General features: G+C 66.6%; 42 protein-coding genes. 16 read left to right on the top strand and 26 right to left on the bottom strand.

What is annotated here, in order from left to right:
* Window positions 1–170 precede the first annotated feature (170 nt).
* Window positions 171–443 (bottom strand): YrhB domain-containing protein, encoded by a 273-nt coding sequence (locus V6M63_RS24355; RefSeq protein WP_332746152.1) that lies wholly within the window; start codon window positions 441–443, stop codon window positions 171–173.
* Window positions 444–493: 50 nt separating this feature from the next.
* The gene (locus tag V6M63_RS24350) at window positions 494–904 is read right to left on the bottom strand and encodes a hypothetical protein (RefSeq protein ID WP_332746150.1); all 411 of its coding nucleotides are present in this window, start codon (window positions 902–904) and stop codon (window positions 494–496) included.
* A gap of 618 nt (window positions 905–1,522) precedes the next feature.
* Here V6M63_RS24350 and V6M63_RS24345 point away from each other — a divergent pair.
* Entirely contained in the window at window positions 1,523–2,476 is a 954-nt protein-coding gene (locus V6M63_RS24345; protein ID WP_332746148.1) for an SAM-dependent methyltransferase, read from the top strand.
* A 195-nt stretch (window positions 2,477–2,671) separates the two neighbouring features.
* Here V6M63_RS24345 and V6M63_RS24340 read toward each other — a convergent pair whose 3' ends face one another.
* From V6M63_RS24340 to V6M63_RS24330, 3 genes are all read right to left on the bottom strand, one after another.
* Complete coding sequence (locus V6M63_RS24340; RefSeq protein WP_332746146.1) at window positions 2,672–3,106, bottom strand: hypothetical protein; 435 nt, start codon at window positions 3,104–3,106, stop codon at window positions 2,672–2,674.
* Between the two features lie 217 nt (window positions 3,107–3,323).
* Complete coding sequence (locus V6M63_RS24335; RefSeq protein ID WP_332746145.1) at window positions 3,324–3,656, bottom strand: YrhB domain-containing protein; 333 nt, start codon at window positions 3,654–3,656, stop codon at window positions 3,324–3,326.
* A gap of 131 nt (window positions 3,657–3,787) precedes the next feature.
* Complete coding sequence (locus V6M63_RS24330) at window positions 3,788–4,105, bottom strand: hypothetical protein (RefSeq protein ID WP_332746143.1); 318 nt, start codon at window positions 4,103–4,105, stop codon at window positions 3,788–3,790.
* 529 nt (window positions 4,106–4,634) lie between these two features.
* Between V6M63_RS24330 and V6M63_RS24325 the strand changes: the two genes are divergently transcribed.
* The 4 genes from V6M63_RS24325 (at window position 4,635) to V6M63_RS24310 (ending at window position 7,194) form a co-directional block, all read left to right on the top strand.
* Window positions 4,635–5,015, top strand: a complete 381-nt coding sequence (locus V6M63_RS24325) for a nuclear transport factor 2 family protein (RefSeq protein ID WP_332746141.1) — start codon at window positions 4,635–4,637, stop codon at window positions 5,013–5,015.
* Window positions 5,016–5,450 (top strand): MerR family transcriptional regulator, encoded by a 435-nt coding sequence (locus V6M63_RS24320; protein WP_332746140.1) that lies wholly within the window; start codon window positions 5,016–5,018, stop codon window positions 5,448–5,450. It begins immediately after the preceding gene.
* A gap of 393 nt (window positions 5,451–5,843) precedes the next feature.
* Complete coding sequence (locus V6M63_RS24315) at window positions 5,844–6,668, top strand: AraC family transcriptional regulator (protein ID WP_332746138.1); 825 nt, start codon at window positions 5,844–5,846, stop codon at window positions 6,666–6,668.
* Window positions 6,669–6,750: 82 nt separating this feature from the next.
* The gene (locus V6M63_RS24310; protein WP_332746137.1) at window positions 6,751–7,194 is read left to right on the top strand and encodes a VOC family protein; all 444 of its coding nucleotides are present in this window, start codon (window positions 6,751–6,753) and stop codon (window positions 7,192–7,194) included.
* 64 nt (window positions 7,195–7,258) lie between these two features.
* Here the strand turns inward: V6M63_RS24310 and V6M63_RS24305 are convergent, their stop codons facing one another.
* From V6M63_RS24305 to V6M63_RS24285, 5 genes are read right to left on the bottom strand one after another with little or no spacing between them, the layout of a single operon-like run.
* Window positions 7,259–8,275, bottom strand: coding sequence for a 2Fe-2S iron-sulfur cluster-binding protein (locus tag V6M63_RS24305; RefSeq protein ID WP_332746135.1), 1,017 nt, complete (start codon window positions 8,273–8,275; stop codon window positions 7,259–7,261).
* Window positions 8,272–9,243, bottom strand: a complete 972-nt coding sequence (locus V6M63_RS24300; RefSeq protein ID WP_332746133.1) for a PdxA family dehydrogenase — start codon at window positions 9,241–9,243, stop codon at window positions 8,272–8,274. The genes V6M63_RS24305 and V6M63_RS24300 overlap by 4 nt, the downstream gene beginning before the upstream one ends.
* A complete protein-coding gene (locus tag V6M63_RS24295; RefSeq protein WP_332746131.1) occupies window positions 9,240–9,704 on the bottom strand; it encodes an aromatic-ring-hydroxylating dioxygenase subunit beta in 465 nt (154 codons plus the stop codon). Before V6M63_RS24295 ends, V6M63_RS24300 begins: the two co-directional genes overlap by 4 nt.
* Before the next feature lie 2 nt (window positions 9,705–9,706).
* A complete protein-coding gene (locus tag V6M63_RS24290; protein WP_332746130.1) occupies window positions 9,707–10,939 on the bottom strand; it encodes an aromatic ring-hydroxylating dioxygenase subunit alpha in 1,233 nt (410 codons plus the stop codon).
* A gap of 11 nt (window positions 10,940–10,950) precedes the next feature.
* Complete coding sequence (locus V6M63_RS24285; RefSeq protein ID WP_332746129.1) at window positions 10,951–11,922, bottom strand: Bug family tripartite tricarboxylate transporter substrate binding protein; 972 nt, start codon at window positions 11,920–11,922, stop codon at window positions 10,951–10,953.
* A gap of 77 nt (window positions 11,923–11,999) precedes the next feature.
* Here V6M63_RS24285 and V6M63_RS24280 point away from each other — a divergent pair, with 77 nt between their 5' ends.
* From V6M63_RS24280 to V6M63_RS24260, 5 genes are all read left to right on the top strand, one after another.
* Complete coding sequence (locus V6M63_RS24280; RefSeq protein WP_332746127.1) at window positions 12,000–12,800, top strand: IclR family transcriptional regulator domain-containing protein; 801 nt, start codon at window positions 12,000–12,002, stop codon at window positions 12,798–12,800.
* A gap of 427 nt (window positions 12,801–13,227) precedes the next feature.
* Window positions 13,228–14,808, top strand: a complete 1,581-nt coding sequence (locus V6M63_RS24275) for a ShlB/FhaC/HecB family hemolysin secretion/activation protein (RefSeq protein ID WP_332746125.1) — start codon at window positions 13,228–13,230, stop codon at window positions 14,806–14,808.
* 14 nt (window positions 14,809–14,822) lie between these two features.
* A complete protein-coding gene (locus tag V6M63_RS24270; RefSeq protein WP_332746123.1) occupies window positions 14,823–17,273 on the top strand; it encodes a two-partner secretion domain-containing protein in 2,451 nt (816 codons plus the stop codon).
* 8 nt (window positions 17,274–17,281) lie between these two features.
* The gene (locus tag V6M63_RS24265; protein ID WP_332746121.1) at window positions 17,282–17,734 is read left to right on the top strand and encodes a FecR domain-containing protein; all 453 of its coding nucleotides are present in this window, start codon (window positions 17,282–17,284) and stop codon (window positions 17,732–17,734) included.
* Complete coding sequence (locus tag V6M63_RS24260) at window positions 17,731–18,105, top strand: hypothetical protein (RefSeq protein WP_332746119.1); 375 nt, start codon at window positions 17,731–17,733, stop codon at window positions 18,103–18,105. The genes V6M63_RS24265 and V6M63_RS24260 overlap by 4 nt, the downstream gene beginning before the upstream one ends.
* A gap of 21 nt (window positions 18,106–18,126) precedes the next feature.
* Here V6M63_RS24260 and V6M63_RS24255 read toward each other — a convergent pair whose 3' ends face one another.
* From V6M63_RS24255 to V6M63_RS24200, 12 genes are all read right to left on the bottom strand, one after another.
* Complete coding sequence (locus V6M63_RS24255; protein ID WP_332746117.1) at window positions 18,127–18,888, bottom strand: SDR family oxidoreductase; 762 nt, start codon at window positions 18,886–18,888, stop codon at window positions 18,127–18,129.
* 151 nt (window positions 18,889–19,039) lie between these two features.
* Window positions 19,040–20,473, bottom strand: a complete 1,434-nt coding sequence (locus V6M63_RS24250; protein WP_332746115.1) for an aldehyde dehydrogenase family protein — start codon at window positions 20,471–20,473, stop codon at window positions 19,040–19,042.
* A gap of 16 nt (window positions 20,474–20,489) precedes the next feature.
* Window positions 20,490–21,815, bottom strand: coding sequence for a TRAP transporter large permease (locus tag V6M63_RS24245; RefSeq protein ID WP_332746114.1), 1,326 nt, complete (start codon window positions 21,813–21,815; stop codon window positions 20,490–20,492).
* 57 nt (window positions 21,816–21,872) lie between these two features.
* Window positions 21,873–22,364, bottom strand: a complete 492-nt coding sequence (locus tag V6M63_RS24240) for a TRAP transporter small permease (protein WP_332746113.1) — start codon at window positions 22,362–22,364, stop codon at window positions 21,873–21,875.
* A gap of 174 nt (window positions 22,365–22,538) precedes the next feature.
* Window positions 22,539–23,510 carry a TRAP transporter substrate-binding protein gene (locus V6M63_RS24235; RefSeq protein WP_332746112.1) on the bottom strand — a complete coding sequence of 324 codons (972 nt, stop codon included), beginning with the start codon at window positions 23,508–23,510 and terminating at the stop codon, window positions 22,539–22,541.
* Between the two features lie 63 nt (window positions 23,511–23,573).
* Window positions 23,574–24,608 (bottom strand): D-erythronate dehydrogenase, encoded by a 1,035-nt coding sequence (gene denD, locus V6M63_RS24230; RefSeq protein ID WP_332746111.1) that lies wholly within the window; start codon window positions 24,606–24,608, stop codon window positions 23,574–23,576.
* On the bottom strand, window positions 24,605–25,402 hold the full coding sequence (otnI, locus tag V6M63_RS24225; RefSeq protein WP_332746109.1) for a 2-oxo-tetronate isomerase: 798 nt from the start codon (window positions 25,400–25,402) through the stop codon (window positions 24,605–24,607). The genes denD and otnI overlap by 4 nt, the downstream gene beginning before the upstream one ends.
* A 14-nt stretch (window positions 25,403–25,416) precedes the next feature.
* Window positions 25,417–26,097: a class II aldolase/adducin family protein gene (locus V6M63_RS24220; RefSeq protein ID WP_332746107.1), complete on the bottom strand. Its 681-nt coding sequence runs from the start codon at window positions 26,095–26,097 to the stop codon at window positions 25,417–25,419.
* Entirely contained in the window at window positions 26,094–27,371 is a 1,278-nt protein-coding gene (gene otnK / locus V6M63_RS24215) for a 3-oxo-tetronate kinase (RefSeq protein ID WP_332746106.1), read from the bottom strand. The genes V6M63_RS24220 and otnK overlap by 4 nt, the downstream gene beginning before the upstream one ends.
* On the bottom strand, window positions 27,368–28,291 hold the full coding sequence (gene ltnD / locus V6M63_RS24210; RefSeq protein ID WP_332746104.1) for an L-threonate dehydrogenase: 924 nt from the start codon (window positions 28,289–28,291) through the stop codon (window positions 27,368–27,370). Before ltnD ends, otnK begins: the two co-directional genes overlap by 4 nt.
* Window positions 28,288–29,049 (bottom strand): FadR/GntR family transcriptional regulator, encoded by a 762-nt coding sequence (locus tag V6M63_RS24205; RefSeq protein WP_332746102.1) that lies wholly within the window; start codon window positions 29,047–29,049, stop codon window positions 28,288–28,290. Before V6M63_RS24205 ends, ltnD begins: the two co-directional genes overlap by 4 nt.
* Window positions 29,050–29,169: 120 nt before the next feature.
* Window positions 29,170–30,366, bottom strand: coding sequence for an aromatic ring-hydroxylating oxygenase subunit alpha (locus V6M63_RS24200; RefSeq protein ID WP_332746100.1), 1,197 nt, complete (start codon window positions 30,364–30,366; stop codon window positions 29,170–29,172).
* Window positions 30,367–30,612: 246 nt separating this feature from the next.
* Between V6M63_RS24200 and V6M63_RS24195 the strand changes: the two genes are divergently transcribed.
* Entirely contained in the window at window positions 30,613–31,260 is a 648-nt protein-coding gene (locus V6M63_RS24195; RefSeq protein ID WP_332746099.1) for a TetR/AcrR family transcriptional regulator, read from the top strand.
* A 39-nt stretch (window positions 31,261–31,299) separates the two neighbouring features.
* Here the strand turns inward: V6M63_RS24195 and ilvB are convergent, their stop codons facing one another.
* Window positions 31,300–33,081, bottom strand: coding sequence for a biosynthetic-type acetolactate synthase large subunit (ilvB, locus tag V6M63_RS24190; RefSeq protein WP_332746098.1), 1,782 nt, complete (start codon window positions 33,079–33,081; stop codon window positions 31,300–31,302).
* 126 nt (window positions 33,082–33,207) lie between these two features.
* Between ilvB and V6M63_RS24185 the strand changes: the two genes are divergently transcribed.
* Window positions 33,208–33,663, top strand: coding sequence for an Lrp/AsnC family transcriptional regulator (locus V6M63_RS24185; RefSeq protein ID WP_332746096.1), 456 nt, complete (start codon window positions 33,208–33,210; stop codon window positions 33,661–33,663).
* Between the two features lie 46 nt (window positions 33,664–33,709).
* Here V6M63_RS24185 and V6M63_RS24180 read toward each other — a convergent pair whose 3' ends face one another.
* The gene (locus V6M63_RS24180) at window positions 33,710–34,615 is read right to left on the bottom strand and encodes a LysR family transcriptional regulator (protein ID WP_332746094.1); all 906 of its coding nucleotides are present in this window, start codon (window positions 34,613–34,615) and stop codon (window positions 33,710–33,712) included.
* Between the two features lie 108 nt (window positions 34,616–34,723).
* Here V6M63_RS24180 and V6M63_RS24175 point away from each other — a divergent pair, with 108 nt between their 5' ends.
* The 4 genes from V6M63_RS24175 to V6M63_RS24160 are packed head-to-tail and all read left to right on the top strand — an operon-like array spanning window position 34,724 to window position 38,415.
* Window positions 34,724–35,668 (top strand): hydroxymethylglutaryl-CoA lyase, encoded by a 945-nt coding sequence (locus tag V6M63_RS24175; protein ID WP_332746092.1) that lies wholly within the window; start codon window positions 34,724–34,726, stop codon window positions 35,666–35,668.
* Window positions 35,665–36,864 carry a CaiB/BaiF CoA transferase family protein gene (locus V6M63_RS24170; RefSeq protein WP_332746090.1) on the top strand — a complete coding sequence of 400 codons (1,200 nt, stop codon included), beginning with the start codon at window positions 35,665–35,667 and terminating at the stop codon, window positions 36,862–36,864. The genes V6M63_RS24175 and V6M63_RS24170 overlap by 4 nt, the downstream gene beginning before the upstream one ends.
* 29 nt (window positions 36,865–36,893) lie before the next feature.
* Window positions 36,894–37,877: a Bug family tripartite tricarboxylate transporter substrate binding protein gene (locus tag V6M63_RS24165; RefSeq protein WP_332746088.1), complete on the top strand. Its 984-nt coding sequence runs from the start codon at window positions 36,894–36,896 to the stop codon at window positions 37,875–37,877.
* Between the two features lie 16 nt (window positions 37,878–37,893).
* Window positions 37,894–38,415, top strand: a complete 522-nt coding sequence (locus V6M63_RS24160; RefSeq protein WP_332746087.1) for a gamma carbonic anhydrase family protein — start codon at window positions 37,894–37,896, stop codon at window positions 38,413–38,415.
* Window positions 38,416–38,461: 46 nt separating this feature from the next.
* On the opposite strand, the gene V6M63_RS24155 is transcribed toward V6M63_RS24160, so the two are convergent.
* Both V6M63_RS24155 and V6M63_RS24150 read right to left on the bottom strand, forming a co-directional pair.
* Window positions 38,462–39,865 carry an efflux transporter outer membrane subunit gene (locus V6M63_RS24155; RefSeq protein ID WP_332746086.1) on the bottom strand — a complete coding sequence of 468 codons (1,404 nt, stop codon included), beginning with the start codon at window positions 39,863–39,865 and terminating at the stop codon, window positions 38,462–38,464.
* A 20-nt stretch (window positions 39,866–39,885) separates the two neighbouring features.
* Window positions 39,886–40,456: efflux RND transporter permease subunit (locus V6M63_RS24150; protein WP_332746085.1), on the bottom strand; the 571-nt coding region annotated here is incomplete at its 5' end.

The following is a 40,456-nucleotide window of genomic DNA, read 5'->3' as shown; positions in this document are numbered from 1 at the left end:
GAGCGGGCACCGTCGCGTTCGCCGCGGTTTCCTCCCTCGAGGCTTGTTCAACACCCGCCCTTCATCCTGGCGCATCGTGGTGTGTGAGGCTCGCGGGCAGGTGTCGAACAAACCTAAACGATGACCGCCATGCTAGCTCAGGCCGGACCGGGCCCATAGCGGATATGCCACTACAGTGATGCCAACTGCTTTTCCCAGCTTGTATGCGTAGCCAAGGCATGCACTTTGCCTTCAAGCGTCACAAAGATTGGACCGTTGCCTGCGAGTGCAGCAGAAGGTTCGCCGGTTCGGACGAACTCTTCTGAGTTGTAGAAGAAGACCCACCCGTTTGCTACTTCCACAGTGAATTCAGGCTGAATAAGAAAAACGTCGCCCGCCGCAGATGCCAGCTGATTTACTGTGCTTTGCACTAAAGCTGTCGCTTCATTGCGGGTAATGGTCACGTTGAATGTCCGCTTTTCGTGGCGAAGACTGTCATGCTAGCTGAGCACACTCATACAGGCATTCCTTGCGGAGGGGTGTCGGCATCGACTTGAGAGATGAACTCAGCTAGCAGTTGGGGCGTGCAGGTGAATGGACAGAGGATGTCTTTGGCCTTTCGACTTTTCTCCTGATAGTTCATCTCTGCCCAGTTTTTGACCTGTCTTGCTCGAAGCGCTGACGCACCCCATTCATCTCTTGACTTATCAATTGCGAGCCAATTCGCCCATCGCTGCCGAGCGGCCTCGCCATCCTCCTTCACACTCTGTTCGATGATGGCGTCCATCACGCGCAAGAACATTGCATTGACTTGGGGACTATCTGCAATCTCGTCATCGTCAGGTTCCGCTGAGAACTTGGCTTCTCGAAACACCCTGTGCAGCGCATTGAGCTCGGGACTACTGTCTACAATAAAGAATGTCATTCGATTTGCCCAATTCAAGGTCCGCTTCTGGCCGAAAGCACCATGCTAGCTCAGGCTGGACAGGGCCCATCGCGGAGATTGCGTAGCGAAAGTCTTGCGAAACTTAGCATCATGTTCGCATCGTGTGCCCCTGCTCACGAGCTCGTCTAATCTTCGACGTTCGCATCTTTGAGTGCATCTGTAGATGAAAAACTGACGCCCAACAACCCAGCACCAATCAGCAGCGCAGGCCCCGCATACAGCACCGCCCACATTAACGGTAGGCCAGAGCACGGCCCACCGGCCTTTGATACGAAACAGACGTAGTAGTGATAAGCGGCAGCGCCGCCTACCACTAGTCCACTGACAGCCGTAAGTCCGCCTACAACTGCGAGAAACGCCATCTATCTCTCCCGTTTCATCAATGTCCGAACCTGGCCGATGGACGCCATCGTATCCGAGGCTCAGAACGGGCCCTGAGGCGACGCTGGGAAACCCATCGGTCTATCCGACCCGCTCCGGCAAGGTGCCCTAGGCGCCGACAGCCCAAGTACCATGTTGCTTTCATCGGCCAGGGCACCTTGCCTGCACGGTCCGCTCAGCTCAACCATTAGGCGTCACAGGCCCAAGCCGATCAATATGCCAATCGATTCCAACTACACCAGTCTTGAAACGCCCCATGAGACTCAGCGCGTCGAAGCGGCGAGCGATGCCGCGCACGTTCGCGATCAAGTCCTCGCTTACTACACGGCAGCAGCTCTTGACTATCGGGCTTGGAGCGGGGGCTTCAACATGCACTTCGGCTATTGGAGATCTGGACTCAATCCATTGCGTCGGGAGTCGATGCTCGAAGAACTGAATACGCAGGCCCTATCTCGCTTGCGCCTCGCACCGGGCCATTCGCGACTCATTGATCTTGGAGGGGGAACGGGGGCCACTGCCCGTGCAGCGGTACTGAGCTATCCCGAAGTTCGCGCAGATGTAGTAACCATCGTCCCGAAGCAGATTGAAATCGGAACACTTCTGAATCAACAGGCTCCCCGAGGCGACGCAATCACTATGCATTGCGCCGACTACACTGCCACTGGCCTCCCAGAAGAAAGTTACGACGCCGTATGCATGATCGAAAGCGCATGTCACGCTCAGGGGCCAACTAAAAGAGCGCTTCTACAAGAAGCCTACCGGCTTCTGAAGCCGGGTGGCCGCTTGGTGATGGTGGACGCCATGTTGTTGCGTGAGGTGTCATCCACAGGCCCACTTGCATCACTTATGAGTCATATCTATCGCCGGTGGTGTATTGCCTGGGCGGTGCCTGAACTCTGTCGGCTAGACCTACTTCCCGGCGCCATGAGTTCGATTGGCTACGAGGACGTTCAGTTCGACAACTGGTCCTGGAACGTTGCCCCGTCTGTTGCTCATGTACCGCTCTTCGCTTCCGCCTTTGCCGTTGTCGAAATCGTGAAGGCTAAAGGCAGGCTTCCACTTTGGCGATGGCGTCACATAGTGGCTTCTCTGCTAACCCCTTTGCTTGGTCTGCGTCGCTGCACCTTCGCCTATGGCGCTGTAACGGCCACCAAGCCAGCCGCGCGGTGACGCTTAACCCATCGTTCAATCGGAGCGCCAACGGCTGGCCATCAGATCCGCCGCGCGGACTTAGCTTCCACCCGTCGTTGCCCGATTAAATCTGCGTTGAACGATCGCTCCAACGCTGTCACAACGACCGCTCATGGCCGATGACCGCCATGCTAGCTCAGACGGTACGGGGCCTGAAGCGGACCCCGTGTCGCGCTACATCCGCTCTGGCAATTCAAGCGAGAAGGCTTCGGCCTCGCACTCGAAAGTGCTATCTCTCAAGTAAAACAGGTAGTGATTTCGGGGTGAAGATATCTGTGAAGTAAGACTCACCCAATCCGTAGGGGCTGAGAGCAGGGCTTCCTCGCCCGATACAAGATAAAACTCACCCCATTTAGGGGCCAAACTGCTGAATCTGCACTGCCCTCTGTACCAACCTTCATCGTTGGTGGAACCCAGGCGGAAACGGAGGCAGCTCTGAAACCGCAACTGGGCGCGAGAGCCCTCGACGAATTCAGGGTACAAAAAAGCGTTGACTGCAAAATCCAGCACGACCGCGTCTCCATCAACGCTCACCGTCTCATCAGGAGCGTTTGGCTCTGCATTCCAGCCGTCGCTGAGTTGGATGAATTGAACTTCGTGTCGTTTCATTGCTGCCTGCCCAAGGGCCACTCTTGGCCGTGACCGCCATGCTAGCTCAGGCTGGACTGGGCCTAAAGCAGAGTTCGCACGGTTCATACCTGCCGTCTGACGTTTTAGCTGAGCGGATGCTGCCGACTAGGGGGCTCCCGCCATAGGGCCGATAAAAGGCCGGCCGAACAATAAGCTGATCCCGACTACGGCCACATGGCGTGCAGAATTTGGACAGCTAGACCGGACGTCGTATCCCCCTGCGAAATTCCTCCACATAGTGCTCAACAGGATGCGCGGTTCCGCTCGAATAGAGCTTACAGGTCGTTCTATCCACGATCACAGGCGCATTGCCTGCAACTGCGTGAAGGGAATCAGCAGTTTTCTCGTATTCCGCTGAATTGTAAAAGTAGACCCATCCGAAGTCGTACTCATCGACCCGCGTGATAACTAGATGATGGGGTGGGCGATTTGCGTTTTCTGGCAATGCAGATTCAAAGTTGTCCATCTCACGCTCCATGCCCCGCAGGTATGCATGCATGGCTTCATCAGCATTGTGTTTGGTGGTCATAGAAACGTTTGCATCATGAGTCGGCCGCCGTGTATTTGTACCGAGCGAGGTGATGATGCATCTGGCTGGATATCCGCGTCTGGCCGAAGACCACCGTGGTAGCCGTGGCTGAGTCGGTCCATATCGGCCCTTCAATCCGATGCGAATCGAGTGATGAGGACAGCGCAAGCCTCGCGAACCCCAGGGCTGTACATGGCTTCAAGTTCACCAGCCTCCTTGTCGCACTGCTGTAGCCATGCCTGCGAGCAATGGTCGCGTGCCTCGTTTCCTGGCAAGTGGTCAGATTCACTGTCGATAGCGACGAACAATAAGAAATCTGGGTCGTGGTCATACGATGAAACGGCTGAGCGCATCGCTGCTACACGACGAACCCCATCGACGAAGCAAATCTGCCCATCTGCAAGTGCTTGGGCGGCTGCAACGACCTCGCGTCGAGCTTCAATGTTCATGAACGTGTGTCTGCTTCTGGCCGGTTGGCGAAGTCTAGCCATCGTCATCGCAGGTCGCTACCCATCAAGGGGGTAGATCCACGGTGACAGCTTGTTGGTGGCCAGGTCTTGGTGGTGGTGCTGTCGTACGGACGTACGCGATCGAAAGGCTGGTGAGGGACGCGGCGGCCTTTCGAGGCGACGCGCCCGAACGACTACGTTCAGTCTGAAGCGGACGGCGATCCCGTCGCACTTGTAGCTCCGTGCTCGTCGACATCTGAGGTCTTCCGTTGACCTGGTACGGCCAGCGGCCGCGGGTTCAAACCTGTCGCCGATCCGCTGGCTCGCGCGTCTTTGGCTGACTAGAACTTCTACGGCCGGTACCGATGAAGCTCCTCTCGCGGTTGCGCTTATGTGGCGAGTCTTCCAGATGGCGGCGCCGGCGGTCAGCCACGAAGGGCTTGACTTCGAGTGCACTCGAGGAAGTGCAATCGGGTTTTTCCAACATTTGGGCATCGATATGAATACTGCACAGCACAACAAACATCTCGTGGAATCCGTCTTCGCCGCGCTCGCTGGAGGTGATCGGCAGCCATTTGCCGACGCCATGGCCGACGAATTCAGCTGGACCATCAGCGGCCACGGCCCGTGGGCACGCACCTGGCGTGGCAAGGAAGCGGTTAGCCGCGGCTTGATGGCGCCGCTGTTCGGCCAGTTCGCCGACACGTATCGAAACCGCGCGCTTCGGATCGTCGCAGAGGGCGACCTGGTCGTCGTCGAGTGCCGCGGCAGCGTCGCCACCAAGTCGGGCGCGCGGTACGACAATCACTACACCTACTGGATCGAGTTGCGCGAGTGCCGCCTGGTGTCATTGACCGAATACATGGATACCGCATTGGCCGAGCGTGTGCTGGTCCCACCGGGAGGTTGATTGAGAACCACATTGCTTATCGGTGAATTGGCCGCACGCTCCGGCCGCAGCGTGCATGCTATCCGTTGGTACGACGCGCAGGGGTTGATCCCCGGCGTCGTGCGCGACGGCGGCGGCCGTCGTGTTTTCACCGAGCGGCATGTCGACTGGCTGGCGTTGTTGGACCGGCTGCGAAGCACGGGTATGAGCGTGGCGGACATTCGCCGATATGCGGCACTCGTAGGGCAGGGCCGTGCAGGCGTGCCCGGTCAGCACGAACTGCTCGCCGCGCATCGAACACGCGTGGCAATCGCGCTTGCCGAATGGCAGGCCGCGCTCGAACTGCTGGATGGCAAACTCGCGTTCTACAAGGAGTGGCTGGCCACCGGCGAGAGGCCTGCAATCGAAGTGAGGAAGTCGGCGACGATGCGCAGCGCGCCCAAGCGCCGCCGGTGAGAGGCATCAGAGAGCCGGTCGGGCTGTGCTCAGCTCCGTTGCTTCGGGTTGAAACGCGGCGTTGAAAGTGGCCGGGGCCCGGCCAGTGGCTGCCGACGAATGAAATGTGCCGGCCCTCCGATTCAGACTGATCGCAGTCAAACACCTTAGGAGGAGCCGTCTTAACGGAAGTGGAGGGCCGCTCCGCAGCGGGTGCTGTCCCTTGGGTCCGTATGTCGAGAGCCTTCTGTCGACAGAAGCAGACCTCATGCGTGGCTCGGTTTCGCTTCCTGCCTTCGACGCAGCGCTGGGGTCGACTTCCGCGTGCCCCCTCGATGAAGCAGGCTTCGTCGCGACATCGCCGGCGGCGGTATAGACTGAAGTTCCGATGTTGTCGCTTTGACAAGGCGAACCATGATCCTGCAACGTGCACCCAGCGTCCCGCTGCGCCCATTTATCGCGGGCTTGTGGGCCTCGGACGGCCCGCTTGACGGGCCCATCGCGGGCCCGCTGCGGCGAGAGCATGTCCTGCCAACCGGGCTGATGCACGTGGTGATCAGGCTCGACGACCGACCGCTGACCTTCCTGCAGCCGCAGACCTCTCTGCGATCGATCGCTCCGCTGTGTCTGGTCGGCGGCGCCCGATCACACTTTCATGCGCGCGAGACGGTGGGGTCGTCCTGCTCGGTTGGTGCGCTGCTCTGGCCGGGAACCGCGGCGCATCTGTTTGGCACAGGCGCGAACGAACTGGCGCATCGCCACACGGCGCTGGATGATCTGTGGGGCAGCCCTCGGGCCGACGATCTTCGCGCCGAACTGTGCGAGCTGCGCTGTGCCGAGGATCGAATGTCGCTGCTTGAGAGCCGGCTGGGCGAGCGCCTGCCGGTACTGCGCGGCTTGCATCCCCAAGTGGCGGAGCTGATGAGGTGCGTACTCGAAGAGCCGTCTGTGGGTGCCGCTGTGCGTCGACGCGGAGTCAGCCATCGTCGCTTTGTTGCCGACTTCCGACACGCGGTTGGCCTGGCACCCAAGGAGTACCTGCAGGTCCAGCGCCTGCAAAGCGCCCTGAAGGCGATCCGCACCGATCAGGCCGCGCCGCTTGCCGACGTGGCCGCGCTTGCCGGCTTCGCCGACCAGTCGCATTTCGGTCGTGAGTTCCTCGCATTCGCTGGCGTTACGCCGGCGAGATACCGATCAAGTTCGCCTGCCGAAACGAACCATCTGCCCATCGTCGATTGAGAGCCAAAGGGCAATTTCGTTCTATCTCCCGCGGTCCAGGCGGGACACACTGTCCGGCACCACAACTCAATGGAGCGTTGCCATGAAGATTGCCGAGCTTTTCCCCTACCTGTGCGTGTCGGATACCGCAGCTGCGATCGACTTCTACGGCCGTGCCTTCGGTGCGACGGAGAAGTTTCGCCTCACCGAGCCCAGTGGCCGCATCGGCCACGCCGAGATGGACTTCGGCCCCATGACGCTGATGCTGTGCGACGAGTTCCCGGAGTACGACTTGCGCAGCGCGTCGACGATTGGCGCCACGCCGGTCACGCTGCATCTGCATGTGGATGACGCGGACAAGATGGTCGAAAGTGCGGTTCGCGCAGGCGCGACGCTGGAGCAGGCGCCAACCGATGCGTTTTACGGTGAGCGATCGGGCGTCGTGCGCTGCCCCTTCGGACATCGCTGGCTGATCGGTCATTCGATCGAGGATGTCAGTGTCGGCGAGATGCAACGGCGATACACGGCGCTTTTCAAGAACAACTGATTCGGGCAGCTCTGCGCCTCCCTTGAGGTGGTGCAAAGCCTCGATTTGCGATGCCATTGACGCGCTATGCCGGGGTTGACGAAGGTCCTGGCACGAATACGTCGGCGTGGAAGTCTTCGCTGGACAGGCCCTTTTCGATGGCCGCCGCGCGCACCGAGGCCACCATGGGCGGTGAGCCGCAGCAGTACACGACGTGACCGGCCAGCTCTTCACAGGTGGTGCGCAGGGCCTGGTCCACCCGGCCTGCGAAGGTGCCGCCTGCGGCATCTGCCGGCGCGTCGCTCAAGGCGGCGACGAAGCGAAACCCTGACCACTGCTTCTGCCAGCGTTCGACAGCGGCACGCAAGTACAAGCCACCCGGTTCGCGTGCGCCCCAGATCAAGGTGATGTCGCGCTGCACGCGCTTTTTCAGCATGTCGTCCAGGATGGACCTGACCGGCGCGAAACCGGTGCCACCGGCCACGAACACGATGGGGCGGGTGTCGTCCGCGGCGAGCGCCACGTTGCCGAACGGCAGCTCGATCTTCAGCAGGTCACCCGGCACGAGCTGCGCCACGCGCGCGCTGAACTGCCCACCCGGCACATGGCGGATGTGCAGCGTGGCGCCATCGCTTTCGTGGGGTGGGTTCGCCATGGAATAACACCGCGCACTGCCATCCTCCAGCAGGATCTGCAGGTACTGGCCGGCCTGGAACTTCGCGCGCTGCCCGGCGGGCAGGCGCAGCTTGAGCACGGACACGTCGGGTGCGGCCAGCTGGTTGCTGTGCACCTTGGCGGTGAAGGTCTTGCGCGCAGTCGGATCCAGACGCTTCCACGACACGGGTCGCAGCACCATGTCGCTCCTGGGTTCACACATGCAATACAGCACCTGCTCCGGACCGCAGGTGTCGTTGCGGATGGCCGCGCCGTTGATGCCCTGGACCTCGCCCGACACGATGCCGCCCACACAACTGCCGCACACGCCCTTGCGGCACGAGTAGGGCAGGTCGATGCCGGCGTGCAAGGCAGCGTCCAGCAGGGTCTGGCCGGGCGCAGCTTCGAAAGCGACCTCGGTCGCTTCAATGGCAATGGAGTGGCTCATGCGACTGCTCGGGGTTGTGTGTCGCCCGACAACAGGGCGATCGTGCGCAGCAGCGCGGTCGGGTCGGCAATGCCTTGGCCCGCGATGTCCATGGCGCAGCCGTGGCCCACGCTGGACAACAGTGCGTCCCCGCCGATGCTCAAGGCGCTCGCCGCATTCGGCGCCAGCAACTTGATCGGAATGTGGCCTTGATCGTGCAACATGGCCACGTACAGGTCGTGCCCACGCTGAGACAGCACCATGTCGGCGCCATGCGGCCCATCGACCCGGTAGCCCTCGGCGCGCAGGGCCGCCATGGCGGGCACCACGATCTGCTGGTCTTCGGGGCCGAACAGCGTGCCTTCAGAGGCGTGCGGGTTGATGCCGAACACGCCGATGCTCGGGTGGTCCACGCCCAGCAGGGCGCAGGCGCGCACACCGGCCCGCACGGCCTGCTGCACGAGTGTGGGGGTGAGCCGGTCCAACGCGGTGCGCACGCTCTCGTGCAAGGTGACGTGCACGATGCGCAGACCACCGCCCACCAGCAGCAGGAACACCTCGTCCTCGGGCACGCCGCAGACGCGCGCCACCAGCGAGGGGTAACCGCTGAAGGCTATGCCGGCCTGGTGGACGGCGGTCTCGTGGTGTGGGCAGGCGATCACCACGTCGAAGTCGTTCGCGCGAACGGCCTGCAGCGCGGCGGTGGCGCAGGCAACGGTGGACGCGCCGGCGGCGGCGTCGATGCGGCCCGGCACGGCGGCGCTGTCGGGCAGCGTGCCCGCCTCCACGTGCCGGATCTGCGGCCACAGCGCGGACAGATCGCAGACGGCGGCCGCGCGCTGCAGCACCGCGCCGGGGCCGAACACGGTGATGCGGTCGCGCTGGGCCGCGTCGAGCGCGGCCAGGGCTTTGAGCGCGATCTCGGGCCCGATGCCGTTGGGATCGCCCGCCGCCAGAGCGATGCGGCGCAAAGGTGGCGTGGCGCTCACAGCGGCAAGGCCATCAGCGTGTCGGTCACCGTGCTGTCGCAGATGGCGACGCGCTCGGCCAGCAGCAGCCCACCGGTTTGGCGCTCGAAACGGTCGCGGTATTCGCCGGTGGCAAACACCTCGCTTTGCCCGGTGGCCATGATGCGCACCACGATGAAGGGCGTGCGCGCCTGCGCGGTGGTGTCGTCGGCCGATTCCACCAAGGGCATGCCCAGCAGATGGCGATAGCGCTGGCGCTCGTAGATGTTCGCTTCGCGCAGCGCGGCGATGCGGTCTTCCAGCATGGCACGCGAGTCGGCGTACACGATGCCGGCGGCCAGGCCTTCCTGTTCGTTCTCGACGTGGGTAATGCGGTAGTGACAGTCTTCGGTGAAGAAGGAGGGCCAGGTCTCCAGCGCATCGCTGTCGATGGTGTGGGCGTAGCGGGCGTTGAAAGCGGCGATGGTCAGCAGATCGATCATGCTCAGGCCCCCATGTGGTGGCGGTAGGCTTTCCAGAAGCCACGCACCGAGGTTTCGGTGGCGCGGCCTTCGCTGGAGCCGGACTCGTCCCCGCCCATTTCCACCACGGCTTCCTTGTCGCTCGCGCCGGCAATGCCGCGCTGCACGAAGCCGCCCACCGCGCCGTCCTCCATCGAGATGAAGCCGGCCGGCCCCACCAGATTGGACTGCTTCAGGCGCACCTTGCGCTGCTCGGGCGTGTCGTCGGCATAGCCGAAGTAGGTCCAGTTCAACTCGGTGCGGCCCACGCCTTTGGGCAGCACCTGGCGCACCGCCAGGCAGTTCTGGATCTGCTGCAACACGAAGCCCGGGAACACGGAAAGGATCTGCAGCGTGACGCCGTCGTCGTATTCCTTGAAGCCGGCCAGCAGCGTCGGGTCCTTCAGGCGGTAGCGGTCGTTGTCCGAACGCAGGGCCTGGTCCTTGTAGGAAGAGTCCTTCTCCGCCGTGGTGTCGATCATCGAAAAGCTCACGTGATGGCCGCCCGATTCGTCGACGATGACACCGCCTTTCTGCGACAGCCGGTTCAACTCGAAGGTGGTGAAGAACATGTGCAGCAGGCTGGCGTGGTAGCTGTCCTTGACGTTCTCCATGTAGAGCTTCCAGTTGTTGGGCAGGGCCTGCGTGAAGCGGCCGATGACCTGCACCGGCTTGTGCATCACGCGTTCGATGCGCTGGCAGATCTCGTCGCCCAGGTACTCCTCGATGTCGGGCACGTCTTCGGAGAAGCTGCCGAACACCAGGCCGCTGTACACGGCGATGCGCAACTTGCGCGGGCCGTGTTCTTCCTTGCAGAAGTCGGGCGGCATGCCGCCCTGGCCCTTGACTCCCTTCTCGAACGCCACGCCGGTCAGGTCGCCCTGGCGGTTGTAGCTCCACGCGTGGTAGACGCACTGGAAGTTCTCGGTCTTGCCGGATTTCTCCAGCGCGATCAGCGCGCCGCGGTGCGCGCAGCGGTTCTCGAAGGCGTAGATCTCGCCGTCGCCATCGCGCACCACCACCACCGGGGTGGTGCCGGCAAATGTGGTGCGGTAGCTGCCCACCTCAAGCAGCTCGGCGTCCAGGCAGAGGAAGTTCCAGGTGTTGCCACGGAAGATCCTTTCCTGTTCCTGCTCGGGCACCTGTTGGTCGGTGTAGAGCGAATAGGGAATGCGTGTGAGCGCTTCGCTGCGCCAATGTATGGTCTGTTCCAGCATGTCGGTTTCTCTTACTCCAGCGTCACGTTGGCGCTCTTGATGACCTTGTTCCATTTGTCGGACTCGGCCTGGATGAAGCGAGCGGTCTGTTCGGTCGACCAGCCGCGTGGTTCAGCACCCTGTTCGGCGAACCTGGCCTTGACGTCGGGCATGGCCATCGCTTCAGCAAGAAGCTTTTGCATGGCGGCAGCGGTGGCCGGGGGCGTGCCGGGAGGGGCCACCACAGAGAAGAAGGTCACGGCGTTCATGCCGGGCACCTTGGACTCTTCGAAGGTGGGCACCTGCGGCAAGACTGTCGAACGCACCGCGTCTGCCACCGCCAGGATGCGCAGCTTGCCCGCGTTGTGGTACTGAGCGGAAGAACTCAGGTTGTCGAAGAACACATCGACCTGGCCGCCGAGCAGATCGGTCAGGGCCGGCGCAGTGCCCCGGTAGGGGATGTGCGTCATCTCGGTGCCGGTCAGCTGCATGAACAGGGCGGCCGTCAGGTGCGACGTGGAGCCGTTCCCTTGCGAGGCATAGGTCACCTTGCCTGGGTTGGCCTTGAGGTAGGCAATGAACTCCGCCACGTTCTGCGCGGGCACCTTGGTGCTGACCGCCAGCACGTTGGGCACGGTGGCCATCACCGTGACGGGCACCCACTTGGTGGGGTCGAACGCAAGCTTCTTGTAGAGGTGGTGGTTGATGGCGATGGGACCGGGTGGCGAGGCAAGAAACATGGTGCCATCAGGGGCAGAACGAAACACGGCTTCGGCGCCGATGTTGCCACCCGCGCCAGTGCGGTTCTCGACAACGACGCCTGCAGGAAAGCTCGCGCGAAGTTTCTCGGCCAGGATGCGTGGCAACACGTCGGCCGTGCCACCGGCCGGGAAGGGAACGACAAGTCTCAGGGGCTGGTTGCTCGGTTGTGCGAGGGCGGTACCGACCAGGCACAACACCAGGGCAAGGGCTGCGCCGAGGCGGCGCGGGAAAGAATCGATCATTGGGCATCTCCGCAGTTGTTTTGTGGGGAGCGCCAGTGTTACCGCTGAGGCACCCTCGAACAAGGTAGATTTGCGCTATGCGCAAAAATGAAGCCAAGGAATTGACGGACGTCAATGCAGTCGACCGTCATTTCGTCACCTCACTGCAGAAAGGCCTGGACGTGCTCACGTGCTTTGGCCGGCAACACAACCGTCTGACGCTGTCGGAGGTTGCACGCCTGACCGGCATGTCTCCCGCGTCCGCGCGCCGCTCCTTGCTCACGCTGTATCAGCTGGGTTACCTGGACAGCGATGGCAAGCGATTCTGGGTGCAGCCGCGTGCCTTGCTGGTGGCGCATGCGTATCTTTCCTCGCGGCCCATGCCGTCTCTGGCACAGCCGCTCCTGGACGCCTTGTCCGAGCGCACGCGCGAGTCGGCGTCGCTGGGGCAGCTGCTGGACGACGACGCGATCATCGTGGCGCGGTCCACGGCGCGGCGCAGCCTGAGCACAGGCCTGGGAATTGGCTCACGCTTGCCGGCCTACTGCTCGGCGCTTGGACGTGTTCTATTGGCAGGGATGCCGGCGCAGGACGCGCTGGCTCGTATCCGCGGCATGCGGCGCGTGGCATTGACGCCGCAGACGATCCACAGCGTGGCCCAAGTCGTCGAGCTGGTGGATCGCTGCCGGGAAGACGGCTTCTCCACCAACGATGGCGAGTTGGAGATCGGCGTGCGATCGATGGCGGTGCCGGTGCGCGACCGTCGGGGTCTGGTGGTCGCCGCCATCAGCATTGCGGTGCGGGTGGAGCGCATGGGCATGGGCGAATTCCGCGATGCTTTCCTGCCCATGCTGAACCGCGCACGCGACACGCTGGAGGTGCGTCTCTTTCCTGAGTGAGCTCGCTCCGGCCCCCTCGCGCGATCGGTGACGATCGCTTCCAGGCCGACACGCCATGGCCCCAAGCGTGAGAAATGTCTTTGCAACGGCTGCGGCACGGTGCTCGCGCTCGCTGGGCGGCTTCGGTGGCGTGCTACCGTTGCCTGTTCGTCAGGCAAGCCAGTGGGCTTGCATCGAGAAGCTGCCTGCGGACGTTCACCCCCGGACGGTGAACGACGCCAATGGCCCGAGCCAACCGCCTGGGCCATTGCTTCGAGGGCGGAGTCGAAACACGCCGACCTCAACACCACGCCGCAGCAGTCTTTCGTGCGGCCTTTTGGACGCTTCAATGCATTCACGCAGTTTTCCGTCGGCGTTGCGCCCGACGGCCCTGGTCTTGTGCGCGCTGGCAGTTTCTTCGGTCCATGCGGCCGACCTGGCGCCTTCCGTGTCCATACCCAGATTCGAGATCTCGCGCTACGAGGTCGAAGGCAACACGCTGGTGTCCCATGCCACGATCGCGCGCGCCGTGGCGCCGCTGACCGGGCCACTGCGCGAGTTCGGCGATGTGCAGCGCGCCATGGAGGCGATCGAGCGCGCCTACGTGGACGCCGGCTTCACCGCCGTGAAGGTGTCGGTGCCTGAGCAGGAACTCTTCAGCGGCACGGTGAAGATCCGCATCGTCGAGGCTGTGGTCACCACGGTGACCGTGGTGGGCAACCAGCACTTCAGTGATGACAACATCCGCACGAGCCTGGGGAACCTGAAGACGGGCGCTGCGCCGCGCCTGGGGGACCTCTCCGAATCCATCCAGCTGGCCAACGACAACCCGGCCAAGCAGGTATCGGTGTCGATGACCGAAGGCGCGTTGCCCGGCACCGTGGATGCCAAGGTGTCCGTCGTCGATTTCGACCCGCTGCGCTTCATCGCGACGCTGGACAACACCGGCAACGCGTCCAGCGGCCACTGGCGCACCGGTGTGGCCGTGCAGCACGCCAACCTCTTCGGCCTCGACCATGTGGGCACGCTGGCCTATGCCACCTCGCCGGACAGCCCCTCCGGTCAGCACCTGAACGTGTATTCCGCGGGCTACCGCATACCGGTCTACACCCTGGGCGACAGCCTCGACGTCGTCTACGGCCGCTCGAGCGTCAACACGCCTTCGAGCTCGCCAACGCTGGGCGGTGTGCTCGGCTTCACCGGCAAGGGCGAGACTTGGGGCTTGCGCTACAACCACTTCTTCGGCCGCTCGGGCGAAACGTCTTCGAAGCTCGTGTTCGGGCTGGATCACAAGCGCATCGACTCGCGCTGCGATGTGAACGGCCAGGCCATCAGCATCAGCGGCCCCACGCCGCCGATCTCCTCGTGCGTGCCGTACACGACGACGCCGCTCAGCGTGGCCTACATCGGCCAGCGCGACGGCGTTGACCAGGCGCTCGGCTACAACCTCGGTGTTTCGCGCAACTTCGCGAGCGGCGCGCGTTACACCAACCTGGACGGCCGCACGGATCGCTACTCGTACCTGACGCCCGGCAACCGCAGCACGCGCGACGGTTTCATGGTCGTTCGCGGTGGTGCCTCGCTCCTTCAGGGGCTGGAGGGCGGCTGGCAGGTGCGCCTGGCAGGCAGCGCCCAGATCACCGACACGCCGCTCGTGGCCAGCGAGCAGTTCGGCCTGGCGGGCGCCAACGCGGTGCGCGGCTTCGACGAGCGCGCGGTCGCCGCCGACAGCGGCCTGGTGCTCAATGCCGAGCTCTACACGCCCGAACTCGGCCCGCGCACCGGCCTGCCGGGCCAGCTGCGCGCCCTGGTGTTCGTGGACGCCGGCTACGGCTCGAACCGCAAGACGTCCGGCACCTACCTGCCGAGCCACACCCACGTGGCCAGCACCGGCATGGGCGCGCGCTACGGCATGAGCCGCGACTTCAGCGTGCGCCTTGACGTGGCGCGTGTGCTCGACTCCGGCAGCTCTTTCACCGAGAAGCGCGGCGACTGGCGCGCCCACCTGAGCGCGATGCTCGCGTTCTAAACAGGCCCAACCCCATGAATAAATCCTTGTTCCAGCTTCGCTACCTGTCCCTGGTGGTGGCTGCCATGTGCGCAGGTGGCCACCACAGCGCCTTCGCCCAACCCGCCGCGCTCGCGCTGCCGACCGGCGGTGCCGTGGTCGGTGGCCAGGTGTCGATCGTGCAGAACGGCGCGACGCTCAACATCCACCAGACGTCTGGCCAGGCGCTGGTCAACTTCTCGACCTTCAACGTCGGCTCGGCCGCGCTGGTCGACATCCGCCAGCCCGGCGCGGCCTCGGCGCTGCTCGCCCGCGTCACGGGCAGCGACCCGTCGCAGATCCACGGCCAGATCAAGGCCAACGGCTCGCTCTGGCTGATCAATCCCGCCGGCATCATGGTGGGGCAGGGCGCGCGCATCGACGTCGGCGGCTTCATTGCCAGCACGCTGAACGTGAGCGACACGGACTTCCTGGCCGGCCGCATGACGTTCACCTCGGTGGGCAACGCCGGCATGGTGAGCAACGCGGGCGCGATCAACGCGGCCGCAGGACCGGGTGGGGGCCGCATCTACCTCGTGGGCCAGAGGGTGGAGAACACCGGTTCGCTCGACGCACCCCGCGGCGAGGTGTTGCTGGCGGCCGCTCAGAACGTGCAGCTCGTGGACACAGGCCACCCCGGCGTCTCCATCGCGCTGTCGGGCGCGAGCGGCGACCTGCTGAACCTGGGCCGCATCGTGGCCGATGCCGGTCGCATCGGCCTGGCCGCGGGCCTGGTGACCAATGCGGGCGACGTCAGCGCCAGCAGTGCCGTGAGCGAAGGCGGCCGCATCTTCCTGCGCGCCACCGACCTGAAGACGACCTCGACCTCGGACATCCAGGCGAACGGCACCTCGGGCGGCAACGTGGTGCTGCTGGCCGACCGTGCGGCCGACATCGACGGCCGGGTCTCGGCCACGGGCAGCACCGGCCCTGGCGGCTTCGTGGATACCTCGGGTCACCAGTCGCTCAACGTGAAGCACGCGCCGACCGTGGGCCAGGGCGGCAGCTGGCTGATCGACCCGTCCAACCTCGAAGTCGTCGCCGGCGCCGGTGGTGGCGCCACGGTGGAGGATGGCGTCATCGTGTCGACCGAAGCCGGCACCACCATCGGTGCCGACGTAATCATGGCGCAGCTCAACATGGGCGCCAGCGTGGCGCTGGCCACCGGCAACGAAGGCGGCGCACTGGGCAACATCGTGGTGAACGCCGCGATCGCCAAGACCGCGGGCGAGGACGCCAGATTGACGCTGCGCGCTCACAACAACATCGAGATCAACGCGCCGATCACCAGCAGCGCCGGTGCGCTGGACCTCAGCCTGAAGAACAACTTCCACGGCAACACGACCGACGCCGGCCACGCCGCCACGCTCAACAGCAACCTGAACCTCAACGGTGGGGTGCTCGAGGTCTCGCAGGGTGAAGCGCTGGGCAACGGCACGCTGAACATCGCGGGAGGAACCACCACGCTCGATGGCGCCTCGTCGATCCAGGCTGCGGTGGTGAACGTGCGGGCCGGCGCGATGCTGCGGTTGGCCTCGACCAACGACAGCCCGTTCAGCACGGGATACGAGGGCCGACTCGTCAACAGCGGCACGATCGTGAAAACGGGCGAGGGCAGCACGCAGGCCGCGCTCACGAACCTGGCCGGGGGGGTGTTGAGGATCGACGAAGGCGGCTTCGACGTCACGTTCTCGGAAGACAACGCCAACGCGGGCCGTGTCGACATCGCTTCCGGCGCGACGCTGAGCAGCACGGTGGATCTCCACAACGCGGGGCTCATCCGCGGCACCGGCACCGTCGACCTCGGCGGCCCCGCCGGCGCCAGGCTGGTCAACACCGGTGTCGTGGCCCCTGGCGGCTCCGACGAAGTGGGCGAGCTGACCATCGATGGCGGCTACACCCAGGGCGCGCAGGGCGCGCTCAACATCCGTCTGGCGGGTGCCAGCGCCGACGTGCTTCGCGTCACCGGTGCCGTGCAGCTCGGGGGCACGGTGAACCTCTCCACGCTGGGCGGCGGCATGCCCCTCAACGGCACGGTGGCCGATTTCCTGATGGGCGGCAACGCGGGCCACGCCGGATCGTTCGCGACCGTGAACGCAACCGCGGTGGTCACCCCGCAGACAACGGGCAGGTTGTCGGTGATCTACCCCGCGACGGGCGCCGCAGTGGCGCAGGTGAAGGCGACGACGGCACCCACGGCGCCGGTGGCCGACATCTGCAGCATCGCGCCGAACTCGGCCCTGTGCCTGGTGCTCTCTCCTCCGAGCGCGTCCCAGCCGGTGACGCCAGCGGTTCAACTGGCGACCAACATGATGATCAGCACGGTGCTGGAGAGACCCTTGTCAGTGGCCCCGACAACGTCGGACATTGCCAAGTCGGTGGCGAAGGTCGAGGCGGCGGACAGCGCCAAGGTGAACGTTGCCGCCAAGAAGATGTACTGCAACTGAGCAACGCCATGAACAACATCCAACGCATCGCCTGCCTGCTGTCGCTGCTGGCCACAGCTGTGTTTTCGCCAGCCGCCCTGGCCCAGAACGTCGCCACCATCACCCACCTGGCTGGCCTGGTGGTTGCCCGCAGCCCGGAGGGCGCCACCAAACTGCTTGCCGTCGACTCCAGGGTCCACCGGGGCGACACGCTCACCACCGAAGCGCGTGGCTACGCACTGGTGAAATTCAGCGACGGCGCCGAAGTCATGATGAAGCCCGATTCGGAGGTGGCCGTGATCCAGTACAGCTACGACCCGGCGCAGCCGCAACTCGACCGCTTCGAGATCGGACTGCTGCGAGGCGGCTTCGTCAGCACCCCGGGTGCGATGGGCAAGCGCAGCCCGCAGGCCACCCTCATCAAGACCCCCAAGGGCGACCTTGAAGGCGCCGCAACCCTCAACCTGACGGTGCAACCATGAAAAAATCCATCCTTCTGATCGCGCTGCTGTCGGCATGGGGCTCGTCGGCGATGGCCACGACGTTCATCGCGAAATACGTGACGCCAGGACCGATCTTGCCCGCCGCCCCTGCCGGAAGGCCCGCCGGCACCCTGGCCCCTGGTCTGTACGTGCAAGTCCTCGATGGCCAGATCAAGATGACGAACAGCGCGGGAGCCCAGAACTTCTCGGCGGGGCAGTTCGGCTTCGTGCCGAACGTCAACGCAACACCTGTCGTGGTTCCGTCCAACCCGATCCTGGTCTTCTCACCGCCACCCGCTTTCAGCATGCCCAGCCCCATGAACGGGGGCGCCCCGGCAAAAACCAGCGCCGTGGACTGCGAGGTTCGCTGAGGCGTCCCCCCGTGCGGCACCTCAGACGCAGCGTGCGCCGTCCACTTCCAGGCAGGCGCCCGAGATGAAGGCGGCCTCGGCGCTGGCGAGGTAGAGCACCGCGTTGGCCACATCCAGCGAGGTGGAGAAGCGGCCCAGCGGAATGGTGGAGCGGAATTTGTTCAGACGCTCCTCGGTGAGTTCGCCGCCGGCGAACGACGGGCCCAGCGTGGTGAACGGGTTCATCACCGGGTTGATGCAGTTCACCCGGATGTTGTCCGGCCCAAACTCGGCCGCGAGCGACTTGCTGGTGGTGATGACCGCACCCTTCGAGCCGTTGTACCAGGTCAGCCCCGGCCGCGGGCGCACGCCGGCGGTGGACGCGATGTTGATGAAACTGCCGCCGCCGTTGCGTTTGAGCGCCGGCACGGCGTGCACGGTGGCCAGGTAGATGCTCTTGACGTTGACCGCGTAGCAACGGTCGAAATCGTCCTCGCTCACGTCCAGCGCGGGCTGGTTGCGGTGCGTCCAGCCGGCGTTGTTGACCATCACGTCGAGTTTGCCGTGGCGCTCGAGCGTGGCCTGCACCAGCGCTTTCACGTCGGCCGATTTCGTCACGTCGCCGGCGACGAACGATGCGCGCCCGCCCGCGGCCACGATGCCGTCGGCCACGCGGTTGCCGTTGGCGCTGTCGATGTCGTTCACGATGACCTGCGCGCCTTCTTCGGCCAGGCGCTGGGCAATGCCCTCGCCGAAGCCGCTGCCCGCGCCGGTGACGATGATGGAAAGATCTTTGACTCGCATGGTGGTGAACTCCGTTGAATAGGGGAAACCGGTCTGGGTTGCAGAAACTTCTTGATGCCCGGGTCGCCGTCCAGAGGTGCCGCAGATCCGGCTTTGCCGGTCTGCTGGCATCGCCCCCCTTGGGGGGTGACGCCGAAGGCGGCGCGGGGGGTCATCCGTGTTTGATGGCCACGGTCTTGAGGGTGGTGAATCCGTACAGGGCCTCGAAGCCCTTTTCGCGTCCGTGGCCCGACGACTTGACGCCGCCAAACGGCAGCTCCACGCCGCCGCCCGCGCCGTAGTTGTTGACGAAGATCTGGCCGGCGCGCACGCGTCGGGCCATGCGGAACTGGCGCCCGCCGTCGCGCGTCCACACGCCGGCCACCAGGCCAAAGGGCGTGGCGTTGGCGATCTGCACCGCGTGGTCTTCGTCGTCGAAGACCATGGACGACAGCACCGGGCCGAACACTTCTTCCTGTGCCAGGCGGTGGTCCACCGGCACATCGCGCAGCAAGGTGGGCGCGGCGTAGAAACCGCTGGCGGCGGCCTCGTCCACCACGCGGCCTTGCGCCACGGTGGCGATGCCGTCGGCCCGGGCCTGGTCCAGAAAGCCGCGCACGCGCTCCTGCTGGCTCTGGCGGATCAAGGGGCCCAGGTCCAGGTTCATGGCCGGCGGGCCGGCGCGCAGCGCCGTGAAGCGCTCGCCCAGACGTTCCAGCAGGGGCTCGTACAGCGAACGCTCCACCAGCAGGCGCGAGCCGGCGCTGCAGGTCTGCCCGCTGTTCTGCACGATGGCATTGATGATGAAGGGCAGGGCGGCGTCGACGTCGGCGTCGGCAAACACGATCTGCGGGCCCTTGCCACCCAGCTCCAGCGTGACCGGGCAGTGGCGTTCGGCCGCGGCCTGCTGGATCAGCGTGCCCACGCGCGGGCTGCCGGTGAAGCTGATGTGGTCGATGCCCGGATGGCGCGCCAGCGCGTCGCCCACCTCGTGGCCATAGCCGGTGACGATGTTGATGCAGCCGGCCGGAAAACCGGCCTCCACCGCCAGTTCGGCCACGCGCAGCAGCGACAGGCAGGCGTCTTCGGAAGGCTTGACCACGCACACGTTGCCGGCCGCCAGCGCGCCGCCCACGCAGCGGCCGAAGATCTGCATCGGGTAGTTCCACGGCACGACGTGGCCGGTCACGCCGTGCGGTTCGCGCCAGGTGAGCACGCTGTAGCCGTCGAGGTAGGGAATGGTGTCGCCGTGCAGCTTGTCGCCGGCACCGGCATAGAACTCGAAATAGCGCACCAGGGCGAGCGCGTCGGCCTTGGCCTGTGCCACCGGCTTGCCGCAGTCGCGCTGTTCGATGGCGGCGAGCTCGTCGGCGTGCTCGGCCACCTTCTGGCTCAGCTTCATGAGCAGGCGCCCGCGCTCGGCCGCGGTGGTGCGCGCCCAGGTGCGCTCGAAACATTCGCGCGCGGCGCGCACGGCGGCGTCGATGTCGGCGGCGTTGCTGCGCTCGATGGTGTCAAAGGCCTGGCCGTCGGCCGGGTCGATGACCGGCAGCGTCTGGCCCGAGGCCGAGCGCACGGCGGTGTTGGCGATGTGGTTCAGGGCCATGGGTGTTCCTTTGCGTTCATTGGGGACCGATGCTGGGGCCGATCGTGGGCTCGACCACCGGCGGCTTGGCAAACACCGCGTCGCGCAGGGCGAGCGAGATCGAAGGCAGGTAGGTGATGAGGGCCAGGCAGCCCATGATGACCAGCACGAAGGGCAGCAGGTGGCCCACGATGCGGTCCAGCGAAATCTTCGCCACCGTGCAGGCCGCGAAGAGGTTCACGCCAAAGGGCGGGGTGATCATGCCCATGGCCAGGTTGACCACCATGATGATGCCGAAGTGCACCGGATCGACACCGAAGTGGATCGCCACCGGCACCAGGATGGGCGCGAGCACGATGATGGCCGCCGAGGTCTCGATGAACATGCCGATCACGAACAGCGCCGCGTTCACCCCCAGCAGGAACCAGCCCGGCGACTGCAGCACGCTGGTGAGCCACAGGCCGATGGCGTCCGGAATGCCCGCGCGCGTGATCAGGAAGGCGAACAGACCGGCGTTGGCGATGATGAACATGATCACCGCGCTGGAGAGCACCGACTTGCGCAGCACGGTGACGATGTCCTTCACCTTGAGTTCGCGGTGCACCACCATGCCCACCAGCAGCGCATAGAACACGGCCACCACCGAGGCCTCGGTGGGCGTGAAGATGCCGCCATAGATGCCACCCAGGATCACCACCGGCATCAGCAGCGCCCAGCCCGCATCGCGCGTGGCCGGGCCCACGCCCAGGCGGTCGTCGCCGTCGTTCTTGCCCAGGCCCTTGAAGCGGCACCACAGGTGCACGAACAGCATGAGCGAGACGCCGATCAGCAGGCCGGGCACCACCCCGGCGATGAACAGCTCACCAATGGACACCTCGGCCGCCACACCAAACAGGATCAGCGGGATCGACGGTGGAATGACCACCCCCAGCTCGGCCGAGGTGGCCTGCAGCGAGGCCGCATAGCCCACCGGGTAGCCGTGCTTGACCAGCGCCGGAATCAGGATGGAGCCGATGGCGAAGGTGGTGGCCACCGAGGAGCCGGAGACCGCCGCGAAGATCATGCAGGTGAGCACGCAGGTCATGGGCAGGCCGCCCTGCACACCGCCCACCAGCGACTTGGCGAAGTTCACCAGCCGGCGCGAGATGCCACCGGTCTCCATGAGGTTGCCCGCCAGGATGAAGAAGGGGATCGCCGCCAGCGGGAACTTGTCGATGGCGGAGAACATTTCCTTGGGCACCAGGATGAGCTGGTTGCTGTCGAAGATCGCCAGGCCCAGGATGGCCGAGCCACCGATGGCCACGGCAATGGAGATGCTGAAGGCGAAACACACCAGCATGGTGACGAGCAGGGTCAAGGGCATGGTGCGTGTCCAGCGGAAAAGGTGAAGGGTTGCAGGCGCATGGGTACGGTCACGGCATCACAGCGCGGTGCTGAGTTCATCGTGGTGCGGGTCGGCGTGGTGCGCCACGGTGGCCAGCAGGCCGAGCAGGGCGCCCACCGGAACGGCGGCGTAGGCCCAGGCCATGGACAGGTCCAGGCTGGCGAAGGTCTGGAAGCGCACGCGCCAGACCAGGTCGATGCCGAACCACAGCACCACCGAGAAGAAGGCCAGGTTGACCGCGGTGATGGCCCAGCGCACGGTGCTGCGCCACGCGCCGCGCGAGAGGCGCAGCATCAGGTCCACCGAGATCAGCGCACCCTGGCGCAGCGCCACCACCGTGCCGAGCATGACCATCCAGATCAACAGGCGGCGCATGATCTCCTCGGTCCACGTTGATGGTTGAGAGAAGACAAAACGGGCAATGACCTGCCACATGCCGAGACAGGAAATCACCGCCAGGATGGCGCAGGCCACTGACAGGCACAGCCCGGTGATGCGGCGGTCGACGGCAAGGAGGAGAGATTTCATGCGAAGGCTTCAATCAACTGGCGAACGGCAACGAGGCGAAAAAAGAAAGCAGACCCGGCAACGAACGAGGGGGAGCCAGACCAGAAACACCAAGGGTCCGGCTCCGCCGGCCCAAGGTGTTGTCCCCCCTCAGGGGGGAAGACGGGCCCACCGGGCCCGGCGCAGGGGGGAGCGTTACTTGACCGCTTGAATGGCCGCGATCCTGTCGGCGCCGAACTCTTTCGCGAAGCCTGCGTAGGCCGGTGCCACGGCCTTGCGGAAGCTCTCGCCATTGACCTTCTCCACCACCTGCATGCCATCGCTCTTGAGCTGCGCAATGCCGGTGTTCTCGTCGTCGTTGACCTTCTTGCGCTGGGCCGCGGCGCCTTTCTTGGCGGCGGCGGTGAAGGCGGCCTTGTCGGCGGCGGACAGCTTGCTCCACACCGCGGGCGAGAGGATCAGTGCGGCCGGCGAATAGACGTGGCCGGTCAGCGACAGGTGTTTCTGCACTTGCGAGAACTTGGACGCCAGGATCACCGGAATCGGGTTTTCCTGACCATCGACCGTGCCCTGTTGCAGCGCGGTGAACAGCTCCGGGAAGGCCATGGGCGTGGGCAGGATGCCGAAGGTCTTGTAGCCGTCCATGTGCACCTTGTTCTCCATCGTGCGCATCTTCAGGCCGCTGGCGTCGGAGGCCTGGTTGATGGGGCGCTTGCTGTTGGTCATGTGGCGGAAGCCGTTCTCGGTCCAGGCCAGGTTGATCAGGCCCTTGGCTTCCATCTTCTTCTGCAGGTCCTGGCCGATCGGGCCGTCCATCACCTTGCGCGCGTGGTCGTAGTCGCGGAACAGGAAGGGGATGTCCACGATCTTGACCTCGGGCACGAAGTTGCCCAGCGGGCCCGTGGAGGTGTTGACGATGTCCTGCGTGCCCAGTTGCACGGCTTCGATCTGCTCGCGTTCACCGCCGAGCGCCGAATTGGGGAACTGCTGGCACTTGTAGCGGCCTTGCGTGCCCTTCTCCATTTCTTCGCAGAACACGGTGGAGCCGACACCGTAGTGCGACGTGGCCGAGGTGGCGTATCCGATCTTCAGCACGGTCTGGGCCTGCACGGCGCCAGAGGCGGCCAGGATGGCGGCGAGAGCGATGGGTTTGATGAGTTGTTTCATGGACGGTGTCTCCGTTGTGGTTGGGGGGAAAGGGAACTGGGAACGCAAACAGATGGGGCGCGATCAGGCCAGCGGCGGCAGGCCCAGCCGCGCGCGTGCCCCGGGGTGGCGCACGGCGTCGGGGTGGTCCTGCACGTACTGCTGCAGCACGGTGGTGAAGCTGGCGTCGGCCGCAAGGCCCAGGCGCGGTGCGCGCACGCTTTCGAAGCGCGCCGGCCAGGCGGCCACGATGCCGGCAATCGCGGCGTCGGGCACATGGGTCACCAGGTGCATCACCTCGGGGCCGGCCAGGGTCTCGAACGCGCTCAGCATCTCGCGCACGCTCACGGTGAGCGCCGGCAGGTTGAGCGCGGTGCGGCCGCCAAAGGCTTCGCGGCTGGCTTCGGCCACCGCCACGATGCCCGCCACCGTGTTGGCCGGTGAGGACAGCGCCACGCGCGTGTCCAGATCCACCGGGCACACGCTGGGCAGGCCCGCCAGCGGTTCGCGGAACAGGCCGGAGAGGAAGCCCGAGGCCGCACCATTGGGGCGCCCCGGGCGCACCGACACGGTCATGAGGCGCGCCGCGCGGCCGTCGATGAAACCCTTGCGGGTGTAGTCGGCCACCAGTTGTTCGCACACGAACTTGTGGATGCCGTAGCTCGATTGCGGCGTGGGCAAGGTGTCGTCGCGCACCACGGCGGGCAGGGGCACGGCGGCGTCGCTGCCGAACACCGCGACCGAACTCGAGAAAAAGAACACCGGCGGTGGATGGCCGGCGAGGGTTTGCGCGCGGCAGGCGTCGAGCAGGCTGCGCGTGGTGTCCAGGTTGGCGTGCAGGCCCAGGTCGAAGTTGGCCTCGCATTCGCCCGACACGGCCGAAGCCAGGTGGAACACGGCATCCCAACGCTCGGCCATCAGGGTGGGGATGTTCGCCAGCAGGTCGCCCGCATGGTGCCGCACGCGCGGGTCGGCCAGCAGGGCTGCATCGCGTGGGGCCACCAGGTCGGCCAGCATCAGCTGCGTGATGGCCTGAGCGCGCAGCGTGCCGGTCTGCAGCAGGGTGCGGGCGAGTCGGTCGCCGAGGAAGCCGGCGCCGCCGGTGATGAGGATCTTCATGCCATTGCTTTCTGTGAGGACTGGTAGCGGCGCAGCCAGCCCAGGCCTTCGCTGGTGCCGGCCTTGGGGCGGTATTCGCAGCCCACGAAGCCATCAAAGCCGAGGGTGTCGAGCAGATCGAAGAGGTGGGGGAAGTTCACTTCGCCGCCGTCGGGCTCGTGGCGGTCGGGCACGCCCGCGATCTGGATGTGGCCCACGCCGGCGAAATGCTTTTGCAGGCGCTTGCTCAAATCGCCTTCCATGATCTGGCAGTGGTAGAGGTCCATCTGCACCTTCAGGTTGGGTGCGCCCACCTCGGCCAGCACGTCGTGCGCCTGCTGCTGCAGGCTGAGGAAGTAGCCCGGCATGTCGCGGCTGTTGATGGGTTCGATCAGCAGGCTCACGCCCAGCGGCGCCAGGCGCGCGGCGGCGTGGCGCAGGTTGGCCACATAGGTGGCATGGCGCGCGGCGGCATCGCTGCCGGCGGGCACAAGCCCCGCCATGGCGTGCACGCGCTGGCAACCCGTGGCCTCGATGTAAGGCAGGGCCTGCTCCAGTGCGGCGGCGAACTCGGCCTCGCGCCCGGGGTGGCAGGCCATGCCGCGCTCACCGGCGGCCCAGTCACCCGGCGGCAGGTTGAACAACGCTTGCGTGAGGCCGTGGTCCTTCAGGCGCGCGCCGATGTCGGCCGGCGCGTGTTCGTAGGGAAACAGGTACTCCACCGCATCGAAGCCGTCGCGCGCGGCCGCGGCAAAGCGGTCGAGGAACGGCAGCTCGGTGTACATCATGGACAGGTTGGCGGCGAAGCGGGGCATGGCGGGATTCGTGTTTACCAGGGGGCGTTGAAGCGACTGCGCAAGTCATCGACTTGCGCGTCGGTCAGGGGGTCGGGCCGGCGTTCCGTGAGCAACCACAGGCGCGCGGTTTCTTCGAGTTCTTCGAGCAGCGCCATGGCGCTGCCGGGGCTGTCGTGCCACACCGTGGGGCCCAGGCGTTCGAGCATCACCGCGCGCAGGGGCCGCCGGGCCTGGGCGATGAGGGCGGCGACCTCGTCGGCCACGCCCGCATCGCCCGGCACGCGGTACGGCACCAGCGGCACGTGGCCCACCTTCATCACCTGGTAGGGCGTGAGCGGCGGCAGGATGTCGTCGCTGCGCCAGACGCCTTGCAGCGTGAGCGCCACGAGGTGGGTGGAATGGGTGTGCAGAACACAATGCGCGTCGGGTGTCGCGGCGTAGATCCGCCGGTGCAGGGTGAGGGTCTTGCTCGCGCGGGCGCCGCCCAGGGCACCGCCGTCTTCACCCACCCAGGCCAGTTGGGCGGGGTCGAGAAAGCCCAGGCAGGCATCGGTGGGCGTGATGAGAAAACCACCGCCCTGCTCGGCGGTGAGGCGCACGCTGATGTTGCCGGCGGTGGAATGCGCCAGACCCCGCTGGAACAGGCTGGCGCCCACGCGCGCGATGTCGGCCCGCACGGCGTCCTGGGTGGCGGGCCAGTGCGGATGGCTCACAGCGCCACGCCCGCTTGCTGCAGGGCTTGTGCGAAGAAATCGACGCCACCGAAGTTGCCCGACTTGAGCGCCAGCTGCACCGCCTCGCCGCTGCCGGGCAACGTCGATTGTGTCCACGGCACGCCCGGGCAGATGGCCGCGCCAATGCGCAACTGCCGCACGCCCAGCGCCTGCACCACCGCGCCCGACGTTTCACCGCCCGCCACCACCAGGCGGCGCACGCCGGCTTGCACCAGACCCTTGGCGATGTGGGCCAGTGCGTGTTCCACCAAGCCGCCAGCGGCCTGCACGCCCAGGGTTTGCTGCACGGCGCGCACGCTCTCGGGTGTGGCGGTGGCATAGACCAGCACGGGGCCTTGCGCCAGCGCCTGCGTGGCCTGGGCCAGCACAGCCTCGGCGGTCTGCCGGCCTTCGTGCAGCGCCAACGGGTCGATCTGCAGCGTGGCACGGCCAGCGGCCATCCACTGCGCGACCTGAGCGTTGGTGGCTTCCGAACACGAACCCGAGACCACGGCGGCGGGGCCTTGCAGGCGGTCCAGCTCGGCGGCGTTGGCGTCGGGCGTGAACCAGCCGCGCCTGGCGTAGGCGGGTGGCAGGCCCAGGGCCACGCCCGAGCCGGCGGTGAGCAGGGGCAGCTCGGCGCAGGCGTCGGCCAGCGTCAGCAGGTGGGTGTTGCTCACCGCGTCGGCCACGGCGATCTTCACGCCGTCGGTGCGCAGATGCGTGATGCGCTCCTGAGCGGTCGGCCTGCCGCCATCCAGCGCGTCGTGGCGCAGCAGGCCCACGGTCTGCTGCGTTTGCGCCTGCAGCACGCGCACGAGGTTCGCATCCGTCATGGGCGTGAGCGGGTGGTGGCGCATGCCCGAGTCGCTCAGCAGCGCATCGCCCACGAACAGGTGGCCGCGGAACACGGTGCGGCCGTTCTCCGGGAAGGCGGGGCAGGCGATCGTGAAGTCCGTGCCCAGTGCGGCCATGAGCGCGTCGGTGACCGGGCCGATGTTGCCCTGCGGCGTGGAGTCGAAGGTCGAGCAGTACTTGAAATAGATCTGCCGTGCGCCCGCGGCGCGCAAGGCGGCCAGCGCCGCCAGACTTTGGGCGACCGCGTCGGCGGGCGCGATGGTGCGGGTCTTGAGCGCGATCACCACCGCGTCGGCCGCTGGCAGGCCGCCGTCGGGCACGCCCAGCACCTGCACGGTGTGCATGCCGGCGCGCACCAGCATGCTGGCCACGTCGGTGGCGCCGGTGAAGTCGTCCGCGATGACGCCCAGAATCATGCGGCGGCCTTCTGCGGTGCCGGCAGGTCGATGCCGGTCAGCTGTGCGTAGTACTTCACAACGGCCGAGTCGTCTTCACCGCCCAGGCCCATGGCCGCGGTGGCCAGGTAGAGCTGGTGCGCGGCGGCCGCCAGCGGCAAGGGAAACTTGAGCTGGCGCGCCGCGTCGAGCACGATGCCCAGGTCCTTCACGAAGATGTTCACCGCCGACAGCGGTGTGTAGTCACCGTCCAGGATGTGGGGCACGCGGTTCTCGAACATCCAGCTCATGCCGGCGGAGTTGCAGATCACCTCATAGAGCTGGCGCGGCTCGGCACCGGCGCGCATGCCCAGGGCCATGGCTTCGCAGGCGGTGGCGATGTGCACGCCCGCCAGGTGCTGGTTGACCATCTTCACCGTGGAGCCGATGCCCGCCTTGTCGCCCAGGCGGTAGACCTTGCCGGCGAAGGCTTCAAGCACGCTGCCCGCGGCGGCGAAGGCTTCGGGCTGGCCCGAGGCCATGACGGTCATCTGCCCCGCAGCGGCCTTCTTCGCACCGCCCGAGACCGGGCCGTCGATCAGCCAGTGGCCGGTCTCCAGCAGGCGCTGTTCCCACACCGGGGGCAGGGCGGGGTCGACCGTGGCCGAACACACCACCACACCGCCGCGCTTCAATGACGATGCCACGCCTTGCGCGCCGAACAGCACGTCGTCGGTCTGCGCGGCGTTGACCACCAGCACCAGCACCACGTCGCAGTGGCTGGCCAGTTCGGCGACGCTGGCGGTGGCGCGGCCACCCGCCTGCTCGAAGGCTGCGCGGGCTTCGGCGCGCGGGTCGCAGCCCCAGGTGGGCACGCCCTGGCGCAGCGCCGAGAGCGCGGCGCCCATGCCCATGGAGCCCAGGCCGATGACGCCGAGTGTGTGTGTGGAAACGTCGCTCATGAGGAAAAACCGGGTGGGGAAGGGGTCAGCATCGCGCCGAGGGCGCGGCGGATGGGGGGTGCGGCGTTGTTCAGACGCCTCGCCGCGTTGTGCATGTGCAGCATGGCGGCCTGCCGCGCCGCGAGCACGTCGCCGCGCATCACGGCTTCGGCGATGGCGCGGTGTTCTTCGCGCACCTCCACCATGTAGCCGCTGTCCAGCGCTTCGTTGGTGCGCGTCACGCACATGGCTTCGCGCTGGTACTGCTCCAGGAAGCCCAGCAGGCGTTCGTAGTGCGGGTTTTCGGTGGCGCGGGCGATGCTGCGGTGAAAGGCCAGGTCGGCCTCCACGCCTTCGACGCCCTGGGGCGGGCAGGCCTCCAGGTGTTCCAGCGCCTGCGCGATCGCGCGCGCCTTCTCCGGGGTCATGCGTTGGGCGGCCAGGGCGGCCACGTCGGCCTCCAGCCCGCGGCGCACCTCCACCACCTGCAGCACGCTCTCCATGGACGTGACCACCAGGGGGTCAAAGGCCAGGGCGCGCGCCTGGTGGCGCGGCGCCACGAACACGCCGGAGCCCTGGCGCGAGGTGAGCAGGCCGATGGACTTGAGCCGGCTGACCGCTTCGCGCACCACGGTGCGCGACACCCCGAATTGCTCGGCCAGGCGCTGCTCGGTGGGCAGGCGTTCGTCGGGCGCCAGCTCCCCGGACTCGATGCGCTGCAGCAACAGGCCGGCCAGTTTGTCGGTGAGGCGTTCGGGCGCTTGCAGGGCGTCGCTCATGGGTGTGGATGGGGTCTTTGGGTGTCTGGTTATATGGTCATCATACAAATTAAGGGGGGATTTCCGCTCATGGTTTTCCCTTGAAACAGGGGGGGAGGGGAAGGCCGCGCCGGCCCGAATTCAGGCCGCCGGCGACAAGCTGCCTTCGACCGCTGCGTCGACACCGCGATGGAAGCGCAGCAGTTCGTGTTCGAGCCGGCCGGCGTGCAGACCGGCGTTGGCGCCGCTGGCGAGGCCGCGCTGGATCGCCACCGCCGTGGCGATGTCTTCCTGCTGGAACACGGTCTGCTCGATCAGGCGGAAGGTCTTCTCCCAGTGCGGGGTCCAGTCCTCGCCGGTGCGATCGGGTGGGATCAGCATGGTGTGCACCCAGCGGACCTGGTCCACGGCCGGCGAGAACATGCCGATCAGGCTCACGTAGTCGGGGTGCCAGATCAGGAAGGTGTTGGGGAAGACGAACTGGGTCGGCGTTGCCAGCCGGCACAGCTCCGCGCGGTTGCCCGGGGACTCGAAGGCTTCGAAGGCCGCGCGCCGCGCGACCAGCGAATCCTGGTGCGGCCCGGCATGCAGGGCGACCGTGAAGGCATCGGCAAAGAACGGGTAGATCGTGTCGCGGTGCAGGACGCGGATGTGATAGCCCTCCAGAAACGCATCGACCGTCAGCTTCCAGTTCGCCGGATACACATGGTCGACCTTGCGGAACACCTGCATGTCGGCCAGTCCCATCCAGTCCATGTGGGCGTCCAGTCCCTGCAGAAAGGCCGCCGCCGAAAACGCGGGGCCGGGCGTGCGCTTCACGAAGATCAGCCCGCCCGCCTCGTCGCAGGGCAGTTCGACCAGGTTCAGCGTGGCCGGGTCGAGGCCGTCGAAGGTCTCGGCGTGCAGGCGGTGGCGCAGGCGCCCGTCGAGCTCGTAGGCCCAGCCGTGGTAGGGGCAGACCAGCGATCGGCAGGCCCTGGCCTGCGCGGGTTGTGGTCCGCCAGCCGCGATCAGTGCCATGCCACGGTGCCGGCAGACGTTGAAGAACGCGCGCGCGCGGCCATCGGCCGACCGGGTCAATACGATGGGCACGCCCAGTGCATCGAAGGGCAGGGCCGATCCGGCCGGCAGCTCCGCGCTGTGCGCGGCCACGACGGGCCACTGCGCGAACAGCGCGTCCTGCTCGCGCTGCCAGTGCAGCGGGTCGTTGTAGTGGCCCACGGCCACGGTGCCCGTGGCATCCCCCATCTCGCGCACGCCGGTCTGGCGCGTCTGGTCGAGGCGCTGCACCAGATCGGCCAGGGTGGCCGGCATGGGGGATGGGTTGGTGGTGCTCATGGGGGGTCCTTGTCGCAGCATCGGGAGGGCGGCGGCGTCCGCAGCCGGTGGATCGAGCTTAGGGGAGATGCACGGCCAGGGTGTTCGGGTTTCGGGTGGCCGTGAAAGGCGTGGCGCTGCCCGGCGCGGCCCGCACCGGGCAGCATGGCCGGGCAGGGGTGTTCAGCTTTGCGTGGCGCGGGACACGCAAAAAGCCCCGCAGCAGGGCGTAGAGTGACTGCTTTCCCGCCACCGGCACAGAGTCCCATGAACCTGATCGTCAAACCGCGTCGCAAGCCGTCGCAGTCGCGCGCCTGGATGACCTCGGGTGCGATCCAGGACGCCTTTCTGCTGCTGGTGGTCGAGCACGGCTACGAGCAGGTGTCGATCCGCGACATCGCCACCCTGGCCGGGGTGGGCCTGGGCACGCTCTACCTGTACTTTCCGGGCAAGGACTCGATCGCCGCGGTCACCGTGCGCAGCCGGCTGCGCAGGCTCGCTGCCGACACGCAGGCCGCCTGCGCCACAGGGGTGCCGCGCACGCTGGCCGAGACGGTTCATGTGCTGGCGCGGGTGCACGTGCACACCCTGCTCGGCGAGGCCGCGCCATGGCGCGCCCTGCTGGTGCTGGAGCGCCGCATCACGCCGCCCGGGGTGTACCGCGAGCTGTACAAGGCATTTGTTCAGGTGTTGCGTGATGCCTGCGCGGTGGCGATTGACTGGCCCGCGGAGCTGGACCCGGAGCGCTCTGCGCTCAACGCGTTCGCCATCATCGACGCGCTGGTGAAAAACGCCCTGCTGGTGCAGGACGTTTGCCCCGACGCCGACGAGCTCCTGCATGACGTGGAGTGCGCCGTCAATGGCTACTTCCAGAAGGCGTTGGAGCGCAGCCGGGCGGCGACTGCCAGTGCCTGATGCCCAGGTTGGCAGTGAACGCAGGCGATTCGCGCGGAATCAGGGCCGGTACCAGACACCTTCCTTCAACAGGATTTCGTGGTGGCCGCGGCCCGCGGGCATCATCGGGAAACAGTTCTCCGCGGACGCCACGACCACATCCAGAAAGTAGGGCTCCGTCGAGGCCAGGCAGGCCGCGAGCGCGGCTTCGAGGTCCTCGGGCCGTTCCACCCGCGCGCTCTGCCAGCCGAACGAGCGGGCCAGGGCCACGAAGTCGGGCAACGACGCCGTGTAGCTGTGGCTGTAGCGGCCGCCGTGGATGAGCTGCTGCCACTGGCGCACCATGCCCATGTGGCCGTTGTTGCAGAGCACGACCTTGACGGGTGTGCCGTGCTGGCGGGCGGTGGACAGCTCCTGGATGTTCATCAGGATGCTGGCGTCGCCGCTGACGCAGACCACCAGCTTGTCCGGGTGGGCCACCTGGGCGCCGATGGCGGCCGGCAGGCCATAGCCCATGGTGCCCGCGCCGCCCGAGGTGAGCCAGCGCATCGGTGCATCCACCTGCAGGTACTGAGCGGACCACATCTGGTGCTGCCCGACGTCGGTGCTGACGATGGCACCCGTGCCTTGCAGTTGCCGGTTCAGGCTGCTGAGCAGGCGCTGCGGCAGGATCGCGTCGGACCGGTCCTCGAAGGCCAGGCAATCGCGGTCGCGCCAGGTCTGGATCTGCGCCCACCACGGATCGAGGCGGGATGGCGGGAACCGGCTTTTCTTCAGGCTGCCGAGCAGGTGCTCCAGCGCCGCTTCGCAATCGGCCGTGATGGGCACGTCGACCTGGACCACCTTGTTGATCGAGCCGGGGTCGATGTCGATGTGGATCTTCTTCGCGTTCGGACAGAACGCATCGAGCGTGCCGGTGATGCGGTCGTCGAAGCGGGCGCCGACGTTGATCACCAGGTCGGCGTGGTGCATCGCGAGGTTGGCCTCCAGCGTGCCGTGCATGCCCAGCATGCCGAGAAACTGCGGGTCTCTGCCCGGGAACGCGCCCAGCCCCAACAGCGTCAGGGTGCAGGGTGCGCCGGTTTCGCGCACCAGCTCGGCGAACAGCCGGCACGCCACCGGGCCCGAGTTGATCAGGCCACCGCCGCCGTAGAAGACCGGTCGCCTCGCGTTGGCGATCAGTTCGGCGGCGAGCTTCAGCTGGTTCCGCGGCAGCGGTGTTTCGCTGCGGCCGGCGCCGCGCGGAGCGGGCGAGGGGGTCACCGCGGCAGGCGCGTCCTGCAGCTGGATGTCCTTGGGAAAGTCCACCAGCACGGGCCCGGGGCGGCCGGTGGTGACCCGGCGCCAGGCCTGGCGCAGTGTGTCGACGATGGCGTCCACCTGGCGGATCTGCACGTTCCATTTGGTGACGCTGCGCGAGATGCCCAGCGCATCGCACTCCTGGAAGGCGTTGGTGCCGATCACCGTGGTGGCCACCTGCCCGCTGATGCACAGCACGGGAATGGAATCGCTCAGCGCGTCCAGCAGCCCGGTGGTGGTGTTGCTCATGCCCGGTCCGGAGGTCACGAACACCACGCCGGGTTTGCCGGTGGTACGCGCATAACCTTGTGCCGCGTGCACGGCGGCTTGCTCGTGGCGCACCAGCACATGGCGCAGGCGGGGCTCGCCGTGCAGAGCGTCGTAGAGCGGCAGCACCGCGCCGCCCGGGTACCCGAACACCGTGTCCACGCCGAGATCGAGCAGCGTGCGGATCAGCAGCGCGGCGCCCGTGATCGTGGTGGGCGCCGGGCACTCGTCGACGAGCAGGTGGAGCGGGTGAAGAGGGGTGTCAAGGGCGGTCATGGTGCGGGATGGATCGAAAGGGATGGCGACATCGGATTCTTCCGGCTTTGGCCGTCAAAAGTGTTCTGTTGTCGCGCAAGCTTGGCAGATAATCAGAAAATCCTTCCGCCATATTGGAGATTCGCAGTGGATAAGCTCGATCTGAAGATTCTTTCCGTGCTCCAGCAGGACGGGAGGGCCAGCCTGCAGAGCATCAGCGACAAGGTCGGGCTCAGCAGCACGCCCTGCTGGACGCGCATCAAGCGGATGGAAGAAGCCGGCGTGATCGAGGGCTACACCGTGCGGCTGAACCCGCAGGCGCTGGGCTTGAACGACACCGTGCTGGTGCAGGTGACGCTGGACAGCCACTCGGACAACACGTTGGAGAAGTTCGGCGAGATCCTGGCGTTGATCCCGGAGGTGCTGGAGTGCTACCTCGTCTCAGGCGACTACGACTACCTGCTGCGCGTCGTCGTGAAAGACACCAAGGACTACGAGCGCTTGCTGCGCGAGAAGCTCTACAAGATCAAGGGCATCCGCCAGAGCCGCTCCAGCTTCGTGCTGCGCACGCTGAAGAAGGCGGATCTGCCCTTGGGCTTTTGACACGCGCACCGGCGTGGCACGCTGCAACGCTGCGCATGGGGGGACGTCAGGTGTGCGCCGACACCAGGTGGTCCACCAGCAACCGGGCTGCCGCCGAAAGCGTGCTGTCGTCGCGGTAGCACAGCGAGAAGTGCCGCTGGGCCCAGGCATCGGTGAGCGCGACGAAGTGCAGTTGGCTGGCGCCCGCCGCACCGCGCAGCAACTCTTGTGGCACCACGCAGATCGCCAGGCCCGCATGGGCGACCCGAAGCGCGGCCTCGAAGTTGGACACCATGACGCGCGTGCGCAGCCGCTGCCCGTGCTGGGCCGCGGAACGCTCGAGCAGGGCCTGCACGGCGCTGGTGGCCGGCAGGCTGACGTGTTCCCAATCGAGCGTGTCCGCGAAGGCCACCCGCTTCCGGCGGGCGAGGGGGTGGTTTGCATGCACCACCACCCCGAGGTGGTCGCGCAGGTAGGGGCGGGATGTCAAACCCTGGAAATCGATCGCATCCCAACAGATGCCCACCGACGCCACGCCGTCGCGCACGCCCCGGATCACCTCGGGGCTGAACCGCTCCTCGATGTCCACCCGGATGTCGGCGTGCGCGGGTTGCTGCATGAAGGCCACGACGTCGTCGGCCAGGGCTTCGGCCATCACCGAAGCGGTCGCCAGCAGCCGGACCTGGCCTCTGACGCCTGAGGCGTAGGCGGCCATGGCCTGCTCCACCCGCCGGGCGCTGGCCAGCATGGCGCGCGCGTATTCCAGCAGCGTCTCCCCGGCGGGCGTGGGCGCCACGCCATGGCGCTTGCGCACCAGCAGCGGGGTGCCCATCTGCAGCTCCAGTTGCGCCATGCGCTTGCTCACCGCCGAACCGACCAGGTGTTCGCGTTCCGCTGCATGGGCGATGTTGCGGGCGTCGCAGACGGCCACGAACAGGCGCAGGGTGGTCAGGTCGAGGTCTTTGGTGGCCATGGGATTGAGATGTTCCTGTTCGGAATGCCTGTGCGGAATTATTACCGCTTCTGACCAGCATTGGGAAAACCTAGACTGCGGCCATTCCCAACGATCAGGAGACGTTTCATGGCAGCCACCCCAGGCATCGTGGTTCGAGAAGTGGGCCTGCGCGACGGCTTGCAAAGCATCGCGCGGGTGCTCCCCACCGATCAGAAGCTGGCCTGGCTGCGCGGCGCCTACGACGCTGGACTGCGCGAGATCGAGGTGGGCTCCTTCGTGCCCGCGCGTTTGTTGCCGCAGCTGGCCGACACCGCGCAACTGGTCGCTTTCGCCCGCACGCTGCCGGGTCTGCTGACCTCGGTCCTGGTGCCCAACCTCAAGGGGGCGCAGGCCGCCCTGGACAGCGGTGCCGACCAGATGCTGCTGCCCATTTCGGCCAGCCACGCCCACAGCCTGGCGAATCTGCGCAAGACCCCCGATGAGGTGGTGGCCGAGGTCGCCCGCATTCGCGCCGAGCGCGATGCCTCGGGCTCGCGCTGCGTGCTGGAAGTGGGCATGAGCACGGCCTTCGGTTGCACCCTTCAAGGCCATGTCGACCCGCAGGAGGTGTTGCGCCTGATTGCCGCCGTGCTCGACGCGGGGGCCGACCAGGTGGGCCTGGCCGACACGGTGGGCTACGCCGATCCGCGGCAGGTGCGCGACCTGTTCGAACGCACCTTCAAGATCGCCGGTGACCGCCTGACCTGCGGGCATTTCCACGACACCCGTGGCCTGGGCCTGGCCAACGTGATGGCGGCGCTGGACACCGGCATCACCCGCTTCGATGCCTGCCTGGCCGGCATCGGTGGCTGCCCGCATGCACCCGGTGCCAGCGGCAACGTGGCGACGGAGGACGTCGTCTACCTCATGCACAGCATGGGCCTGGCGACCGGTGTGGATCTGGACGCGCTGTTGCGCTTGCGCCAGCAGGTGGCCGGCTGGCTGGAGGGTGAGACCCTGCACGGCAGCATCTGGCGCGCCGGGTTGCCCAAGACCATGCTGGCAACCCATGTTGAAAGTGTCAGCGCATGAATCCGGCAGGCGTTCCGCAGCCCTTGAAGGGCTTGCGCGTGGTCGAGTTCACCCACATGGTGATGGGGCCGACCTGCGGCATGGTGCTGGCCGACCTGGGCGCCGAGGTCATCAAGGTGGAGCCTCTCGATGGCGATCGCACCCGCTTCCTGCTGGGTGCGGGCGCTGGATTCTTTCCCATGTTCAACCGCAACAAGAAAAGCATCGCCATCGACCTGCACCAGCCCGAAGGTGCCGAGGTGGCGCGGCGCCTGGCGGGCAGCGCCGACGTGGTGGCGGAGAACTTCAAGCCCGGCACCATGGCCAAGTACGGCCTGGACCATGCCGCGCTGTCGCAGGTGAATCCCCGTCTCATCTATGTGGCGCACAAGGGTTTTCTGCCCGGTCCCTACGACCACCGCACGGCCCTGGACGAGGTCGTGCAGATGATGGGCGGCCTGGCCTACATGACGGGACGCCCGGGCGATCCGCTGCGCGCGGGCACCAGCGTCAACGACATCATGGGGGGTCTCTTTGGTGCCATCGGTGCCTTGGGAGCGCTGATTCAGCGTGGCATCACCGGCAAAGGCATGGAGGTGCAGAGCGCGCTCTATGAAAACAATGTCTTTCTCGTCGGCCAGCACATGCTGCAGTACGCGGTCACGGGTCAAGCGGCCGCGCCCATGCCGGCGCGCATTTCGGCCTGGGCCGTCTACGACGTGTTCGACGTCCTGCATGGAGAACAGATCTTCCTGGCCGCGGTCAGCGATGCCCAGTGGCGCGTGTTCTGCGACGTGCTGGGCTTCGACGATCTCAAGGCCGACCCGGACCTGGCCACCAACAACCAGCGGGTGGAGCGGCGATCAACCTTGCTGGCCACCTTGCGCGAGCGCCTGGCCCGGCGCGACGCGGCGGAACTGTCGATGCTGATGGAGCGCGCCGGCTTGCCCTTTGCGCCCATTCGCAAGCCGGAAGATTTGCTGCACGACGAACACCTGCTGGCCACCGGAGGCCTCGCCGATGTGCGCTTGCCCGATGGGCCGAGAGCAGGCCAGACCGTCAAGACAACCCTGTTTCCCATCACGATGGAAGGGGAGCGCCTGGGTGTGCGGATGGACCCGCCGCGCCTGGGGCAGCACAGCGAGGACTTGCTGGCGGCCCTGGGCTATTCGAGAGACGACATCGACGGCCTGCGGGCACGCGCTGTCGTGGCATGACGATCACAACCAACGACAGGAGACAAGACATGGTCAATTTCACGATGCACCGCCGGCAGGCCCTGATGGCCCTCGCCGCCACCCCTGTGGCCTTGAGCTGCAGCGCCGCATGGGCGCAAACCGCGGGCCAGACGGTTCGCTTCGTCCTGCCGGTGAGCGCGGGTTCCGGCGTGGACGCGATCGCGCGCGCGGCGGGCAACGCGCTCGGCCAGGCGCTCGGGCAAACGGTGGTGATCGAGAACCTGCCGGGCGCCGGTGGAGTGATCGGCACCCAGACGCTGGTTCGCTCCGCGCCCGACGGCCTCACGCTGAGCCTGGTCTCGAACAACCACGTCATCTATCCGTCGGTGATCAAGTCCCTGCCGTTCGATCCCGTGGGTGACATCACCCCCATCACCATCATCGGATCCTCGCCCCTGGTGCTCGTGGTCAGCCCCCATGTGCCGGCCAGGGACTTGCGTGAATTCGCGGCCCTGCTCAAGGCCAACCCCGGCCAATACAACTTCGCCTCGGCGGGCAACGGGACCATTCTTCATCTCGCTGCCGAGCTGTTCAAGGACGTCACCGGCACCTTCTCCACCCACATTCCCTACCGCGGCACCGGGCCGATGGTGACGGACATCATGAGCGGCCAGGTGGACTGGGGGGTCGTGGCGCTGCCGGCCATCCGAGGCCAGATCGAGGCTGGCCGGGTGCGCGCGCTGTGCGTGGCGACGCCGAACCGGGTGGCCGCGGCGCCGCAGATTCCCACAGCGGTCGAGCAGGGCTTCGACAACTACGTGGTCGAGGGCTGGGTGGCGGCGGTCGGACCGAAGGGATTGAGCGTCGATCAAGTCAAGCGGCTTCACGCTGCCTTCGTGACAGCGTTCTCCACACCCGAGGTCAAGGAGGCGATGGCCAAGCAGGGCAACGTCATCACCCTGAGCACACCGGAAGCGGCGCTCGGCCATTTCAAGTCGGAGATGGTCAAGTACGCAGGGCTCGTCAAGAAAGCCGGCGTCGTGCCCCAGTGAAGCAGGGAGTTTGAGCATGCCGATCTTGAAGCTGGGTGCCATGGCACCTGTGTGTGAAGCCGGGAGCTGGGTGGCTCCGGGTGCGCAGCTCATCGGCAACGTGACGCTGGCCGAGGGTGCCAGCGTCTGGTTCAACGCCGTCTTGCGCGCCGACAACGAGCCCATGCACATCGGCAAGGGGACCAACGTGCAGGACTGCGCGGTCCTGCATTCGGACCCCGGTTTCCCACTGACACTGGGCGATCACGTCACCGTGGGGCACCAGGCCATGTTGCATGGCTGCACGGTGGGCGAGGGATCGCTGATCGGCATCGGTGCGGTCGTGCTCAATGGTGCTCGCATCGGGAAGCGCTGCCTGGTCGCGGCCGGTGCCGTGGTGACGGAGGGCAAGACCTTCCCGGATGGCAGCCTGATCGTTGGCGCACCCGCCGTGCTCAAGCGCGAACTGACTCGCGCGCAGATGGACGACCTGGAAGCCAGTGCGTTGCACTACATGCGCAATGCCTCGCGCTTTGCAGAAACGCTGAGCCCACACTGATCCCGCCATCCGTCACGCTCCGGCGTTGGCCGGCGGGCGCTCAGGCTCACGCCTTGTCCCACCCGCCGCCGAGTGCACGGATCAGCAGCACCGTGGCCTGCTGCTGCGCCGCTTCCACGCGCTGGGCCTGCCGGCGGTTGAGCAGTTCGTTGCGGCGCGCGTCCAGCAGCTCGAGCTGGCTCACCAGGCCGTTGCGGTAACGCGTTTCCGAGATCGCGCTGGCGCGCTGCGCCGCGCTCACCGCGCGGCCCTGGGCCAGCGACTGGTCCTGCAGCAGGCGCAGGGCCGACAGCTGGTCTTCGACCTCGCGGAAGGCGTTCAGCACCTGGCCGCGGTAGCTCGCGGCGGCGGCGTCCAGCTGCGCCTGCGCGCCCTGCACGCCGGCTTCGCGCCGGCCACCGTCGAACAGCGGCACGGACATCAGCGCGCCGATGCCCCAGGCGCGGGCCGACCACTTGAACAGGTCGCCGATGTCGGGCGAGGCGTACCCAGCGGCGCCCGTGAGCGACACGCTGGGGAACCACGCGGCCTGGGCCACGCCCACGCGGGCCTGCGCGGCCAGCAGCGAGGCCTGCGCCGCGGCCACGTCGGGCCGGCGCGCGAGCACCGTGCCCGGCACGCCGGCGGGGATCACCGGCAGGGCGCGGGCGCCGCTGCTGGAGGCGAGCGCGAAGCCCGAGGCGGGTTCGCCCACCAGCACGGCCAGCGCGTTCTCCAGCGCGGCGCGGCTGCGGCTGAGCGCGAACACCTCGGCCTCGGTGGCGGCCAGTTCGGTCTGGATGCGGATCACGTCGAGCTCGGCCACGTCACCGGCCTCGAAGCGGCGCTGCGTGAGGCGCAGCGTGTCGCCGTAGGCGGTGGCGGTGTCCTGCACCAGGGCGCGTTCGGTGTCGGCCGCGCGCAGCGCCAGGTAGGTCTGGGCCACCTCGGCCTGCACCAGCAGGCGCGTGCTCTGCAGCAAGGCTTCGCGCGATTGCGCGTCCAGCGCGGCGGCGTCGCGCACGCCCGCCAGCCGCCCGAACAGGTCCACCTCGTACGAGAGGTTCACGCCGGCTTGCAGCAGCGTGGCCGGTGTGGCGCCGTTGGCGGTGTTGGCACCGGCGCCGCGGGACGCGCCAGCGCCCACGCCGATCTGCGGCGCGCGGTCGGCCTGGGCGCCGCGCACCAGCGAGCGCGCCTGGGCCAGGCGGGCCGCGGCTTCCTGGATGCTGGTGTTGTTCGCACCGGCGCGTTCGGCCAGGTCGTCGAGCACCGGGTCGTTGAACGCCTTCCACCAGGTGCCGCGGCTCTGGGCCTCGGCGGGCCGGGCGATGATCCAGCGTTCGTTCTGGCGCTGTTCCTTGAACTGCGGTGGCGTGTCGACCGGCGCCGGCAGCGGCGGCAGCGCGGTGGCGCAGCCGGCCAGAAACAGGGCGGCGGCCAGCGGCAACAGGTGATGGAGCTTTTTCATGGTGTGCACCTTCTGTGTCTTCAATGGGTCAGGGGGGCGGCGGGCACCGGGCGCGCGGTGCCGCCACCGCCGGAGGCAAAGCCCTCGACGTGGGGGATTTCACCGTGCAGCTTGAGTGGGCGGTTGCCCGCCAGGCGGCGCAGCAGCACGTAGAACACGGGGGTGAGGAACAGGCCGAACGCGGTCACGCCGATCATCCCGGCGAACACGGCCACGCCCATGGCCGAGCGCATCTCGGCGCCCGCGCCGGTGGCCAGCACCAGCGGCAGCACACCCATCACGAAAGCCAGCGAGGTCATGAGGATGGGGCGCAGCCGCAGGCGGCTGGCTTCGATCGCGGCCTGCACCGGCGACCTGCCGGCAAACTCCAGCTCGCGGGCGAACTCCACGATCAGGATCGCGTTCTTCGCCGACAGCCCCACCAGCACGATCAGCCCGATCTGCGTGAACACGTTGTTGTCACCTCCATCCAGCCACACCCCGGTCATGGCCGCGAGCAGGCCCATGGGCACGATCAGGATGATGGACAGCGGCAGCGTGAGGCTTTCGTACTGCGCGGCCAGCACCAGGAACACCAGCAGGATCGCGAGC

Origin of the sequence: Hydrogenophaga sp. (genome assembly GCF_036675665.1) — a bacterium.
Taxonomy (GTDB): Bacteria; Pseudomonadota; Gammaproteobacteria; order Burkholderiales; family Burkholderiaceae_C; genus Hydrogenophaga.
Note: the sequence above shows the minus strand (reverse complement) of the source record. Positions and strands in the feature narration are given on the sequence as shown.

Coding starts and splice junctions, on each gene's coding strand:
- V6M63_RS24350 (WP_332746150.1), bottom strand. CDS start 904: ATGACATTCTTTATTGTAGACAGTAGTCCCGAGCTCAATGCGCTGCAC.
- V6M63_RS24345 (WP_332746148.1), top strand. CDS start 1,523: ATGCCAATCGATTCCAACTACACCAGTCTTGAAACGCCCCATGAGACT.
- V6M63_RS24340 (WP_332746146.1), bottom strand. CDS start 3,106: ATGAAACGACACGAAGTTCAATTCATCCAACTCAGCGACGGCTGGAAT.
- V6M63_RS24335 (WP_332746145.1), bottom strand. CDS start 3,656: ATGACCACCAAACACAATGCTGATGAAGCCATGCATGCATACCTGCGG.
- V6M63_RS24330 (WP_332746143.1), bottom strand. CDS start 4,105: ATGAACATTGAAGCTCGACGCGAGGTCGTTGCAGCCGCCCAAGCACTT.
- V6M63_RS24315 (WP_332746138.1), top strand. CDS start 5,844: ATGATCCTGCAACGTGCACCCAGCGTCCCGCTGCGCCCATTTATCGCG.
- V6M63_RS24310 (WP_332746137.1), top strand. CDS start 6,751: ATGAAGATTGCCGAGCTTTTCCCCTACCTGTGCGTGTCGGATACCGCA.
- V6M63_RS24305 (WP_332746135.1), bottom strand. CDS start 8,275: ATGAGCCACTCCATTGCCATTGAAGCGACCGAGGTCGCTTTCGAAGCT.
- V6M63_RS24295 (WP_332746131.1), bottom strand. CDS start 9,704: ATGATCGATCTGCTGACCATCGCCGCTTTCAACGCCCGCTACGCCCAC.
- V6M63_RS24290 (WP_332746130.1), bottom strand. CDS start 10,939: ATGCTGGAACAGACCATACATTGGCGCAGCGAAGCGCTCACACGCATT.
- V6M63_RS24285 (WP_332746129.1), bottom strand. CDS start 11,922: ATGATCGATTCTTTCCCGCGCCGCCTCGGCGCAGCCCTTGCCCTGGTG.
- V6M63_RS24280 (WP_332746127.1), top strand. CDS start 12,000: ATGCGCAAAAATGAAGCCAAGGAATTGACGGACGTCAATGCAGTCGAC.
- V6M63_RS24270 (WP_332746123.1), top strand. CDS start 14,823: ATGAATAAATCCTTGTTCCAGCTTCGCTACCTGTCCCTGGTGGTGGCT.
- V6M63_RS24265 (WP_332746121.1), top strand. CDS start 17,282: ATGAACAACATCCAACGCATCGCCTGCCTGCTGTCGCTGCTGGCCACA.
- V6M63_RS24260 (WP_332746119.1), top strand. CDS start 17,731: ATGAAAAAATCCATCCTTCTGATCGCGCTGCTGTCGGCATGGGGCTCG.
- V6M63_RS24255 (WP_332746117.1), bottom strand. CDS start 18,888: ATGCGAGTCAAAGATCTTTCCATCATCGTCACCGGCGCGGGCAGCGGC.
- V6M63_RS24250 (WP_332746115.1), bottom strand. CDS start 20,473: ATGGCCCTGAACCACATCGCCAACACCGCCGTGCGCTCGGCCTCGGGC.
- V6M63_RS24245 (WP_332746114.1), bottom strand. CDS start 21,815: ATGCCCTTGACCCTGCTCGTCACCATGCTGGTGTGTTTCGCCTTCAGC.
- V6M63_RS24240 (WP_332746113.1), bottom strand. CDS start 22,364: ATGAAATCTCTCCTCCTTGCCGTCGACCGCCGCATCACCGGGCTGTGC.
- V6M63_RS24235 (WP_332746112.1), bottom strand. CDS start 23,510: ATGAAACAACTCATCAAACCCATCGCTCTCGCCGCCATCCTGGCCGCC.
- denD (WP_332746111.1), bottom strand. CDS start 24,608: ATGAAGATCCTCATCACCGGCGGCGCCGGCTTCCTCGGCGACCGACTC.
- otnI (WP_332746109.1), bottom strand. CDS start 25,402: ATGCCCCGCTTCGCCGCCAACCTGTCCATGATGTACACCGAGCTGCCG.
- otnK (WP_332746106.1), bottom strand. CDS start 27,371: ATGATTCTGGGCGTCATCGCGGACGACTTCACCGGCGCCACCGACGTG.
- ltnD (WP_332746104.1), bottom strand. CDS start 28,291: ATGAGCGACGTTTCCACACACACACTCGGCGTCATCGGCCTGGGCTCC.
- V6M63_RS24205 (WP_332746102.1), bottom strand. CDS start 29,049: ATGAGCGACGCCCTGCAAGCGCCCGAACGCCTCACCGACAAACTGGCC.
- V6M63_RS24200 (WP_332746100.1), bottom strand. CDS start 30,366: ATGAGCACCACCAACCCATCCCCCATGCCGGCCACCCTGGCCGATCTG.
- V6M63_RS24195 (WP_332746099.1), top strand. CDS start 30,613: ATGAACCTGATCGTCAAACCGCGTCGCAAGCCGTCGCAGTCGCGCGCC.
- ilvB (WP_332746098.1), bottom strand. CDS start 33,081: ATGACCGCCCTTGACACCCCTCTTCACCCGCTCCACCTGCTCGTCGAC.
- V6M63_RS24180 (WP_332746094.1), bottom strand. CDS start 34,615: ATGGCCACCAAAGACCTCGACCTGACCACCCTGCGCCTGTTCGTGGCC.
- V6M63_RS24175 (WP_332746092.1), top strand. CDS start 34,724: ATGGCAGCCACCCCAGGCATCGTGGTTCGAGAAGTGGGCCTGCGCGAC.
- V6M63_RS24170 (WP_332746090.1), top strand. CDS start 35,665: ATGAATCCGGCAGGCGTTCCGCAGCCCTTGAAGGGCTTGCGCGTGGTC.
- V6M63_RS24165 (WP_332746088.1), top strand. CDS start 36,894: ATGGTCAATTTCACGATGCACCGCCGGCAGGCCCTGATGGCCCTCGCC.
- V6M63_RS24160 (WP_332746087.1), top strand. CDS start 37,894: ATGCCGATCTTGAAGCTGGGTGCCATGGCACCTGTGTGTGAAGCCGGG.
- V6M63_RS24155 (WP_332746086.1), bottom strand. CDS start 39,865: ATGAAAAAGCTCCATCACCTGTTGCCGCTGGCCGCCGCCCTGTTTCTG.